A 41121-nucleotide genomic window follows, 5' to 3' on the forward strand; every position below is an offset into this window, starting at 1 on the left:
CGAGGCGTATCATAGGCGGCCACCCCAACTCGGTAGTGGGACTCCATCTGAGCGACTAGAACCGGCGTTTCCGTAACGTCGCCCACGTCGGTCTTCGAAGCGTTTGCCAGCCACTGCTCCTCAGTAGTTCCCGGTTGCCAAGGCCCCGAGTACAGATAGTAGCCGGCAGCATCCGCAAGTGGCACTGCGTTCCACCTAACGACTATTGCATCTTCAGTCTGGACCGAGACGTCTCCGGGTCTCGCGGGAGGCGTCTGATCGGTCTCATTTCCCACCACAAACAACCTGTGTGTGGGTGAACTTGGGCGGTTCCCGTAGATGTCCACGACCCCAGTCGAGACCTCCAGACTCAAGAAACCGGGCTGAAGAGATGAATCCGGCGTGAACTCGACTCGCGTCAGACTGTCATCATACTCGTAAGTACCCAGAATCCTCCCGGAGGGCTCGGCGTCGAGTGTTATGGTTTCCGCGTTGAGGGTGGACGCGTCCATGGGCGAATCGAATGTTACGAAGAGGTGGTCATTCCCGGCCTTAAGGTTTGATATGGACTCGACCTGCACCGGCACGTCAACCACCGTGCGGATCATCGCGTTACCGCCGTTACCACCCCATCCCGTATAATGGATCCCGTTCTCTGAATCCCAGTTCTTAGTGTAAACGGTAGTCCCCCCATTTGGCTCATAAGTCGTTCCAATGCCCGGTTCCGGTGGCTTCGTGATCTCCGCGATGACCCAGAAGCCATCGCAGTCAACTTCTACCTGATATGGCAGAACGTAAGTGGCCCAGGAACGCGGCTTCACAGCCCCGATCGTAGCAACCTCGCAGAGCTCGACCTGGTCGAAGTCCACGATGTGAATCCGGAACTCAGCCGTGGAGTTGACGAACACGGATACCTCACGAACGAAACACGGGAAACCGGACGGCTCGAACTGCACGGCGAGACCTTGTGTCTGGAATGGATTCGCATAGGCCTCCCAGTAGGCCATGACCTGCCGCGGCCCGGCATCGTGAAGGAGCTCAACCCTCCCCGCGAGGCACACATCAGGTCCAAAGAAAAAGGCCGAAACCAAGAGCACCAGCCACAGTATAGTGTCAATGTCCCTATTGACCATTGAATCAGACCTCCTTATTCTCTCTTACAGCTGAATGTGTCGTTTGTTGCGGGGAGCCCGAAGACTCCCCGCAAATGTCTAGAGGGGGGCCCGGGCGGCGGCAACCGCCGCCGCCCGCCTACAGCGCCCCCTTATGGGCACTCATACACATAAGGCCCGCTCCCCTCCGTTTCGTCGTCATCGGTCCACATCTCAAATGTGTAGGATCCCGCCGGCAGAGTCGCGTCATACTTGTAGTCGACGAGGATGCTCTGTTGTTGATCGATGTACATCATCCGATCCCCACCATACAAGTCACCGTCTTTGTATACGTGCAGGTAGACCTCCGGAGCGCTCTCACCTGGCCCCTTAGCATACGTAACGTACCAATGGAACGGCGTGTCGTCTGCACAGCCCGAGGTGGGCAATACCATGCCATTGCCGTAAAACTCACCGGCAAAGACCAGGACGGCAAGGGCTACGATCAAGACAGACAGCCCGATAATCACATTTCGTCGCTTCATTCGTGTATCTCCTTTTCTTGCGTTTCAGAAGCTCATTCGTGAACTCGCTGAATCATCTAGAATTGATTTCGATTTGCTTGCGAAAAAGTGAACGATGCGCGCTAGGAATACGGGTGGGTCTCGTGCGCGGTGGTATGCTGCCCCCCCCCAATAGAGAGGCCGGAGGGGCCCGGGTATGTCAGTAGTCAGGATTACGCGGCTGTTATCCTGCGATGGCAGTCGTCTGCTGCGAAACTCGCCTTCGTCCCCCATCTTCTCATCCTTCGGCGCTCCGAGACAGCGCCAATTAACTTCGCGAGATTATTCGATAACGCTCACGAATAATCCCCAAGGCTCATATTTTAAGCCACGTTCAACCTCACAAAAAGCAATTTACTGATCTTATTCTGCACAATTCAACACGTCTGTCAAGCTGTTTCCGCAAGGAGTTTTCGTAATCGGTCGATGTTGTCGCTTTGATGCTCGCAGTCTGGGCTTGAATTAGGGGTCATGGGCTACAAAGCCTCAACAATCTGAGAATCGGCCTCGATGAAATTCGACGGCATTGCCTGAATGCCCTGAAAGGGCAGAACGTGACATCGCACATCGTAATGCCACCAAAACAGTCCTGAACGCCCTGAAGGGGCGGAACGTGAGTAGCCGCAGGTGCAACCTGCGGATCGAAATGCGCGACAACCAAGAAATCCCTTCGCCATCCGCCAATCGCAAAGCGATTGGCGGATGGCGAAGGTAGCTAGGAGCAGCGTCGTCGGCTAGATACCCCGCGTTTCACACGGGGCTACTCACGTGGCCCCCTTTCAGGGGACTCAAGCAATAGGCACCAGAACTCAATCCCACCTTTCCCATACCCTGAAGCCCTTCATATAGCCACATTACCGGTCAACCAGCACAGGGGAATACGAAAACTCCTGGTTTCCGCAAGGAGTTTTCGTAATCGTACCTGGACCTGCTGTGCTGAAGACGTTCTTCGTGCTTCCCTGAAAGTGCTGAACATAGCCCCGTGGATGGGCTGTTCGACCCCCTTTTAAGATCGCGAGGATACCGACGTGAACGGATTCCGCAGGTTGCACCTCGTCGTCGAGGTGCGGAAACTTCTGATGAATGTGCATGGTGAGTCTATTGATGCACGCCGCCCTGGGCTGATATGCTCCCTGACGTCATGCACAGTCAATTGCGCAAGGAGAACATCCGAAACGCGCCGCAGACGCGCCTGCATCCGGTCCTGCACTGGCTTCGGAGGTCTCTAAAATTCGCCGCCGCACTGGTGCTGATCCCGCCGGTCCTGCTCGGCGTTCTGGTGTTTTTCTCAGCTTGGAAGGCGATCGCCAAATGGCGCCGATAGGTTTCTATAAGTGGCGGCCATGGTCCAGCCTGGCTCAAGCCGTGCGCGGGCTCGCAATTCTCTGCGAAGCACGGCCAAAGGCGGAACTGAGGCTTCAATGAGGCCCCTCGCAACCTACGTCGGCGTCTTTGCATGGATGGCTCTCGCGCAGGCTTTACTGCCGATCTATAACACGCTCCCCGACCTGCTGCTATTCACCGCGGCGCTCGTCCCCGGCGTCGTCATGCTCGCCCGAAGGCGTGTCAGAGACCGTCTCTCGGCGCTCGGCATCGCGCTCTCAGCCATGGCGCTTGTCTATCGGTTCGCAAACAGGCTTTTCGGGCTTATCGAATGGGACGGGCATGCCGCCATCAGGCTGCTCTGCCTCGCTCACCTGGCGGCGTTCGTGCTGGCCTTGCTCCTGACGTTCGCCGTCTTCTCGCACCGTGGATTCAGAATCCGCCTCGCATCAGCCCTCTCTTTTGGCCTTTTGCTCATTCTCAGTGCGGGCATCGCCGCCCCGGACTCTGCCGTTGATGTCCAGATAAAGCTCGCAATCGGGAACGGCATCCAGGCGAGGCGCCAAGTTGAGGCGCTCGCAGGATTCTGGGGTGATGCTCGCGGCGGCGCAGAGCTCGACCGCGCGGTTCGCTCCTGTGCTCGCTCTGGGCTGTTGAGCCTGCCTCGGCTCCAGCTCAAGAGTCTCTCTGAGCGCTTTTTTGACAGCCCATTCGCCGACGACGCCAGACTAGTTGCGGAAGTCCTTCTGGGGCCGAAATCGGAGCGACAGGCGCTCGCCGACCTTGAGCAGGAGCTGCTCTCTCGGAGGTTTGACTTTCACGTCGAGAGCTGGACGGCGATTGCGCTCAGGCCCTGGCGGCGGCTTTTCCGCACGCAATTCGTATCTAATGCAATGCTGCTTGCCATCGCTAAACGCAGAACACAGGCGGGCCAGCTTGCGGACGCCGAGGCGGCGCTCAATGCCTTGATAACCTCCAGAAACGCCCCCTACGGCGCCATGGCGGTTGGGCTTGTGCTGGACATATATGACGGAGAACTGGGCGACGTCGAGGGTGGGCTGCTCTTCGTAAGCCAACTGCTGGACGCTGCTGCTGAGTATGCCTTCCTGCCAGCCGCCCAAGACGCCATGGGACGCTTGAGCGATGACACGCGAGCGCGGGTGTCCGCAATTGCGTCGAGCAGTCGAGACGATCAGACCAGGGCTTTAGCTCATCTGAGGCTTTTTTTCTTGGCCAAACGCTGCTCGAACGATGCGAGCGCTCTGTCCCAGTTAGATGCGGCCTTGCGGCTTTCCAGAGGGAAGCTGGCGAGGGTCTGCCTCGGCCTCATGCTCTACGAGGAGGCGCAGCGAGCGGGCGGCGCAGAAGGCCTCAGCCTGGCCAGGGTCGGGCTCGAGCTCTGCGACGGCCTTGCGCCTCCCTTCCTTCTGCTTGCCTCGCAAGTTGCGGCGCGGGGAGAGAACTTTGAGGTCTCTGAGGTCGCCCTCCGCAGGCTCATCACGCTCCACCCCAAGAGCATATTCTGGGATGAGGGACTCCGCCAGCTCGTCGCGCTATTGGACGCCCAGGGGAGACAGGATGAGGCCAATGACATTATATTGACCAATCTGACTCAGTTGGACCTTTTGTCCGACCACGACTTGGCGAGGCGCGGAGCCAAACTGCTCCGGCGGCGTTGACGCGCCCCGGATGCCCCTCGCACTGGGGAATGAGCTGCCCGGCATCGAATCGCCTCCGGCGATGAGGCGTGCAGGGTCTCGGAGCTCCTTCCTCCGAATCACTGCGTTTTAACGCGGTGATATAGATACCTCTAATTATACTAACACCCGACTTTATTCGGGCGGCCTGAGGATGGGAGGCATTTGTCTCCTCCCTCCCCAGGACCCTGATCTGAAGAGGAAAGAGGGGATGTGTGTGACGGCCCCAATTCCCCCGAATGAATTCGGGGGCTAGTATTATAGTAGCCCTTCTGGATCGCCTCGACTAAAGTCGGGCGATGGCTGGAGTCATCAATTCATCGCGTATCGCAGATCGCGACGACTGTTGCCTGCTTCTTCAGTAGATAGTAACGCCCGGCATCGAATCGCCTCCGGCGATGAGGCGTGCAGGGTCGCTGGGCTCCTTCCTCCGAATCACCGCGTTTCAACGCGGTGATGTAGATAGCTCTAATTATACTAACACCCGAAGTTATTCGGGTGGCCCTGGAGATGGCTCCGCGACTCCCCCTTCCTCCCCAAAACCCTGATCTGAAGAGGAAAGAGGGGATGTGTGTGACGGCCCCAATTCCCCCGAATGAATTCGGGGGCTAGCATTATAGTAGCCCTTCTGGATCGCCTCGACTAAAGTCGGGCGATGGCTGGAGTCATCAATTCATCGCGTGTCGCAGATCGCGACGACTGTTGCCTGCTTCTTCAGTAGATAGTAACGCCCGGCATGCCATCAATGCGCCAGAACAGTTTCTGCGCTTCCTGTCCGGGCGGGTATTCAAGCGAAGTGATGGCCATCGAGACGACCATTCCAATCAAACCAGACGGATGCCTGATGGGGCTGGAAAGCCCGATGATCGCGCGCGGGTAATCGTAGTATCTCGCCCAATTCGCCACATTCTGGACAGTGTTCAGGCTCTCATGCGCTTGGCGCCTCAGCTTGTTCGGTAGAAGCTGCAACTTAACCATGTCAGCAAGGCCAGTTCCAGCTACTCGGCGTGAATAAAGGACCTCCAGTCGAACGTCAGAGGCCTCTGCGCTTCGCGTAACCCTGGCCGCGCCGACAACGAGCTGTGGGGGAGTCCCCATGATCTTGGGTATGTATTGGAAATACTCCGGCAACCTCATCGGCAGGGGCATTACGCCGGCCCAGGCGTATATGTCTGCGCCGTGATTAGGCTGCGTGTCTGGAAACGACGAGGCCTTCAGGAAGTTGAGTTCTGGAGGGTTTTCCGGTAGGAGGATGTTCAAAGCGCGCTGGTCGTTCTCAGTCAGACCTGCGGAGCAGTAGTACCAAGAACCGATGGGATAGGATGGGAAGCTGCTAAGTCCACGGCAGAGGAGTGCGATAACGATGAGAAGCGAGTAGCTGGCCACTCTTAGCGTCCGTCCCCTGAGTGCAAGAGCGAAGCGCTCCGCCGGTTTCTTGAACGTGAGAACCACAAGCAGCAGCGCCAATGTTATGGCAATGCCATAGCGATATGGCAGCAGAAACTGTATAATAATGGAGGCGAGGCGTTCTTTCCCGGGTAAGCGACACCCAACGAAAGCCGTGAGGGCGAAGACAAATGATGCGCCGACTAGGGTGAACCTGATGCTGCGCCTCAGGTCGCGTCGCCGTGTGAAGAAAGCCAGGCACGCCAAAACGGCAACAATTATCACTGACTGTAGGTCTAGTTTTGGCTCCGAGATCGGCCCAGAGGTCCAAACGATAAATCCAAAATCAGGGCCGAGCAGAATAACGGCAACAAGTCCGGCCAGCACCCAGAATCGCGCCATCCGAAACCAGGGTCTAGCCAATTGTTCGCCCTTTGGAAGGACACGGAGACTGAGCACCAACGCCACGAGCAGTGCAGCGAAGGCAAGTGTTAGATAATTGGTGAGATATGCAGTAAAATGGACTGGCTGTGGCGGATGGAGAGATGCGAACCACCCGAGAGGCAGGACAAACTGAAGGACGATCATCGCGCTAAGGACGTTGCCGAACAGTTCTCTCGGGCGCTCGGCGATCTCACTTTGCGGCGCTCGGTTGAACAGGCAAATTGCGAGCAGCAGCGCTTGGATGAGCGGTAGGATGTTGTTCTGGCCAAGCTCCGGTACGGCCCGCGTTGCGAGAATCAGCATGGAGCCAAACACGACGAGCAAGACGAAATCCCAGCGCTTGAAGTAGCGAGCGCCCTTGAGGTCCGGCTCGGGGCTCTCCTGAGTCGCCTTCAGCGCCTCGCGAGTGGGCAGGAGAAAGCCAACGCCGGCTGGGATGCCGAGAATCAGAAGCTGGACGACGAGCCAGCCAAGCGACGTCTGAGGCGGGAAATCAACTACCCAGAGTAACGAGGCGCAGCCAAGAGCAATGACGAAGCCGGACGCTTTTACAGCGGTTTCTGATCTGCGCATTGGCAAGCGACCCGAGTCCCGGCTCTTGAAGCTTGAGAGTGATAGGATGAAGAGCGCTGCGCCGACGATTGCGAGGACTGCTGTCCAGATGATTGCGACGCCGCTTGAGATTGGCAAGCGACTAAGGTCGATGGCGGCCACGACCAGACAGAGCGCGGCCACAGCGGACCAAAGAGCTCCCCATACGCGGCCAGCTCTTAGCAGCATAGCGCCGAAGCCCCTTCTGGCAAACTGTTTCCCGTAGCTCATGGCGAGGCTTAAAAGCAGGAATCCCAGCCCAAAGAACGCTAGGTCGGACAGGAAATGCCCGGCGTTCACCTGAGCCCAGTTGAAACGGAGCAGGCTGGCTGAGACCTGCTGAAGGGGGGTAAACGTCGAGTTTGCGGCCAGCTTGGAAAATAAGGGTATCTTGCTTGCAAACAGCGATTGCCCAGTAGGAAACATTCCTTACCTCATTCATAGGCCCATCACTGGGGCGCATAATACTTGCACACTCGACTAGAGCGAGCATTATTCATAAAAATACCGTCAGTTGAGGTGCGTGTCAACTGGCGGGCATTGAGGAGTTTCCTCATTCTATCTTGGAGTGGTTCATGGCGCCGTTTTCGGTTCCGGCGCTTGGCAGCTGCTACGAATCCGCGAATCCCCTGAAAGGGGATAATGTGAATAGCCGTGGGTGCAAACCCACGGATCAGGAACGGCGAAAAACACCTTCCAGCCCTGAAGGGGCTGCACAACGTCCGTGCGCCTCATAATTGTTCGACCCCTCCAGGGTCGGGGACGTGTGTGGGGCCAGATTCCGTAGGCTGGGCCTTCGGCCGGCGCCTACGGCTACTATTGTGGCCCCCCTGCGGGGAGCCGAACGAAGCATCACCTCAATCTTAATTCCACTTGTTCTCGCACAAAACACCGTGCCGCGTCAAGCCGCGGCGAGCCAAAGCGGTGTCAAGCCACCGCACTCCAAAAAGGCGGTCGCCCACCCGGTCCATCTGATGTTTGGGCTGTTCCGGCAAGCAGCGCCCCTACGGAATGCTGTCCCGGGACTTTTGCGCCAGCGTTTTCAGGTTGCAGCCTACAGGTGGCGACTGATAACTTGTGCGCCGTAGCATTGGCGGTGGCGTAAGCGTGAACCTTGACCTGCCGTTGTTTGATAGTAATATGTTAGGTGGTGCCGAAAAGGCGCCTCCACTCGACCCTTCGCCCCGGGGCTTAGTCCCTGGGGCGTTTGGGTCAAAATGATCTGAGAGGATTTCGGAATTGCTTGATTTGCGGTTTGTGCGCGAACATCTGGACTTGGTTAGACGTAAGACCGAGGAGCGGCAGAGCGAGCTTGATTTCGGCCTGTTCGCGTCGCTTGATGCGAGGCGAAGGGACATGTTGGCGAGAGTTGAGCAGCTCAGGCGAGACCGGAACGAGGTGTCGCAGCGTATCTCTAGGAAAGACGTACCACAGGGCGAGCGGGAGAGAGTGATCGACAGGATGCGGAAGGTCTCCGACGAGGTCAAATCGCTTGAGAAGGAATTGCGGGCGGTCGAAACGCAGCTCAGCGATTTCATGCGGGTTATTCCTAATCTGTCGCATGACGATGTGCCGGTCGGGAAAGACGAGTCCTGCAACGTCGAGGTCCGCACGTGGGGCGAGATAGCGAAGTTCGATTTTGAGCCGAGGGCTCACTGGGACTTGGGTACTGCGCTTGATATTTTAGATTTTGAACGTGCGGCGAGGATGTCTGGCTCCCGATTTGTGGTCAACAAGGGTCTTGGGGCGCGCCTGGAGCGAGCGTTGATCAATTTCATGCTCGATTTGCACGTGAACGAGCATGGTTACAGGGAGATTATCCCGCCGTTTCTCGTTAGCTACGAGACCTGCTTTGGCTCAGGTCAAGTCCCGAAGCTCGAGGACGACATGTATTATTGCCTCGGCCCGGCACAGATAGCGGATCGGGCTAATGAGCCGTTCCGAAGCGACGAATGGCCTGGGCTGTTTCTGGTTCCAACGGGCGAGGTCCCGCTTGTAAACCTGTTCCGGGAGGAGACGCTCGAGGAGGGCCAGTTACCCCTGAACCTCACGGCATACACCCCGTGCTTCCGCCGCGAGGCTGGGACTTACGGCAAGGACCAACGAGGTCTTGTGCGCCTGCACCAGTTCAACAAGGTCGAGCTAGTCAAGATAACGACGCCTGAGGCGTCCTGGGATGCGCTCGAGCAGCTTACGAGCGACGCAGAGGTAGTGCTAAAGAGGCTGGGGTTGGCATATCGCGTTGTCTCGTTGTGCACGGGCGATCTTACGTTTGCGTCCGCCAAGACCTACGACCTTGAGGTGTGGTTCCCGTTTCAGAAACGGTTCCGAGAGATATCGTCTTGCAGCAATTGCACCGATTTTCAGGCGAGGCGGGCAGGCATCAGATATAAGCCGAAGGACGGGAAATCGCGTTTTGTGCATACCTTGAACGGTTCGGGACTCGCGGTCGGGAGGACATTGGCGGCCATTTTGGAGAACTATCAGCTGCCCGACGGCTCGGTCAAGGTCCCAGAAGTATTGGTTGCCTACATGGGAGGTGTCGAGACCATCGGACGGTAGCGGCGGCGCAAGCCGCACCAGCCAAGCGATGGTGAAACGCGATTCGACCTTAGGGTCCTGAGTGTGAGCAAGCGTGGCGTTTGGGTGTTGTGCAGGCGAGGGCGTGTGAACGGCCAGAAGCCAGCGGCTAGTCTTAAAGGTCGAAGGTCTTCCTGTCTCTCTCGACCGTCTCTTGAACCTCCTTGACGATCTCCTGAAAGGTGTCTATGTCAAGTTCCAGGAACGCGCTTGACTCGAGCTCCAGTATGTCCGCTTCGCTTTCAGGCTGGTTGACCGGAGGCGTCGAGAGGTGATAGGAGATTGCGTCGGATACGCAGGCTAAGTGGGACAGAATAGGTTCTTTTTTGTTGGAGCTTGGGTGATGGTGGAACTGAATGGCCTTCTCCAGAATCTCCGGGAAGTTCCACTTGTGGCACAGGATCGCGCCAAGTTCGGAGTGGTTGATGCCCAGGACCTGCTCCTCGATCTCCTCGAAGGTTAGGTCGCCTTTTTTCTTCAGGGCGATCAGCTCCCTAACGTAGCCGGGCAGCTTGCTCTCAATGATGTTCTTGCCGATGTCGTGCAGCAGGCCCACAATGAAAGCCTCTTCCACCAGGTCCTTTCTCCTCTGTTTGGCCAAGAGTCGCGCCGCGATGCCAGACTCGATCGAATGTGCCCACAGTGTCTTGCCGGCGGCGGAATATCCGTGGCCAGGAGAGGGGTGCATGCTCTTGACGGACGAGGCGATGACAATCGTTTTGACCGTCGAGAAGCCGAGAAGCACGAGGGCGTCTGTCATGCTCGTTATCTGGCCGGACCGCCCATATAGGGCAGAGTTCGAGTACTTGAGGACCTTGGAGGCGAGCGCCGAGTCCTTTAGGATGACCTCCTCCATCTGCTTCATTGTGGTGTTCGGCGAGGTGGTGAGCTGCATCACCTTCGTTGCGACGAACGGTAGGCTGGGCAAGTCCTTGACTTGCGTGAGCATTTTCTTCGCCTCTTGGGGGCTGGATGGCGCGGTCGTCTTGACAGCGGGTTTGCTGGCCATACGAGAGGTTACCGGCCCGGCCGCCGGCCTCTCCTTGCCGGAAGCGTCTGAGTTGGGCACCAGCACCAGCTGGCCTACCTTGCACTTGCTGCACTTGAACTTCACCTTGGGATTAGGAATCTTACGGGCGTCGGCTTGGAACTCTGCGCCGCAGTGATCACACCTAAAAAGCATGGTTGCTCCGTTTAAGTGGCTCGTTATACATCAACAGTCCATATCGTAGCTGCTACGTCGTTAAACGTCCTTTAACTCTGATAGCAATCTTATTCTATCAGAAACGTTCTGGCCCACCAGCTCAAAATGCCGGTGAACGTGCTTTATCAACATTGGCATCTTTAGCGCTATGTACTCACCAATTGCCTTATCGGAGACAGGCAGCGAGACCTTAAAGAGGGATTCACGAAGAAACGTCAAAGTATCCCCGTAGTAGCAAACCGGCTGCGTGCCCAAGTCCCGGCCCGCAACCTTCCGGCCCGTCCTGATGCTAAGCTGCCTGAGCGCCTCGCGTGCATGTTCTCTGTCAGTGATCTCCACGACGGGATTAGAATAGCGGATAGCAAAGGTCTCGTGCAACTGCCTATACCCCTCGAGCGTTACGGGTGCCTGGTCCGACATCCACACTGTCGCGCCCGAAGCGCCGTCAGCGATGTTGGGTATCCCGTGCTCGAGGCAGTAGATCGTGCCGATTGTGTGCATCACGAGCTTGCAGCCGACGCAAATCACGAACAAGCCCCTGAACCTGACGATGTCCTTCGCAAGAGTGCGCAGGACTATTGTCCTGAAAAGCTCTTTGCCCGAGATGATTGTGTGGGTGAACTCTGCGCCATCTACCCGGCTTTTCAGCTCCTCGAGCCGCGCGGCGGTCCTCTCGATCTTCGTGTGGCCGTATCCCCTCGAGACCGAGATCAGATGGACAATGTCGTAACTCCTTCCCAAGACCGTTGCCGCGAGCGTGGAATCCAGCCCACCAGAGAATAGCAGCGCCACGGAACTGTCCGATGCTTGGTGTTTCATGTATGGTCCTTCTCAACTCACGTAGGGTCGGCTCGAGTCAATCTGTTCACGAGATTGACGTAGTCGCGGACAGGAACCTCCTGTGCCCTGCATGTTGCAGGAAAGCCAAACTCGGCTAACAGCCGTTCGGGGAGCTCTTTGTGGTCCCGCAAGGTCGTGCTTCGCATCAATGAATTGAGCAGCGTCTTTCGCCTGTGCGCAAATGCAGCGGTCACGAACACGTCGAACGTATCCAGCAGCTCTTTAGATGCAAATGGCGGCTGTTTGGGCGTTATGGCGAGGAGGACCGAATGAACCTTCGGCATGGGCCAGAACGCCTGTGGAGGGAGCGTAAGAAGCCAGCGCACGCGCGCCCTAGCCTGCACCGTAACGCTCAGTCGGCCATATTGCGCCGTGTTCGGGACCGCCGTCAGCCGCTCGGCAATCTCCCTCTGAGCCATTATGCGAATGTCTTCGATCCGCTCCATCTGATTCATCAAAGTAAGCAGAATCCTGACGAACGAGCAGTAGGGAAGATTGCCGACAACTTTGACCTTCTTGCCCCAAGTATGTGTAAACACATCGTCTGAAAGATCGAGTTCTTTGGCGTTCCTGCACAGCGGGATGACAGTAGGGCTACCGTCGAAACGTTCCTCGAGTCGCTGAAACAGGCCTCTGTCCATCTCGACAGCATAGACGAGCTTCGCATCACGAGCGAGGCGCTCGGTGAGCCGGCCGTCGCCAGCCCCGATCTCGACCACGATCTCGTCGCGAGCTTCGGCGAGTTCGGCGACTTTCTCGAGAAGGTTCCGGTCGTTAAGGAAGACCTGGCCGAGCGATTTTTTTGGTTCGAGCGCAGTTGGAGCTCTCAATAGAATAGATGCCTCCACCTCTATATGGTTCCTCGGCAGTTGGTGCGGGCTGTAGTTTTAATATGTTCAATAATGCCCTGCTCACCGCTACGCGCAGGGCAGAATGCGCCAACGCCGAGAGTCAATGGCGGCCCCTAGGGGAATCGAACCCCTGTTTAATGGCTGAGAACCACTCGTCCTTACCACTAGACTAAGGGGCCACACCAAACAGTTGGCTGGGAAGCAGGGATTCGAACCCCGGTTCCGTGATCCAGAGTCACGTGTCCTACCCCTGGACGACTTCCCAGCACGCATTTTGATAAACCGACTGTGCGACCATAACAGCGTCAATCCGGCCTAACAATATGGGCTGGCCGGCGCAAATGTCAAGCTCGACAAGCATCCCGCAGAATCAGATTGCCTATGCAGCCGGCAGAAGTGACTTGGACCGTAGCGCGCAACTTGGCGGCCCGCGGCGGTTGACTTGCTCCCAACGGTTGCCTATTGTTCACCTCAAAGCTTACCGAGTGCTTATTTGGTTCAACTGGGGCGAGCAGTGCAGGCCTGGGTTAACAGCAATTTCCTTTGGACGCAATTCGCTGTCTGTGGTGTCGCAATCTTCATCGCGGGGACGAGGCTATCCCGCTTTGGCGACATCATCGGCAAGAAGCTCAAGATTGGCTCAACCTGGGTCGGTCTTGTGCTGCTGGCCGCCATTACCTCGATGCCGGAGATGATAACGAGCTGCACGGCCGGGGGTATCGGGGCTCCGGACATGGCCGCCGGCAACCTGTTCGGCAGCAACCTCTTCAATCTGGCAATACTTGGCATCCTGGGCCTCGTGATGCCTCGCAGGGCCGTTTGGGCCGGCAAGGGCACCAGGCACTTGCTCTCCGGCAGCCTCAACGGCCTAATGATGCTTGTGGCTCTTCTTGTGATCCTGCTTTACAAGCTCGCATCATGTGAAACCTTACTCAACGAGCTCATGCGGCTGCCAGTAGGAGTCGGCAGCATCCTGCTACTATTCCTATACTTCCTATGTATGTTTCTTATTTTTCTCGACGAGCGCCACAAGAGCGCAGCGAGCGCCGAGTCGCAGTCATACAAAGAGGAGAATCTCCCAAACATCTGTGTCAAGTTCGGCGTCGCCAGCGCGATAATCGTGCTCGCTGGGTGGCGGATGGTAATGCTGGGCCACACACTCGCTCAGGTCCCCATCCACCTGTTCGGCGCACAGCTCGTTCTGGGACAAAGCATAGTCGGCACTCTTTTTCTCGCGGTCGCCACGTCACTGCCGGAGCTTACTGTGTGCTACGCTGCGGTCAAGATCGGTTCTGTTGACATGGCGATCGGGAACGTCTTCGGGAGCAACATATTCAACATCGCCACCTTTTTCCTGGCCGACCTGTTTTTTACAAAGGGACCCATTCTGGCCTATGTGAGTGAAGTGCACGTCCTGACCGGACTGTTGGTTGTGGTCATGAGCGTGTTGTTCATAACGGCGAGCACATACTCTCGCATGTTCCGGGGGTTCAGGCAGGTCCCGTTATCAGCGGCTATTGTGGTGCTTTGGCTCATTGGCTGGCTATTTATACTTGCTTTCACCGGCGCTCCTGATTAGCTCTTTTGGAATCGCAGCCGGCCGGGGCATAAATGAGGCGATGAACGGATGCGCGAATCCTGGGAGCGAGACGCGACGAGGTGTCGCTGGCTGCCGGTTTTTTGCCCGGCCCAAGTCGCTGGGGCAAACAGGCGGCATCGTAAACAAATCCTCTGTTTGTTACGATATGCAATCAGCAGCATTAAGCCGTTTACCGAGTTATTTGCTCGCTTGGGGATTTGCGCGACTGATCATCATTCTGGTTGAAAACATGGGAATAGATAGTGTATTGTGTTATTGGTTCTACAAGATGTTGCGGGTTTAGTATGGCTGAGCGCGACTGATAGCGCCTCGCAGGCATAGGCTCTTGCGAGTGGATGCGCAGTAAGTGAGTCTAGTAAACATTCTGGGGATGGTTGGTAATTGAAGGTTACGGTTTCGTGGCTCCGGGAGTTTGTGGATTTTGCTCTTGGTGTGGAGGAGCTCTCTAGGGGGCTGACCTTTCTCGGTCAAGAGGTTGAGAGCGTGCATTCTGAGCGGGAGTCGGCGGAGGCTGCGTCGCTCGTCAAGCTCTCTTGTGATGAGGGGTTCGAGCTAGATGATACGGTTCTGGACCTCGAGATCACGCCGAACCGTCCGGACTGCCTCAGCGTGCTCGGGATAGCACGAGAGGTCTCGCTTTTGGTTGACAAGCCGCTTCGGGTCAGGAAAGTCAAACTGTCCGAGGCCGGTCGCGCTGTGGAGGATGCAGCGATTCTGGAGGTTCGCGAGGCTGAGGCCTGTCCTCGGTATATAGGCCGTGTGATAACCGGTGTTACAGTCGGGGAGTCGCCAGTTTGGCTGAGGCGGAGGCTCTTAGCGGTAGGGCTACGTCCGATCAACGCAGTTGTTGATCTCTCCAACTACATCATGCTGGAGACGGGGCAACCGACACACTGTTTTGACCTGGGCAAGCTCGCTGACAAGGCCGTGGTGGTTCGATTTGCGGGGAAAGGCGAGCGCATTGTAACTCTGGATGATGAGGAGCGCGAGCTTTATCCTGACGTGCTAGTAATCGCCGATTCAAAAAGGCCGGTGGCGATCGCGGGTGTGATGGGCGGGCTTGACACCGCCATAAGCGATTCTACCACGAGCGTCTTTCTGGAGTGCGCCCACTTCGACCCGCCTTTGATAAGGAGAACCTCGAGGCGGCTCGGGCTCTCAACAGAATCTTCCTACCGTTTTGAGCGTGGGGCGGATATCTGTGCGCTTGAGAAGGTCAGTCGGTTGGCGGCGTCACAGATTGCGAAGCTGTGCGGTGGGAGCGTTTTGGCAGGGTCGATTGAGTCGTATCCGGTGCCTTATCGGCCGAGGTGTGTGACTTTTCGGCCGGAGCGGGTTAATCGTGTTCTTGGGACGAAGATCGAGCCGCATGCGATGGAGAAGATACTTCTTGCGCTCGGATTTGGCATTGGCAAGGATGCTGACGTCGAGCAATCAGACCAGATCTGGGTTGAGCCACCTTCCTTCCGTCCGGATGTTAGCCGGGAGGAGGACCTGGTTGAGGAGATCGCAAGGGCCTACGGATACGACCGGATACCGGCAGAGCTCCCGAAGGCGAGGCTGTTCACTGGGCGGCTGAATCCCGATGTCCAGCTGATGAGGCAGGTCAAGCATTCGCTGAAGAGCTTGGGCCTGTGTGAGGTCTGGACATTGAGCCTCATGGGGGAGGGTCTCCTGGACCGATGCCGCATTGCCCAAGATGATCCCTTAAGAGCCGGGGTGCGGTTGATGAACCCGCTTAGCGGTGATCAGGACATGCTAAGGACATTCATGCTGCCGGGCGTCTTGAACTGCGCCTCGCACAATGCGAGGCATAAGGAGCTTGACCACTGGCTTTTTGGGCTTGGGAATGTATTCATTGATCGAGGCGAGGTGACTCCTGATGAGCAGATGCATGTGTGCATAGTTGGCTGCGGCGACCCCCTGCCGTTCAACTGGGCCCGGAGTGAAGGTGATGGGAGCTTTTATCACCTTAAGGGGATTGTAGAGAGGATGCTCGAGGACCTTCATCTGCCGTCGGCTAAGATCGAGCCGCACGAACTTCCGTTTGCCGAGCGGGGCGGGAGCTTTTCCGTGAGCCTTGGGTCGGAGCCAGTCGGTTTCTTGGGCAAGCTGGGGCCGGATGTTGCCGAATCGTTTGATCTTTCGCCTGAATGTTACTTTGCCGAGATCGATCTTCACATTGCGAAGGACATGACCTTGCCGTCTAGAGAATACAAGCGTTATGCGGCATTCCCTGCGGTGGTTTTGGACCTTGCAGTTACGCTGCCAAGGGGGACACAGGATGCCGAGGCGGAGGCCATAATTCGAGAGGTCGGTGGCGAGTTGCTGGAGAATGTAACGCTGTTCGATCGGTATCAGGGGGAACAGATTCCGTCTGATCGTATCGGCCTTGCCTATTCGATCAAATACCGATCGAGGGACAGGACGCTTACGGTGGGAGAGGCGTTCGAGCAGCACCAGAAGATAATTGACGAGCTGTCGAGGCGCCTCGGCGGCAAGCTGCGTGAGTGATGTTGGTTGTGTGAGTTGAGGACTTTTACAATAGCGTTCAAGTGCGGTTGGTGCTCAAGGTGAAAACCCTTGACAGGCCATTCTTGAGTCCGTAGTATTCTGGCTGGTAGAGATAGATTGGGCAATCTGTGTGTTTGGCGGGTTTAGCCCAATAGAAGGCACTTGATAGGGGCTTGTTGCATGTGTTGAAGTTTTTTTGCTTATGTAGGGTAACTGGGGACGTTTTAAATCGAGATCAAGTATCTGACTTCCTGTTTGGCTATGACAAAGGTTTTCGCTTCGCCTAAGAGGCCCAATATAGGAGAATATGGGATGCGGGGACGAGTTTGTTTTCTTGTGGCTCTGATTTTCACATTGAGCGTTGCGGCTGCGGGGTTCGCAGAGTGGATAAACTACTCTCAAACTTGTGATGTTCGCCATATAGCTGTTCAAGGCAGCAAAGTGTGGTGTGGGACAACTAATGGCAACGGGGCCGCCCGGATTGATTCGGCCGGCAACGTGGCATTCTATACTCAGGCCGATGGGCTACCTTCCGGAGACATTACTGCTCTGGCGTGCGATAGCCTCACGGTTTGGTTTGGGACGGATGTTGGCCTCTGCATGTTCAACGGCGAGCAGTTTGAGACGTTCACCCGCGATGACAGCGGCCTTTTGACCAACAGCATTAGCGCGATCGCGATCGATCCGCGAACGCTGGACAAATATATTGGCACCGAGATCGGGGTGTCGGTTTACGATGGTGTCAACTGGAAATCCTACACACCCTACAACAGCGACTTAGCTTCGCCTCACGTCTTGTCGCTTTTCGTTGATCCGGATACGGACGAGCTGTTCGTCGGCACTGACTTCGGCGTGAGCGTCATGAACATCAGCGACGAGAGCTGGCACCAATACAAGGTCCAGCACGGACTTGTCGCTAACAGGGTTTCCAGCATTGCCAAGGACGTCGATGGCAATTACTGGTTTGGGACCTATCAGGGCGCAAGCCGCTTCGACGGGAGCAGCTGGTATTCTTACACGGGCACCAATGGTCGCCTGAGCTCTGACTACGTAACGGACATCGTTGTCTCTTCTGATGGCTATGTCTGGATATCGACTGATAAGGGTCTTAACAGGATTCATGGCTCGGAGACTCTAGTATTCAATGTCGCCTCTTCCGGGGCAGTTGGCCTGACGACCGATATGGGCTACGCACTTGGCTGCGCCGCGTCCGGTAACGTTTGGATCGGCACTTCCGGGGGCGTCTTGGCCTTTGATGGTGATGAGTTTGAGTTGCACTTGGGCGACGGACTTGGGAGCAACTACATAACGAGCATTGAGACGCAGGGGAGAGCAGCGTACTGGTTTGGGACCCGGGATTCCGGCGTCAACAGGCTCGATTCGAGCGGAATGGTCGGCTACAGCGGCCTCGTCTCCGATGCCATCTCCGACATCACCTCACACTTCGAGGCAGGCAGATGGTATGAGTGGTTTGGCGGCGCCAATGGCATGACCATCTTTGATGGAACGAACTGGTGGAACCCGGGCCTGGTGATGGCGCCGTTCAGAATGGCGGTTGAGTTCGTTGATCCTGATCCGGAGATTGCGGGCGATGAATACTGGAACAAGTGGGTATGCACTCAGGATAACGGGGTCTTCGTAATCGTGGGCGCGCTGCCCTCGACTGTTACTAACTACACGGTGGCCAACAGCGGGCTGGTATCGGACACAGTGAACTCAGTCTCGGTTGACGAGGGCCATGTCAAGTGGTTTGGGACTGATCAGGGTGTCAGCATACTTGGTCCGGGCGGTTCTTGGTCAGCAATATCTGTGCTTGACGGCTTGCCAAGCAACAACGTCTCCGCTATTGATTTCGCTTCAGATGGCGTGTGGTTTGGAACTGATCAGGGAGTCGCTGTTAGAAAGAGCGACCTATGGACGACCTATCAACACATCGCTGCCGACGAACCAATGATTGAGGACGCCTTCGCCGCGATGGTTGTCGAGAACGTTGGTGGGAAATGTATTCACTGGTTCGGCGGACAAGGCGGCCTTCTGGCGTTCGACGGCGATGATTGGACGATTTACAAGGAGGTCAATTCTGCACTTCTTTCGAGCGACGTTCGGGACATAGCGATCGGTTCTGCGGGAACTAAGTGGGTCTGCACAGCTGGCGGGATTGCGAGCATTGATTCTGGCGGGAGTTTCTGGGTGACGGAGTCAACGATTGTCGGTCTTCTGTCAAATGACGTTCGCGCGGTCCTGATCGACCCTGACGACAACAAATGGTTCGCAACGGGCGGCGGCGTTTCCAAGTTCGACGGCGCCGGCTGGACCAACTTCGATGTTGCCGGCGGTCTTTGCTCGAACGACGTGCGCGACGCTGCAATCGACAGGGTTGGCCGCGTCTGGGTTGGCACGGGGAACGGCGTATGTGTGATTGACGGTGGTGCAGTTACGCTCAGCTATAACACCGGCAATTCGGGGATAGCCAGTAACGATGTTAGAGCTATCGTTATCGACCGGAACGGTATCAAGTGGCTCGCGACCGACGCGGGCGTCTGCAAGTTCGATGGGAGCTCGTGGCGGACTTATGACTCCTCAACGTCAGTGTCTGGCCTGCCGTCGGACGACGTTCTGAACCTCTACATTGATAGCGATTTCAATCTCTGGGCTGCCACTGCGCTCGGGACTGCCAAGTATGACTACGCCGAATGGGACGTGTTTGGGGCAGAGTTCGGGCCGCTTGGTCATAAGGTCAGTTTCGTTGGCGAAGACTGCCTGGCGAGTGCCTTCTGGTTCGGCACGGAATACGGGCTGGTCGAATATAAACTAGGCAACTGGCATCTTTATTCAGGAGTTGGGATCGGCTCCAACGCCGTCAATGATTTGAAGGTTGACGGGACAGGCAAGGTCTGGGCTGCGACCGATGGCGGTGTGTCGGTGTTCAGCGATGGCCTCTGGGCGACGCTCAATCGCGCCACTGGTGGTCCCTCGCATGACGTTGTCAACCGCGTAATGGTTGATTCGGACGACAACAAATGGTTTGCCACGGAGGGTGGCGGCGCGAGCCTCTACCTTGAGAACCATGATTCTGGCCTGTCAGAGCCTGAGCTTGCGCCGCATTCCGGGCTTCCGGCGACCCCGAAGTTCGAGGGCACAGGCACGGAGTTTGAGTACTCTGTCTATTATTTTGATCCCGATGTCGAGTTCTCGCCGCTAGGCTATTCGGTGGACGCATATATATATATTGATGGCGTTCCATACGATATGTCTCTGGCGTCGGGCGCGGGCTATAACGGGAGGTATTCGTTCTCGGTCGTTGATCTTGCTGAGGGCTCGCACACATACTACTTCTACTTCGTGAAGGCGTCCGGCAACATCGTGAAGCTCCCTGCATCTGGCGTGTTTTCGGGCCCAGTCGTTGACGGCTCGCCCCCGACGTCGGCCGTGTATGCTGACGAATCCCTTCTTCCGTACACGAGGTACAGCCCGTTTCCGCTGCATTTCTCGGCCGAGGATTTACAGAGCGGCATTGCGTCGGTTGCACTCTACGTGAGACAGCCGGGGGACGATTGGGAGAACACGGGTCTGTCGTCAACGAAGCGCTACGGCGTCTTTGAATACCCTACCTATGTCTCTGGAACGTTCGAGTTCTGCACTATCGCGGCGAATCATGCTGGCCTTGTCGAAGCGCTTCCGGACGAGGCAGAGTGCACGGTGGTCTATGATCGCCGGGCGCCAAGCTCCTATATAACGGCTCAGTCCTACAGGGCGCACGACACGCCGGTTATGAGAATTCCCTATGGGGCGAGCGACGGCGAGAGCGGGATCGACTATGTTGAGCTGTGGCACCGACATGAGGACGACCCAGATTTCGGGCGATTCCCGGTAGCGACGCTAGAGCAGGCCAGTGGGCTGTTCATCTACACGGCCGAGAAGGAGGGCTGGCATTACTTCTACACCATAGCGGTTGACAAGGCCGGAAACCGGCAGTCTGTTCCTCCCACATATTACCACTTCTCCGTTTCTTATGACGGCACGCCGCCTGTCTCGAGCTGCTCAACAGTCGAGTTTACAGGCACGAACTTCGACGTAAACTTCACTGCGGATGATGCACAGAGTCGGGTCAGAAGTGTTGACCTCTATTATAGGCTGAACGGCGGGCCAATGTTCCATTACGATGTAATACGCTATAGTGCTGAGGGCGCCTTTCGTTTCGTTGCCCCTCAGGATGGCACCTATGAGTTCTACACTCAAGCAACAGACTGGGCTGGTAACCAAGAAGAGCTGCCAGCGGCGCCGGACGCAAGCTGTAAATCCGATATTACCCCTCCAACGGCGACAACAAGCTGTCCAGAGGCAACTCACAATCGCTCTGTTAAAGTGACCTACAGTGTTTTTGACGAGACCTCTGGCGTCAAGGAGGTCACGCTTTGGATTAAGTTCAAAACGGGCGAGTGGCTTAAGACGGCCTACTTCTCCGAGTATCGGGAGGGAGAGTTCACATTCGACTTCCTCCAAGGAGAGGGATCCTATCAGGTCGCGGCTCTCGGCCAGGACAATTCCGGCAACCTTACGCCGCTTACCGGTGATTCGGGAGTTTCAGTCTATTACGAGACAGTGCCGCCTCAATCGATTTCTTGGTGCGAGTCGGCTGGGGAGCTTTCGCCATTCAGGGTTGAGTTCTCATCGAGTGATGAGGGAAGCGGGCTTAAGACCATATTTCTCTATTATCGCTACAACCAGGGCGATTGGACCGAGTCGGAAGACCAATACCTTGGGACCCCCGCGGGCGGCTCGTTCTTCTTCTTCCCGATCGAGGGCGGCGGATACTACGAGTTCTACACGCTTGCAGTTGACAGGGCTGGCAATATGGAGCTTCCGCCTCAGTATGCGGACTGCTCGGCGGTGCTCGACCTCGCTCCGCCGGAATCATCGGCCAGCGCTCCAGGGACGGTGATGTTGCAGCCGATTCTGGTTGATTTCGAGGCGAGTGACGACGCCTCTGGCGTGATGTCCGTTGGGCTTTGGTATTCGTTCGAGGACGGTGAGTATTCTCGCTTTGACACTATTTGGGGCAACGAGACGGGCACTTTTGAGTTCACGCCAGACGAGGGAGTGGGCGTATACTCGTTCTATACTGTTGCGACTGACAGAGTAAGCAGGAAAGAGGCAGTCCCGTCGCAGGCAGACGCTATCGTCCTGTACAATCCTGCTGGGCCGGCTCTTGCGCTCCTTGAGGATGATCACGACTTCGGAACTGTGCTGATCGACAAGACAAAGGCCTGGAATATGCGGCTGGTCAACACCGGCAATTCGCCGGTGAGCGTTGAGAGCGTCGCGACAACAACGCAGTGCTTCGAGGCAGATTTCAGAGCGCCGGTTGTGATCGGTGCAGGCGAACATCTGGATGTCCCGATCACTTTTGCGCCGGACGAGAGCGGCGCCTTCCAGGATACCGTTACGGTCCAAAGCGACGATCCGGACGCCGCGAGCCTCGTTGCTACTGTCAGTGGCGAGGGGGCAAGCGAGACACCGCCCACGATTAGGCTGGCGAGCACTGGCTCAAAGGTCAGCACCGACGACCGTCTGATTGTCTCCGGCTGGCTAGATAACCCCGGCGATGCCAAGACGGCTGACGTCTATGTGGCTGTTCGGCTGCCCGGTTCGGACACGCTCTACTTTTACTCCAACTGGGGGTCGTCTCCACAGGCCATCACGGTCAACTTAGGCGAGGCTTCTCAGCTTGGTCCGGTTGCGCTTCTGGACTTTTGTGTTGGTGATGGCGTTGAGCGTGGCGAGTATGTAGTTTTTGGGGCAGTCGTGGCCCCTGAGACTCGATACGAGTTTCTTTCTGATATTGCCATATTGAGCATAGTTGTAGAATAAGGACATAATTCGATAACAACCGCGTTCTAACCAAATCTGCGTTGGAGGATTTGTAATGCGAGATAGATTACTAGTATTGCTCATCGTGCTGTTTTGCCTAGGGGGATCGGCGGCCCTAGGCCAGGAATGGTATGTTCGCGTGAACAGTGACGACATCAATGCCGTCTCTGGCGAGGGTGACTCGCTTTGGGTAGTAACCAACAGCGGGGGGACTCTCCTCTGGGACCTTGGTTCCTTTGAGCTTGACAAGTTTTTGAAGTCTCAACCTGACCTTTACTCCGACGAGGAGGACGCGAGCGCCACTGTGCGCGTCTGGGTTAGGGAGGAGCTTTTGACGAACTCGTTCACCTCCGTTGCGGTTGGGCCTTCGGACACGGTTTGGCTGGGCTGCAACGAGGGCATCAACGTGGTCGATACGTCGTCTCACAATGCGTGGGAGTTTGGCATTTCGACGTTCACGGTCTGGAACTCGTCGCTTCCCTCCAACCAGATTACGACGATCGAGGCGCGCCCGGGCACCGACGAGGTGTGGATTGGGACGCAGGACGCTGGGATTGCTGTTTATGACGTGGATATGGGCACGTGGCATGTTTACAGCACTGCGGATGGGCTTGCCTCAAACAGCATAAACTGCATCTACTTTGACGATCACGAGCGGGCTTGGATCGGGACCGATTCGGGCGTTACGCAGATCAATATGAACTTTGACCCGTGGACCTACGGGACATATACAACCGCCGATGGCCTTCCATCGAACTTCGTGACAGGCATTCTTGAGGTTCCATGCTGCTGGATATGGTTCACGACCGACAACGGCGCGGCGCGGGTTGACCTGAACGACAATTGGGACACTTACGGTACCTGGACGGATGCGAATTTTGTCTCGAACGACCTGCGGGGGATAGTTGGGGTTGATGACGAGCTCTGGATGTGGTCTGAACTTGGAATAATTGTGCATGACATCACCGGTGGGGGATGGAGCTGCTACACGACCGCCGACACCGGCGGAGACCTCTGCTCGGACGACGTCAGGGACGTCTTCGACACCGGCGGAAACCTCGTCGCTGGGACGCACGGTGGATTGTGCGAATATGACGGCGGGTGGTACTGCTTCTGGGAAGAGCACCTCGCCTCAAACGACCTGCGTGCAATCGCCTGTCAGGAAGGCGAGATATGGTTCGGGACCTATGGAGCGGGCGCCAACCTGCTCGGCGGCTGGGATGTCAACGAGGGCATGCCCGGCGCGTGGGAGACTTACTCTTACGCTGCGAGCAATGCGATCGCCTCCAATTATATAAATGACATAGCGCTGGATGACAGGATCGGTGAAGGCGTCGTCTGGTTTGCGACAAACTTGGGCGTCAGCTTCTTTGATAAGGGGTCGGTTTGGGAGACCTTCGATACGACCAACACGGGCGGTGCGCTGCCGTCTAACCACGTGATGGCGGTTGCGCTTGACCCAAGACCTGCGACCGGCGGCGTCATAAGGACTTGGTTTGGCACGGACAATGGCCTGGCATGTTACACGACCGGCTCGACCGTGTGGGATACATATACGACGGCGAATAGCGGCCTTCCTTCCAATTACGTAACGAGCCTCGCGGGTGAGGTCAGAGGTAACGGCTATTATCTCTGGATTGGGACCAACTGGGGCGTTGCGGTTCTGGACGTTGTGAACGACACCTGGACTACTTATGACACTGGTAACAGCGGTATTCTCTCTGAGAACGTGCGCAGCCTCTTGGTCGATGGGGAAGGCTCGGTCTGGATCGGTACCACTAATGGCATCAGCATCCTTGACCTGCCCAATACTTGGACGTCAATCAGGACGAGCACGCCGGGCTCTGGCCTCGGTAGCAATACCATCAACGCGGTGATTCAGGGCTCTGGCAATTGGTTTTGGATCGCCACAAGCCGCGGCCTGACCAAGTTCGACAAATGGAGCATGACGGGCACGCGATTTCTCCCCACCAACAGTGGACTTATCAATGGCAACGTTTACGACCTGTGTTATCAGTCGTGCGTAGGCATCTGGGCCGCAACCAGAGGAGGCGCCTCGGCGCTGAGGCAGGGGATGCCGATTCTTTCCGACGAGTCGGTTGAGCCGGCGCTGGGCGGGCCGCTTGATGATTATACATTCACGGTTCATTTCGAGGACTTCGACGGGTTTGCGCCGTTATCAGGGACGCTGACCGTTGGCGCGAGGGAATACACGATGACGCTGGGCTCGGGCACACCTGACAACGGGGATTACTCCGCGACGATCAGCCTCGAGCCGGGACATTGGACTTTCTTCTTCGAGTTCGTGGATTCCGACGGCTGTCTGGTTCGGTATCCTACTGGCAGTGGCGTCTTTGAGGGGCCTGACATCTACGATGCGTTCGAGCCAGACGACATGTGCATTGACGCTCGCCTCATCTGGGCAAATGGCACCGTCTATGGCGGCCACAACCTCATTCCGCTCGCATCAGACGTGGACTGGTTCTACTTCAGGGGCGAGGCTTATATTGATTACACGATTACGATAGCGCCCGCGACAGACTCGTCAGTCGTGGTCGAGATATACGAGAGCGACTGCACGACTGGGCCGCTTGAGACCGGCGATTCGACTGCGCCGTTCGTGTTCACACCTGATGAGGGCGCCTATTACTTCCTCAGACTGCTGGACCAAGGCTCGAGCACAGCAAGCGGCGGAGCATACTCGCTGAGCATTTCAGGCAACCAGTGGCCGATGATGGGGCACCTCTACACCAGGGTCGCAACCATCTCGGCGATCGGTCCGCAGGGCTATTGCGATGTGTTGACCTATTCGACTGGCCCGACAATCGCCTCGAGTCCGGCCGTTGACCCGGCGGGGAATCTCTATTTCGGTGCATCATACGGCCGGCTGGTGTCGCTCGATCCCTCGTTCAATGAGCGTTGGGTCTTTGAGTCTGGGGATTCGGAGCCAGTGATGGTCTCGCCAGCGCTCTCGCCTGACGGCTCGGCAGTCTATTTCGGCGCCCAGGACGGCTACTTCTACGCTGTGAACACAGCGACAGGAGCCATGGATTGGGACTTTGGCGCCGGCGCGGAGATACTGTCTTCGCCCGTTGTCGATCCTGATGGCAACGTCTATTTCGCGTGTTACGACGGCGTGGTCTATTCGCTTAACGCTGCGGGAGGTTCTAGATGGTCAACTTCCGTAAGCTGTTCGTTCCTGAACTCATCACCAACGCTGTCGCACACCGGCGTTCTCTACATTGGCTCAACCGAAGGGATACTATATGCGCTTGCAACAAGCGATGGCGACATCAACTGGAGCTACGACGTGAGCTACCCAGTTCGCTCGACGCCGACCGTTGACGGGGACGGGAATGTCTATTTCGGTGCTGATGACGGTAATCTTTACTGCCTGAACCCCGGCGGGATGCTCAGGTGGACTTTCGAGACACAGGGTGCGATCGAGGGGCACGGGGCACTTGGTGAGACGGGAAGATACTACTTCGGCTCGACCGATGGCGTCTTTTACGCGCTTGACTGCACGGCAACCGTGGCCGTTGTCGGCTGGTCGAGAGATGTAGGAGGCGCAGTCTTAGGGCCGGCCGTTGATGGTAAGGGAACCGTGTTTTTTGGCTCCGCCTCGGGCATGTTATACTCATCGACGGCAGTCGGTGTTCTGAGTTGGTCTCACGACGTAGGTTCGCCGATCACGTCGTCGCTCGCGATTGGCCAGGACCACCAGCTGTTCTTCGTGGCGGGTTACAACACTGTCTATGGGGTGCACTGCGACAACGTTGATCCAGCGCTGAGCTTTCCAGGCGTGTCGCCAACGATGGGCATGTTCGGAGAGATGTTCACCTATTCCGTCTATTATTCGGATGTGAACGGCGATGACGCATCCAAGCACTTCGTGGTGATAGATGGTCAGCCCATTATTATGAGTTATCAGACAACCACGGGCGGCTACATATATAGAACCGAGTCGATGGTTGTCGGCGCGCACACCTACTACTTCTATTTCGAGGACGGTTATGGCGGCAAGGCGCGCGCTCCTGATACTGGTGTGTACTATGGGCCGATTGTTGACGATGCACGACCGAGATCGCAGTGTTCGAGCCCCATCGGAACGAATCAGCCGATGATCGAGGTCGATTTCGTGGCCGCAGATGACGGAAGCGGCGTCAGCTCCACGAGCCTTTACTACGCGTTCAGTGCGGACGGCGGTAATTGGCCCTCGATCGGCGATGCGACCGACACGGGGCAGTCGCTTGTTGGTGACACGGGGACCTTCGTGTTCGTGCCGCCAGACGGTGCGGGTTACTATGCATTCTACACCGTGGCGACCGACAGGGCGGGCTTTGTTGAGGACACACCGCTTTACTACTACGACACGATAACTCTTTACGATCCCGATCCTCCCGAATCCGAAGTAGTGAACCTTCCGGGTGCGTTCGGAAGCACGCCGTTCGACGTTACCTTCCGGGTTCGGGACAACTTCTCCAATACGTTTACCATCAGGCTTTATTACAGATACGACAACGGCAACTGGGTCGATTCTGGGCTCGACACGTTCACGATATCGGGTTTCGACCCTGGGTCTGCCTACTGGAACGGCAGCTTCCAGTTCGACGCAACCTATGGCCAGGGCCGCTACGAGTTCTTCACGGTCGCGAGCGATGAGATGGGCAATACGCAGGATTACGCTGCCGCGATGGCTCTGTCCAAGTTCACGTATTATGATGTCATCACGCCCGAATCGAAGGCGAGCTGCCAAGCCTATACCAGGACGTTGCCGATATCCGCGACGTTCACCGCAAACGATGACCTGTCCGGCGTTGAGGGTCTCACCGTCTATTATCGATATAAGGGCGAGACGGATTGGACAGAGGCGACCGAGTTCGACCTCGGCGGGCCCTGGCAGTCGATCTCGGGGTCTTTCACGTTCAATCCGGCTATTACGGGCGGCTATTATGGTGAGGGCACCTACAGCTTCTACACTACCGCCCGAGACGCCGCCCAAAACAGCGAGCCGATGCCTCAGGCAGACAACGATCCAGACTGCGCTATCGTCTATGATGCCACCGCGCCGAGGTCGCACACATCGGCCTCGGGCCTTTACACCGGCGGGACGATTCCGGTCGCTTTCTACGGATCGGACAACGTGGCAGGGCTTTCCGAGGTTCGCCTGTTCTACAACCACGGGGGCGACGCTTACGTCAGGAGCACCTACGTCTCCTCGGACGATGTGGGCGTATTTGACTTCACGCCGGCCAACGGTGACGGCGCCTATCACTTCTATACGATAGCTACCGACAAATGTGGCAACGTCGAGGCGCCTCCTATTACATTTGATTCGATGATAACGTTGGACAGCTTGCCGCCGACATCCTACTCCTATTGCTCGGGGAACAGTTTTATGGTGCCGATCCCCGTCTATTTCAGTGCGAGCGACGTGGTGAGTGCTGTTACGAATGTGGCGCTTTGGTTCAGATTTGGGGACGGCGCTTGGGTCGATTCTGGCATGTCTATGGAGGGGACGAGCGGGATGTTCGAGTTTGTGCCGTTTTTTGGTCGGGGGCGCTACGAGTTCCAGACTATATCGACGGATGCAGTCGGGCATACCGAGGCGTTCAAGGACGAGGCGGACTGCTACACGGACCTGATCTATGGCAAGCCGAGCTCTCGAGGTTCGTGTGACCCATATACGAACGAATCGCCGATAGTAGTGAGCTATTCGACCAGCCCGAACGCGGCTTCCATACGCCTCATTTACCTGTATCAGTACAATGATGACTGGGAGGACGCTACTGTTGCGACTGTGGGAACGCCCTATACTCTGGAGTTCGAGCCGAAGGAGGGCGAGGGAACATACTGGTTCAGACTGCTTGCCAGCGATGCTTCGGGCGACGAGGAGGGCATCAAGAGCATAGACTGCCAGACGATATATGACGTTAGCATTCCAGAGTCGTCTTGCGCGGCTCCGGAGGCCACGTGGAAGCACTATGTAGATATACAGTTCACGACGGATGACCTCTGGAGCGGGGTTGACATAGTCGATCTGTGGTATAGATACGAAGACCCGAGCGACGCGACGCGAGACGTCGGTTGGACGAAGACGGCCCAGAAGCAGACCGCCGAGTCGGGGACCTTCAGGTTTGTCTTTATGCACGGCCTAGGTATCTATCGTTTTTATACCCAGGCGACTGACAGGGCGGGCAACCTGGAGCCTACGCCGCTGACACCGAAGGCGACTGTTCGATACGAGATCGGCGCTCCCACATCGCGGTGTTGGGTTGAGACGAGGCCGTATTCGACGCATATTACAAATGAGAAGGACGCCCCGATTGAGGTCCTGTTCGAGGCGAGCGACGCGAATGGCAACTCCAGCGGCATTCGAGAGGTCAAGCTGTACTATGCATATCTGATGACGCCGCCGGACCCGATCGACGATTGGACGGCAGACAGCATAGAGTGGCGCTACACCGGCCAGGCTGTTGCACCGGATGCGGGCAGCATTTTCTTCTATCCGCAGGACGGCAACGGGTTTTACGGATTCTACACCCAGGCGGTTGACTTTGCGGGCAACGAGCAGGAGCGGCCGCTCCTGAAGTTCGATGTGCCGCTCGGTGTGCCATTCTGGGATGCTTATGTTACGTATGACGTGATAGCGCCGGTCTCCGAGTGTGCGACGGCGCAGGGCGCGGTAGATAGCGGCTCGATCGTTATTACATATCAGGCGGACGACGATCCGTTCCTGTCAGATTCATGGCCGGAGCTCGATTATGACACATCGGGGATAGCGATTGTCAGGCTCTGGTATAACTTCAACGGTGGTGGCTGGACCGAATGCCTCGACCCGAGTTACTGGGGTTACGGCAAGCAGGGCACCTTCTACTTTGTGCCGCCTTTGGGCGATGGGACGTACGGCTTCTGCACCGTGGCCGAAGATGTTGCGGGCAACGCGGAGAACCTACCGCAGACGCCGGACTGCTCTGTGCTTTACGGCGAGTTCGCGCCTCAGATTGATTTCTCTGCCACGAGCCACGATTTTGGCGTTCTTTCAATCGGGGCAAGTGCTGATTGGCAGCTGCGCGTGTTCAACGTGGGCACAGCGGACCTCGTTGTCACCAATATGTTCGTTGACAATCCTGACACGTTCTCGGTCAGCCCGACAAGCATGGTTATTGCGGCTGGCGACTGGGGGAACGTGACGGTGAGCTTCGAGCCCTGGGCAACGGGTGTTACCGAGGCAACGCTGACGATCGCGTGCAACGATGACAACTCGAGGACCAACACCATCAGCCTGACAGGCACAGGTGTTGCGCCGCTCGGGCCGACTCTGGTTCTTAGGACACCGGCACGGGTTGTGAGGCCGGGCGAGGAGCTCCAGATGTCGATCGGGCTGGCGGGCATCTACGAGGAACTGGACGCGGACCTGTATGTTGCGGTCCAGTTGCCTACCGGCGAGCTTCTTTACTATCCTAGCTGGTCATTCGAGCCGTCTGGTCTTTCGGTGTCGCTGCCGGCTGGTTTCAACCTGGCTCCCACACCGTTCCTTCGGATGCAATACACTGAGGGCTCGCTGCCGAGGGGCGAATATAAGCTCTTCGCAGGGCTTGTGGAGCCGGGGACACAGTTTGAGCTCATAAGTTCTATCGCAGAGGCCAGTTGGGTTCTGTATTAGGTTGGATTGATGGCAAATTGCGAATAAGGGTAACTCAAATATGGGACGGAGGATAATCGGCATGCTAAGGTCGCGCATTGTAGCGGTTGGGTTAGTTTTTGCGTTGATGTCCGTTCTTGTTTTCGCTGGTACGGGAATGGCAAAGATAAAGGGGGGTTCGGGCCCGCCGCCTCCACCGCCGGGAGATTCAGGATGGCGTGCGTACACGGACATGAATCACACTACTTGCGCGGTCGAGGTTAGCGGCCGTGTGTGGGTAGGCACGGGTTATGCGGGGTTGGCCGTATATGATGTCACGACGGCCGCCTTGCTCGCCAAGTATCACGGCGTCAAGGACGCGCTTTCGGCCCCGGAAACGATAGTGCACCTAGTAGACCTACCATCTGACTGCATTCTGGACATCACCACGCAAAACGGTATTGTCTGGGCTGCGACAGACCAGGGGCTTGTGAGAATTAACCCAGCTGGCCCGACGTTCAAAACCTATACAAGGCTTACCAGCGGGCTTTCTTCCGACTACATCAGAAGAATCATGCTCGGCGCAAATCCTGATGAGCCTAGCAGGATCTACTTTATGACCGATTACGGGGTCTGCTCAGCCACCTATGACTACGGGGTTGATGATTGGAACGACGACTGGGAGTATTTCAACAGCTGGCGCTATCCCGAGTTTGTGTCGGACAATGTGTTCTGCATAGGGTTCGAGCAGTGTGCTGACGAGCGCGTATTCTTTGGAACAGACTGCGGCGTTATGGTCTTCGATCCATCCATGCCGGAGGCTGATCCGATGCGCTGGTTCTGCTGGGATTCCTCAAACAGTGGTCTCCCCTCGAATCTCGTCATCGATGTGGCCTTTGCCGAGTGCAGGGAGCTTTTCTTCGCAACTGATGACGGCCTTGCGGCGCTTGAAGACGGCCAATGGCGGGTCTATACGCAGGCGAGCACGGCCGCACTGGGGCTTTTGGATGACCAGATCGCCCGTATGATCGTCGATCCCACAGATGACACGGTCTTTTGGCTTGCGACCGGTCGCGGCGTAAACACCTACGACAGAGTGGGTGACGCATGGACAACCTATGTTTCTGGCGAGACCGGCCTCTGCAACAATGAGGTTCGGGACATCGAGTTTGTGAGTTCGGTTCCGTACTTCGCGACCGAGTACGGTGCTTGTAGGAAGGTCGGTGGTGTCTGGAGGACATACTTGGACCCACTAGCATTCAGGGGCTGCGTTTCCGCATTAGGTTTCTATGCTCATGAGGACCTGATGTTCTTGGGGACCTATGGCGGGGGCTTGTATATCCTCAGTGACTCCAATCCCGCATCGCCAGATTGGACGCATTATTTTGCTGGCGACGGCTCTGGGCTTCCCAGCAACTTCATTACAGCAATTGATATGGTCGATGACGAAGATTACGTCATGTTTCTCGGCACTGACGAGGGGTTCGCGGTCGGCGAGGGTGACTACGATGACCTGGACTTCACGACCTACAACATGTCGAACACAAGCGGCGGACTGATATCGAACGCTGTTACGGCAGTTGCGGCATACGAGCAGGACGATGAGCTGGCGCTGATCGGCACGCAGCATGGTCTTGCGGTTTACGACAACAGGTTTCCTTCCCAGGGCTTGAGATGGACGTTCGACACGGTTGAAAGCAGTGATGGCGGCCTGGCTGATAATTGGGTGAACGATATTGCTGTCTCTCGGGACGGCTCGACGTTCTGGCTGGCCACGATGTGGGGAGCCTCATCCTACGATCCGATTGCTGATGTCTGGCAGACCTTCCGGACAACTAATTCAGGACTTATCTCGGATATCGTCTTCTGTGTAGATGTTGACCCCGAGGGAAACCCCTGGTTCGGGACGATGCGTGGGGTCTGCACCTGCGCGCCGGACGGGACGAATTGGCACAGCTATCGGAAGAACAACACCGGTCTTGCCTCGGACATCGTGCTTAGCATTGAGGTTGACTACGCGGGTTACGTCTGGGCTGGGACAGACGCCGGCCTTTCTTGTCTCAATCCCGGGTTGGGCGTGTGTGACTACAACTATTTCGCTGATAATAGCGGCCTGTTCAGCAGTCGCATCTGCTCGATTGACGTTGACCCCTATGGGAACAGGTGGTTTGGGACGCAGGTTGGCGTTTCTGAGCTCCTGAATCAGGGGCCGAGCCTCTACGGTGGAGTGGTTACGCCCGATACGGGCGACAGGACGACGGTCTTCGTCTATTCGGTTCATTACAGCGATCCTGAGTGTGAGGGGCCAGTTTACATATTCGCCAGAGTGGATGACACCAACTACGATATGACGCTCGTTGATGGCGACTATTGCGACGGCACGTGGGAATACTCCACGACGCTCAGCGCCGGCAACGGTCATAGCTATAGCTTCTTGGCGGTTGAGGCGGATTGGAACATTGCGGTGGACGGGCCGTATTCAGGCCCGACAGTCTCCGCCGCGCCATACTCGCCCGATCCTTATGAGTGGGACGATTCGTGCATGGCCGCAACGCTTCTTCCAACAGACGGCACGTGGCAGGACGGGCACAACCTCGAGCCACCCGGCGATGAGGACTGGTTCGCTTTTGACGCGGAATACAACATAACTTACGTTATCGATGTTGAAGATGACGCCGATCCTGACTATGCGGGCAACGTGTATCTCTATGATCTTGGCGACCCGTGCCCCGGAGCGCTTCTGCGACAGGACCTCGGCGGCGACGAGGCACACATAGTTTTCCCGTGCCTTGTGACGGGACGGTATTATTTGAAGGTTGAACAGGCCAACCCCGCCGAGATGGGCGCGTATAAGATCAGGGTCTATGGCCCGCAGTGGCCGATGGTTCAGAGGGACCTTGAACGGACGGGCAGCGCTGTCGGCAGCGGCTCGGCGACAACGAATCTTCTATGGATATATACGATACCTGACGACATCATCACGACCGCGCCGGTTGTCGATGGTCAGGGGAACGTCTATTTCGGCACGAGCGATAACAGCCTCTTCGCCGTTGCGACGGATGGGACGCTGAAGTGGTCCTATCATACGCCGGACGCGGTCTCTGCAACGCCCGCGCTGACATACGACGAGAAGATATTTTTTGGGACAGAGGGTGGCCAGCTCTATGCCCTGAACAGCGATGGGACGCAGGCCTGGGTTTATGACGGAGCGCTAGGCAGCGCGATCCACGCCGGAGTTACTGTCAACCGAGTGGAGAACTACACCATCTATTTCGGGGCCGACGACGGCACACTCTATGCCGTCAACGGAGACGGCACTGCGAAGTGGCAATATGCGTGTCCTGTTCCGGATGAGATTACCGGCACAATCATGGTGGGCGAGCTAGAAAACATCTATTTCGGCGGCGGCTGCGGCACGTTCTACGTATTGTTCCCTGACGGGACGCTGGCCTGGAGCTACAACAGCGGCCTTGCGGACAACAGGATGGCCGCGGCTATGGCCACGGACGGCTCCATCTACTTCGGGACCTCGACGAGGCGCTTTTGCTGCGTTGACCCTCCTGCGCCTCCTGACATGCCCACTTCGGGCACACTTCGCTGGGAGGTCATCATGCCGGCGAGCGTCTATTCGGTGCCAGTGATCGCTCCGGACGGGACTGTGTTCTTCGGGTGCGACGACGGCATCATCTATTCCATAGACCAACACAGCACAGCGACAACGATTGTCTATGATGTTGGAGCTCCCATCCGGTCTGCGCTCGTCATGGACGGTGCGGGACATATTTATTTTGGAGCGGACAGCAACAGATACTATTGTATAACGCAGGCAGGGGACCTGGGCTGGGAGACCGAGGACCTGAACGAGCCGCCGGCGTTTTCTTGCGCGATCGACAGGAATGGGACGTTCTATTGGGCGAAGCCGGACGGCAAGCTGGTGACCTACAACGACATGGTTGTGGCAGATATTTATGCGCCTGCCTCGGACTGCTGGTCTCCGACGTTTGCGAACGCCTCAACTGTCCCGATAGTGGTTGGTTTCAGTTCTTGGGATGTGGGAGTTCGCAAGACGGGGATCGCCTACACGGAGCTTTGGTATTCTCATGATGGCGGGCCGTGGGCTGCGAGCGGGCTGGATGCCAAGCTTGGGACGAGCGGGCAGTTTGTGTTCATGCCTTCAGCCGAGGGTGTGTTCGGTTTCGCGACGGTGGCGTACGACAACGCCACTCCCCCGAACGCCGAGATTGTGTTTCTGCCCAAGACCACAACGGTCTTTGACGCTACGGTCCCGACATCGCTTTGTGCTGTGGAGCATTACGTGGTCAGCAAGGATGATATTGATGTTGGCTTTACGCTTGAGGACTACCTGAGCGGGCCGGCCAAGACGAGGCTTTGGCTGCGGTTTAATGATGGAACGTGGTTCTACACTGGCCTTGAGGAGACGGGCGGTTCGGGCAGCTTTGTTATCACGCTGCCGGAGGATGCTAACGGCAGCTACTACTTCTTGACTCAGGGCGTCGATAACGCTGAGAACTGGGAGCAGGCGCCCTCGGGGGCGAGCGAGCCGGAGACATGGCTGATCTACGACACGGTGCCGCCGACCTCGGCTTGCACAGCGCCGCTTGATGCGGATACCGCGCCGATTGCTGTGAGCTATACATCGGGGGATGCGGGCAGCGGGGTGGACAACGTGTCGCTCTACTATACGTATAATAGTGATGGTTCGGACCTGAGCGCCTGGCGTCGGTATCCGGCGACTGGTGCAGCCCCGGCGGGCACAATTGAGTTTACTCCGCGGGCACAGTCTCCCTGGAACGAAGGTCCTGGGCAGTATCTGTTCGCGTCCTCTGCGCAGGATAAGTGCGGCAATGTGGAGGATTTCGGCAGGGCGATAAGTGAGGGCAATGTTGCAACAACGAGTTACACGCCCGAGCTCCCGACAAGCACGGCCTCGTGTGATGCTTACACGAGCTCGCTGCCGATCACGATAGATTACGTGGCGACGGACAGAAGCGGGATGGGCATTGCAAGCGTCAGCCTCTACTATGCGCTTGAGGGTCAGATAGAGCTGTTCACTGGGCGGACTGATTATGGTGTTGACCATGGGACGTTTGCCTACAGCGGTCCTTCCGGCAATCCGCTGTTGGACGGGGCTTACAGGTTCAGGGTCAAGGTGCAAGACATGGCCGGAGGTGTGCAGAATGACGGTCTTGGTACATGCACAATACTTCTGGACCGGAATGCTGGGACTTCGAGGGCCAGCGGGCCAGCGTACTCGACCGGCGGGATTATTCCGATCGAGTATACGGCTTGGGACGATTTCTCCGGCGTTGATACTGTTACGGTGTTTTATCGTCAACCGCCTGGTGGCTGGATGAGCCCGATGGTAGTTGGCCACGGGGAGTTCGGTGTGATTGATTTCGACCCCAGCGCGGGTGATGGTCTATATGAGTTCTACTCGATGATGCAGGACAAGGCCGGGAACGCTGAGGCTGTGCCTGACGTTCCGGATTTCACCACGATTCGGGATACGGTTCCGCCCTTAACGTTAGCAGTTGTGCCTCTTTTGGTGAGGGAGTCACCAGTCGAGGTTCAGTATCAATCAGAGGCAGATCTTTCGGGGATTGCGAGAGTTGACCTGCTCTTCGTGCCGCCTGGCGGAAGTGGCTGGATTGAGTCGGGGCTTTCGAGCACGGCCCCAGCGGGCTTCTTCTATTTCGATTTGGGCTATGGAGAGGGGCTTTACAAGATAGTTACGAGGGCGACCGATAATGCGGGCAACTTGGAGCTACTGTCGTCCTGGGCTGAGGTAAAGTTCGATGCTACGGCTCCTTTAAGCAGCTGTTCAGGGCCATACGCAACGGCAAGTGCGCCTCTTAACATTGACTTCAACGCTAGCGATGCCGTCTCTGGTGTGCTCGATGTCCAGCTCTGGTATCGATACGCGCCGATGATCGGCCATGTGACGGGCGATTGGACGGCGCTTGCGACTCCTGCGACGGTAGCCAGCGGGACATTTTTGTTCGCTGCTCCGCTTGGGGCGGGGATTTATGATTTCTACACGCTGTCGCATGATGTTGCGGGCAATTGCGAGCCAGAGCCTGTTGCCTTAACGCCGCCAAAGGCGACAGTTCGCTATGACACGACGCCGCCGGTCTCATACAGTCAGGTCTGCGTTATCACTGGGGCGGATGAGCGAGAATGCTCAACGGTTCGTTTCGTTAGGGGACTGCCGTTTATAGTCTCGTTTTCGACAATCGACGACATTAGCCGTGTGGACAGCACCACGGTTTATTATCGTTTCAACGGAGGCGTGTGGACGGATATTGGTTGGACGGCGTACAAGCCGATTGGCGAGTTCGTATTCGATATAGACCGGGGTGTTGGGGCCTACGACTTCACAACCATCAGCACGGACGCGGCCGGCAATCAGGAGCTTCTGTCAGAAGAGGCGGAGTGCACGGCGCATATTGATCTTCACGCGCCCTCCTCATCGTGCGCTTCGGATGAGTATGCTTCTGGTGCGACCATAGACGTGCGTTACAGTGCTGAGGACGACAGTGGCTTCGTTGATACAGAGCTTCATTTTAGAGAGAACGGGGGACAGTGGGGCGATTCAGGTTTGGTGGGCCACGCTACATTAGGGACGCTATCATTTGCACCTGAGGAGGATGGTACGTACGACTTCTTCACGCGCGCGGTCGATCTGGCGGGTCGCCCGGAGATCATGAAGAACGAGGCTGAGTGCACTACGATCTACGACACAACCGATCCATTCTCGTTCGTGAGCGTGCCGGCTTATGTGTCAGCAGCGACCATAACGGACCTCGAATGCACCGGCACTGACAACCTTTCTGGGATCGCCGATATGCGGATATATTCCCGGTTTGAATCGGACGACTTCGCGTTCACCGGGCTCGAGACAAACGCGGCTCACGAGACGTTTACGTATCACTGGCCTGAGGGCGAGGGTAGATATGAGTTGTTCTCGATTGCGAAGGACAAGGCCGGGAACGTTCAGGCGACGCCTCCTTCGGTTATGCCTTGTTACGTTGACATGACGCCGCCATCGAGTTCATGTATAGAAGTTCGCATCTATGGCGCGATAATGATGGTTCAGTATACGGTCGTGGACAATCTCGCCGGCGTCGGGCGAGATAAGGACCTTCAGTTGTGGTTCAGCCATGATGGCGGCGATTGGCAGCAGGCCACGAAGGCTACGACTGCGTTCCCGATTAGTAGGTGGTTTATGTTTACACCACCTGAGCAGGGCGGGCAGTATTCGTTCTACACAATCGCGGTGGACAGAGCCGGCAACGTTGAGGCAGCGCCGGCAGTGGCAGATATCAGTTATACTTTTGGCGAGCTGAAGCCATTTCCCACCTCGTTGGACTTTGGTAAGGTGATTGTTGGCCGAAGCAGCATCCGGAACCTACAGCTGATAAACGTCGGGGAGAGCGACGTAAGCGTTACGGCTGCGGTTGCGGTGAGCCCCGAGGGTGTTGTGTCGGAGCAGTTCAAGGTGATCAGCAGGATTCCATTCACCGTGCCTGCCGAGGACTACAGCATCATTACCGTGAGATTCACCCCAGCAACCCTGGGCACCATCAGTGCGGTTCTGCGGGTGAGTTGGCAAGAGATCGGGTCCTTCAGAGGCGGCGCGACCTATGTTGACATGGTCGGTTTTGGCGACGAGCTCTCAGAGCCGACGATCGCCATCGAGGCGACTTCCGCCGGCGAGAAAGGCGATGAGGAGATGGTTCTTCTCGCCTCGCTGAGAAACCCCGGCGCGAGCCGCGAGGTTGAGGCGTTTGTTGCTGTCGAGGACACTGCGGGGAATCTCTGGTTCTGGCCAGAATGGAGCACTGAGGTGTCCGGCGTCCCGCTATTCCTTTCCGAGGGCTTCGAGGTGTCCGGTTACGAGCTTCTGAGGATTCCACTTGCTAGTGTTACACCGGGCAGCTACACGTTCTATGCGGCGCTTGCTGTGCCGGGGACGAGGTTTGAGTTTATTGGTTCGATATCGACTTCGCATTTTCAGGCCGATTGATTCTGTTCTTGGCCAGTTAATGGTTTTCAGTTGTAGATAAGTGTGATGGAAGATATGAAGTAAGTGGACTTCTCGTAACGGTTGATGTAGGAGGGTTTTCCTATGCTATCAAGGTGGCGGTTAGTCGTTCTTGTCTCGGCGATTGCCAGCATATTGGCTGTCTCTGCGGTGGGCATGTTTTGGCAGCATTTTGTCAATAGTGATGACATCAGGGCGATCGTTCTAGATGGCGACGAGCTCTGGGCGGGAACGCAGAAGGGCGGCCTGCTGCATTTTTACGATATGACAGGGGCAGCAGCTTCGATAGAGCGCTGGACTGTTGAGGATGGTCTGCCAACCAACAACATCTCTGCGCTTGCGCACACGATAGACGCGATGTGGGACGAGGAGCTGTTCTGGCTCGGCACCGATGGTTACGGTCTGCTGGCTTTCGAGCCCATTGCGGGGAACATTGTTGACTCGTTCACAATATCCAACTCGGACATCCCTTCCGATAATGTTCAGGCGCTCGGCACGGCAGGGATAGGCTTCATGCACGAGGTCTGGGTCGGAACTGATAACGGGCTTGCCCTTCTTCAGTACATGCTGGGCACGGACGCCTGGATCAACTTCACGAGCGCTGACGGGCTTCCCGCGGATGACGTCAGTATCATGTCAGTTTTTGACGATTCATCGGGCGTAATATGGTTTGGTTCGGTCGGAACGGGGCTCGTCTTTTATAGGCAGATGGGCATGCCTCCTTTCGGGTATTGGGACACCACAAACAGCGAGTTGCCTAGCAACAATGTCAACGCGGTCGCTCGCACAGGTCAGCCGGGGCTAGGGGACATAGTTTTCTGCGGGATGGATGACTATGGACTCGTGGGGCTGTGGGCGGAGGACAATCCGATAGGCAGCGCGGGCACAATTGCCAGATACCCACTAGGCGATATGAATATTATCGGGCTTCGGTTTAACTCGATAGACGGTAGGCCAGGTTTGCCCTCCGATCGTGTTCTCTCGCTTGAGTTCGACGATGATAACAATCTGTGGGTCGGCACTGACGCAGGCGCAGTTTATTGGTGGGTCGTGAATCCCTCCGAAAGCACCATTACAACGCAGACGGGTATCACGGGAGTCGTGAATGACATAGCGGCCACCGGTGTTACCTTGCTTCCTTTTGACACAACTGTTTACTTCGGCACGGACTGGCGGCTTTGGGACCGCTATTTCGACGCCGGTCAGGGCGGCTACACCGTCGGCAGCTTTGAGTATGAGGGTGCACCCCCTAGTAACTATATCCCATCCGTCTATTCCACAGCTGACGGGAGCTACGAAGATGTCTGGGTCGCCACGGACCGCGGCGCAAGCTCGTTCGATGGAACGAGTTGGACAACGTGGACTGTGGACGATGGTCTTCCGGCGACGGCGACGGTCGTCAGGCCAGACGGGACTACGGTGTATATAGGGACTGAGGATGGGCTTGTCGTCCTCGATTCTGGGACTGGGGCAATAACGGTCTATTCCTCGCCACCACTTCCGGGCAGCTACGTCAATGACGTCGAGGTGAGTGGCGCGCAGGTCCTCGTTGCCACGGATAACGGCGGCGCGAGCTTCCCTGGCGGCCCGCCATTCACCAATTTCTTACTCGGCTATGACCTCACTTCAATCGCAGTCGATGGCGATGGCGAGCAGTGGTTCGGCAGCGACGGCGATGGCCTCTTCAGGGGGACTGGCGGGTTCCGCTACGATATGTCCGGCAGCGGCATTCTCTCTGATAATGTGAGGGATGTTGCGGCCATCGGCGACAATATAATTTACGTCGCCACGGATAACGGCGTGTCGCGCCTCAACAAAGACACTCTGGTTTGGACCAATTATCAGATGCTCGATCTCATCTCAGATGACGTGCGTTGCATCGCGGTCGATCCTCAGGGGCTCCGTCCGTCCGGCTATGACATATTCCCGTTCAGCGAGCACGTCCTATTCGGGACGCCAGATGGTGTGACCAGGCTCTTCAGATATGCAGACGCATCTGGTTACAGTTACGAGTTCTGGTCGGACTTCGTCCACGATTCCGCCGCTGACCTATCAGAGTCGATTCTGAGCGACAACGTCTTCGCCGCCAACGTTTTCAGCGGCCGTTTGACCGGGGCAGGTTTTCCCGATGATTTCACAATGAGCTGGTTTGGCCATGATTATGGTGCGTCGTATAGGGCGCAGGGGCTGCCAGTCTTGTCGAACGGGACGACTTGGGTCTCTGTGGAGGAGAACACCAATCTGAGCGTGGATGTCTATTACGAGGATGAAGAGGGGCAGGGCCCAATGAGTCCGCCGAACGTTTATCTCTCGAACGATAACGTGAGCGGTCCTTACGATACACGTTGGCCCATGTCCCCGCTGGGCGTTGAGAATCCGGGCACCTGGCGGAGCACTTTCAGCATGGACCGCGGTCGTTACTTCTACTATTACTATTTTGTTGACGACGACTACACGGTGGCTTGGCTGCCAAGTGGCAACGGCTACTACAACGGCATTTACTGCCACGACCAATATGAGGACGACAGCTTCTGCGACCTTGCGAACACAATCACCGTGCTTCAGCCGGGCGACTTGGCGTCTGTGTTCAACCACAGCCTCATTCTCACACCATTGGAGCAGGACCGCGATTGGTTCGTTACCGACATGCCGCTCACCAGCGGTTGGTATTACCACGTCTGGACGTTCAATCTCGACAGGGCAGATACGGACGTTCAGGTCTGGTCCGGGCCAGACTGCGGCTCAGTCAGCTTTGTCACCGAGGACTTCGGCAACGGTGGTGCTGTTGATTTCTGGTTTGAGAGCAATGATTCTGACTACCATTACCTAATGGTCAGGGATGGGCATCCCTGGACCTCTGGTCCTGTTCCCATCTCATACTATTATGATGTGGCGATC

General features: G+C 56.8%; 14 protein-coding genes and 2 tRNA genes. 8 read left to right on the forward strand and 8 right to left on the reverse strand.

What is annotated here, in order from left to right:
* Both VM163_11465 and VM163_11470 read right to left on the reverse strand, forming a co-directional pair.
* Positions 1-1112, reverse strand: a 1112-nt coding sequence (locus VM163_11465; protein ID HUT04495.1) for an Ig-like domain-containing protein, incomplete at its 3' end; no start/stop codon positions are given.
* Positions 1113-1243: 131 nt separating this feature from the next.
* Positions 1244-1615 (reverse strand): hypothetical protein, encoded by a 372-nt coding sequence (locus VM163_11470; GenBank protein HUT04496.1) that lies wholly within the window; start codon positions 1613-1615, stop codon positions 1244-1246.
* A gap of 1439 nt (positions 1616-3054) precedes the next feature.
* Here VM163_11470 and VM163_11475 point away from each other — a divergent pair.
* Entirely contained in the window at positions 3055-4635 is a 1581-nt protein-coding gene (locus VM163_11475) for a hypothetical protein (GenBank protein HUT04497.1), read from the forward strand.
* Between the two features lie 732 nt (positions 4636-5367).
* Here VM163_11475 and VM163_11480 read toward each other — a convergent pair.
* The gene (locus VM163_11480) at positions 5368-7500 is read right to left on the reverse strand and encodes a hypothetical protein (GenBank protein ID HUT04498.1); all 2133 of its coding nucleotides are present in this window, start codon (positions 7498-7500) and stop codon (positions 5368-5370) included.
* Between the two features lie 813 nt (positions 7501-8313).
* Here VM163_11480 and serS point away from each other — a divergent pair.
* Positions 8314-9636 carry a serine--tRNA ligase gene (gene serS, locus VM163_11485; protein ID HUT04499.1) on the forward strand — a complete coding sequence of 441 codons (1323 nt, stop codon included), beginning with the start codon at positions 8314-8316 and terminating at the stop codon, positions 9634-9636.
* Between the two features lie 133 nt (positions 9637-9769).
* Here serS and VM163_11490 read toward each other — a convergent pair whose 3' ends face one another.
* The 5 genes from VM163_11490 to VM163_11510 all read right to left on the reverse strand — a co-directional run bounded on the left by VM163_11490 (position 9770) and on the right by VM163_11510 (position 12814).
* Positions 9770-10837 carry an HDOD domain-containing protein gene (locus tag VM163_11490; GenBank protein ID HUT04500.1) on the reverse strand — a complete coding sequence of 356 codons (1068 nt, stop codon included), beginning with the start codon at positions 10835-10837 and terminating at the stop codon, positions 9770-9772.
* Positions 10838-10897: 60 nt separating this feature from the next.
* Complete coding sequence (locus tag VM163_11495; protein ID HUT04501.1) at positions 10898-11677, reverse strand: hypothetical protein; 780 nt, start codon at positions 11675-11677, stop codon at positions 10898-10900.
* 17 nt (positions 11678-11694) lie between these two features.
* Positions 11695-12528, reverse strand: a complete 834-nt coding sequence (rsmA, locus tag VM163_11500) for a 16S rRNA (adenine(1518)-N(6)/adenine(1519)-N(6))-dimethyltransferase RsmA (protein HUT04502.1) — start codon at positions 12526-12528, stop codon at positions 11695-11697.
* 125 nt (positions 12529-12653) lie between these two features.
* Positions 12654-12728, reverse strand: a tRNA-Glu gene (locus VM163_11505).
* Between the two features lie 12 nt (positions 12729-12740).
* A tRNA-Gln gene (locus VM163_11510) sits at positions 12741-12814 on the reverse strand.
* A 249-nt stretch (positions 12815-13063) separates the two neighbouring features.
* Here VM163_11510 and VM163_11515 point away from each other — a divergent pair.
* The 6 genes from VM163_11515 to VM163_11540 form a co-directional block, all read left to right on the forward strand.
* On the forward strand, positions 13064-14128 hold the full coding sequence (locus VM163_11515; protein HUT04503.1) for a hypothetical protein: 1065 nt from the start codon (positions 13064-13066) through the stop codon (positions 14126-14128).
* A gap of 402 nt (positions 14129-14530) precedes the next feature.
* On the forward strand, positions 14531-16663 hold the full coding sequence (pheT, locus tag VM163_11520) for a phenylalanine--tRNA ligase subunit beta (GenBank protein HUT04504.1): 2133 nt from the start codon (positions 14531-14533) through the stop codon (positions 16661-16663).
* A 312-nt stretch (positions 16664-16975) separates the two neighbouring features.
* A complete protein-coding gene (locus VM163_11525) occupies positions 16976-22534 on the forward strand; it encodes a two-component regulator propeller domain-containing protein (protein HUT04505.1) in 5559 nt (1852 codons plus the stop codon).
* A 55-nt stretch (positions 22535-22589) separates the two neighbouring features.
* Positions 22590-30200 carry a PQQ-binding-like beta-propeller repeat protein gene (locus VM163_11530; protein ID HUT04506.1) on the forward strand — a complete coding sequence of 2537 codons (7611 nt, stop codon included), beginning with the start codon at positions 22590-22592 and terminating at the stop codon, positions 30198-30200.
* Positions 30201-30336: 136 nt separating this feature from the next.
* A complete protein-coding gene (locus tag VM163_11535; protein HUT04507.1) occupies positions 30337-38205 on the forward strand; it encodes a PQQ-binding-like beta-propeller repeat protein in 7869 nt (2622 codons plus the stop codon).
* 102 nt (positions 38206-38307) lie between these two features.
* Positions 38308-41121: two-component regulator propeller domain-containing protein (locus VM163_11540; protein ID HUT04508.1), on the forward strand; the 2814-nt coding region annotated here is incomplete at its 3' end.

Source organism: bacterium (genome assembly GCA_035527515.1).
Classification (GTDB): Bacteria; B130-G9; B130-G9; order B130-G9; family B130-G9; genus B130-G9.

Coding starts and splice junctions, on each gene's coding strand:
- VM163_11480 (HUT04498.1), bottom strand. CDS start 7,500: ATGTTTCCTACTGGGCAATCGCTGTTTGCAAGCAAGATACCCTTATTT.
- VM163_11530 (HUT04506.1), top strand. CDS start 22,590: ATGCGAGATAGATTACTAGTATTGCTCATCGTGCTGTTTTGCCTAGGG.
- VM163_11490 (HUT04500.1), bottom strand. CDS start 10,837: ATGCTTTTTAGGTGTGATCACTGCGGCGCAGAGTTCCAAGCCGACGCC.
- VM163_11495 (HUT04501.1), bottom strand. CDS start 11,677: ATGAAACACCAAGCATCGGACAGTTCCGTGGCGCTGCTATTCTCTGGT.
- VM163_11535 (HUT04507.1), top strand. CDS start 30,337: ATGGCAAAGATAAAGGGGGGTTCGGGCCCGCCGCCTCCACCGCCGGGA.
- VM163_11475 (HUT04497.1), top strand. CDS start 3,055: ATGAGGCCCCTCGCAACCTACGTCGGCGTCTTTGCATGGATGGCTCTC.
- VM163_11525 (HUT04505.1), top strand. CDS start 16,976: ATGCGGGGACGAGTTTGTTTTCTTGTGGCTCTGATTTTCACATTGAGC.
- VM163_11470 (HUT04496.1), bottom strand. CDS start 1,615: ATGAAGCGACGAAATGTGATTATCGGGCTGTCTGTCTTGATCGTAGCC.